General features: G+C 55.5%; 52 protein-coding genes and 1 pseudogene (1 of these 53 running past the window's edge). 28 read left to right on the top strand and 25 right to left on the bottom strand.

Annotated elements, in window-relative coordinates; all coding sequences use genetic code 11:
• From xrtD to cutA, 12 genes and pseudogenes are all read right to left on the bottom strand, one after another.
• Window positions 1-678: the start of a VPLPA-CTERM-specific exosortase XrtD gene (xrtD, locus tag C2U68_RS09160; protein WP_140912179.1), read on the bottom strand. Its footprint begins 930 nt before the window's first position; only the first 678 of its 1,608 coding nucleotides appear in the window; its start codon is at window positions 676-678; its stop codon lies off the left edge, out of view.
• Window positions 679-864: 186 nt separating this feature from the next.
• Window positions 865-1,410, bottom strand: coding sequence for a hypothetical protein (locus C2U68_RS09155; RefSeq protein WP_260839275.1), 546 nt, complete (start codon window positions 1,408-1,410; stop codon window positions 865-867).
• Between the two features lie 177 nt (window positions 1,411-1,587).
• Window positions 1,588-2,784 (bottom strand): class I SAM-dependent rRNA methyltransferase, encoded by a 1,197-nt coding sequence (locus C2U68_RS09145; RefSeq protein WP_140912177.1) that lies wholly within the window; start codon window positions 2,782-2,784, stop codon window positions 1,588-1,590.
• A 6-nt stretch (window positions 2,785-2,790) separates the two neighbouring features.
• The gene (locus C2U68_RS21565) at window positions 2,791-3,204 is read right to left on the bottom strand and encodes a DUF3426 domain-containing protein (RefSeq protein WP_260839274.1); all 414 of its coding nucleotides are present in this window, start codon (window positions 3,202-3,204) and stop codon (window positions 2,791-2,793) included.
• Between the two features lie 126 nt (window positions 3,205-3,330).
• Window positions 3,331-3,429 (bottom strand): annotated as a pseudogene (locus tag C2U68_RS21785) (zinc-ribbon domain-containing protein); the annotation flags it as partial.
• Window positions 3,430-3,432: 3 nt separating this feature from the next.
• Window positions 3,433-4,317, bottom strand: coding sequence for a 50S ribosomal protein L11 methyltransferase (gene prmA, locus C2U68_RS09135; protein ID WP_140912176.1), 885 nt, complete (start codon window positions 4,315-4,317; stop codon window positions 3,433-3,435).
• 57 nt (window positions 4,318-4,374) lie between these two features.
• Window positions 4,375-5,718 (bottom strand): acetyl-CoA carboxylase biotin carboxylase subunit, encoded by a 1,344-nt coding sequence (gene accC / locus C2U68_RS09130; protein WP_140912175.1) that lies wholly within the window; start codon window positions 5,716-5,718, stop codon window positions 4,375-4,377.
• Between the two features lie 20 nt (window positions 5,719-5,738).
• Window positions 5,739-6,182 (bottom strand): acetyl-CoA carboxylase biotin carboxyl carrier protein, encoded by a 444-nt coding sequence (accB, locus tag C2U68_RS09125; protein WP_140912174.1) that lies wholly within the window; start codon window positions 6,180-6,182, stop codon window positions 5,739-5,741.
• Window positions 6,172-6,633, bottom strand: a complete 462-nt coding sequence (gene aroQ / locus C2U68_RS09120) for a type II 3-dehydroquinate dehydratase (RefSeq protein WP_140912173.1) — start codon at window positions 6,631-6,633, stop codon at window positions 6,172-6,174. The genes accB and aroQ overlap by 11 nt, the downstream gene beginning before the upstream one ends.
• Before the next feature lie 114 nt (window positions 6,634-6,747).
• The gene (locus C2U68_RS09115; RefSeq protein WP_186289555.1) at window positions 6,748-7,278 is read right to left on the bottom strand and encodes a TlpA disulfide reductase family protein; all 531 of its coding nucleotides are present in this window, start codon (window positions 7,276-7,278) and stop codon (window positions 6,748-6,750) included.
• Window positions 7,275-9,500: a protein-disulfide reductase DsbD gene (locus C2U68_RS09110; protein ID WP_140912171.1), complete on the bottom strand. Its 2,226-nt coding sequence runs from the start codon at window positions 9,498-9,500 to the stop codon at window positions 7,275-7,277. The genes C2U68_RS09115 and C2U68_RS09110 overlap by 4 nt, the downstream gene beginning before the upstream one ends.
• On the bottom strand, window positions 9,482-9,799 hold the full coding sequence (cutA, locus tag C2U68_RS09105) for a divalent-cation tolerance protein CutA (protein ID WP_140912170.1): 318 nt from the start codon (window positions 9,797-9,799) through the stop codon (window positions 9,482-9,484). The genes C2U68_RS09110 and cutA overlap by 19 nt, the downstream gene beginning before the upstream one ends.
• A gap of 70 nt (window positions 9,800-9,869) precedes the next feature.
• Between cutA and C2U68_RS09100 the strand changes: the two genes are divergently transcribed.
• Complete coding sequence (locus C2U68_RS09100; protein ID WP_140912169.1) at window positions 9,870-10,307, top strand: FxsA family protein; 438 nt, start codon at window positions 9,870-9,872, stop codon at window positions 10,305-10,307.
• Window positions 10,308-10,358: 51 nt separating this feature from the next.
• Here the strand turns inward: C2U68_RS09100 and C2U68_RS09095 are convergent, their stop codons facing one another.
• A complete protein-coding gene (locus C2U68_RS09095; protein ID WP_140912168.1) occupies window positions 10,359-10,613 on the bottom strand; it encodes a DUF2892 domain-containing protein in 255 nt (84 codons plus the stop codon).
• Window positions 10,614-10,716: 103 nt separating this feature from the next.
• On the opposite strand from C2U68_RS09095, the gene uvrD reads away from it, so the two are divergent.
• Window positions 10,717-12,879, top strand: coding sequence for a DNA helicase II (gene uvrD / locus C2U68_RS09090; protein WP_140912167.1), 2,163 nt, complete (start codon window positions 10,717-10,719; stop codon window positions 12,877-12,879).
• 96 nt (window positions 12,880-12,975) lie between these two features.
• On the opposite strand, the gene C2U68_RS09085 is transcribed toward uvrD, so the two are convergent.
• From C2U68_RS09085 to gap, 3 genes are all read right to left on the bottom strand, one after another.
• On the bottom strand, window positions 12,976-14,403 hold the full coding sequence (locus C2U68_RS09085; protein WP_140912166.1) for a tyrosinase family protein: 1,428 nt from the start codon (window positions 14,401-14,403) through the stop codon (window positions 12,976-12,978).
• 410 nt (window positions 14,404-14,813) lie between these two features.
• Window positions 14,814-16,247: a pyruvate kinase gene (pyk, locus tag C2U68_RS09080; protein WP_140912165.1), complete on the bottom strand. Its 1,434-nt coding sequence runs from the start codon at window positions 16,245-16,247 to the stop codon at window positions 14,814-14,816.
• Between the two features lie 9 nt (window positions 16,248-16,256).
• Complete coding sequence (gap, locus tag C2U68_RS09075; protein WP_140912164.1) at window positions 16,257-17,270, bottom strand: type I glyceraldehyde-3-phosphate dehydrogenase; 1,014 nt, start codon at window positions 17,268-17,270, stop codon at window positions 16,257-16,259.
• A 190-nt stretch (window positions 17,271-17,460) separates the two neighbouring features.
• On the opposite strand from gap, the gene ylqF reads away from it, so the two are divergent.
• From ylqF to C2U68_RS09060, 3 genes are all read left to right on the top strand, one after another.
• Window positions 17,461-18,369: a ribosome biogenesis GTPase YlqF gene (ylqF, locus tag C2U68_RS09070; RefSeq protein ID WP_140912163.1), complete on the top strand. Its 909-nt coding sequence runs from the start codon at window positions 17,461-17,463 to the stop codon at window positions 18,367-18,369.
• A 153-nt stretch (window positions 18,370-18,522) separates the two neighbouring features.
• A complete protein-coding gene (locus C2U68_RS09065; protein WP_140912162.1) occupies window positions 18,523-19,164 on the top strand; it encodes a DUF2076 domain-containing protein in 642 nt (213 codons plus the stop codon).
• A gap of 258 nt (window positions 19,165-19,422) precedes the next feature.
• Window positions 19,423-21,414: a methyl-accepting chemotaxis protein gene (locus tag C2U68_RS09060; protein WP_140912161.1), complete on the top strand. Its 1,992-nt coding sequence runs from the start codon at window positions 19,423-19,425 to the stop codon at window positions 21,412-21,414.
• A gap of 60 nt (window positions 21,415-21,474) precedes the next feature.
• Here the strand turns inward: C2U68_RS09060 and C2U68_RS09055 are convergent, their stop codons facing one another.
• On the bottom strand, window positions 21,475-25,326 hold the full coding sequence (locus C2U68_RS09055) for a DUF1631 family protein (protein WP_140912160.1): 3,852 nt from the start codon (window positions 25,324-25,326) through the stop codon (window positions 21,475-21,477).
• A 430-nt stretch (window positions 25,327-25,756) separates the two neighbouring features.
• Between C2U68_RS09055 and dusA the strand changes: the two genes are divergently transcribed.
• The 7 genes from dusA to C2U68_RS09020 are packed head-to-tail and all read left to right on the top strand — an operon-like array spanning window position 25,757 to window position 32,584.
• The gene (dusA, locus tag C2U68_RS09050) at window positions 25,757-26,749 is read left to right on the top strand and encodes a tRNA dihydrouridine(20/20a) synthase DusA (protein ID WP_140912159.1); all 993 of its coding nucleotides are present in this window, start codon (window positions 25,757-25,759) and stop codon (window positions 26,747-26,749) included.
• Window positions 26,750-26,788: 39 nt separating this feature from the next.
• Entirely contained in the window at window positions 26,789-27,334 is a 546-nt protein-coding gene (gene folE, locus C2U68_RS09045) for a GTP cyclohydrolase I FolE (protein WP_140912158.1), read from the top strand.
• A 4-nt stretch (window positions 27,335-27,338) separates the two neighbouring features.
• A complete protein-coding gene (gene hemH / locus C2U68_RS09040; RefSeq protein ID WP_140912157.1) occupies window positions 27,339-28,316 on the top strand; it encodes a ferrochelatase in 978 nt (325 codons plus the stop codon).
• A gap of 32 nt (window positions 28,317-28,348) precedes the next feature.
• Window positions 28,349-29,941 carry a MutS-related protein gene (locus tag C2U68_RS09035; protein WP_140912156.1) on the top strand — a complete coding sequence of 531 codons (1,593 nt, stop codon included), beginning with the start codon at window positions 28,349-28,351 and terminating at the stop codon, window positions 29,939-29,941.
• Window positions 29,938-31,134, top strand: a complete 1,197-nt coding sequence (gene purT, locus C2U68_RS09030; protein ID WP_140912155.1) for a formate-dependent phosphoribosylglycinamide formyltransferase — start codon at window positions 29,938-29,940, stop codon at window positions 31,132-31,134. Before C2U68_RS09035 ends, purT begins: the two co-directional genes overlap by 4 nt.
• A gap of 25 nt (window positions 31,135-31,159) precedes the next feature.
• The gene (locus C2U68_RS09025) at window positions 31,160-31,735 is read left to right on the top strand and encodes a lytic transglycosylase domain-containing protein (protein WP_140912154.1); all 576 of its coding nucleotides are present in this window, start codon (window positions 31,160-31,162) and stop codon (window positions 31,733-31,735) included.
• On the top strand, window positions 31,736-32,584 hold the full coding sequence (locus C2U68_RS09020; RefSeq protein ID WP_140912153.1) for an HDOD domain-containing protein: 849 nt from the start codon (window positions 31,736-31,738) through the stop codon (window positions 32,582-32,584).
• Here C2U68_RS09020 and C2U68_RS09015 read toward each other — a convergent pair.
• Complete coding sequence (locus C2U68_RS09015) at window positions 32,581-33,183, bottom strand: Maf family protein (protein WP_140912152.1); 603 nt, start codon at window positions 33,181-33,183, stop codon at window positions 32,581-32,583. The genes C2U68_RS09020 and C2U68_RS09015 overlap by 4 nt on opposite strands.
• A 57-nt stretch (window positions 33,184-33,240) precedes the next feature.
• Between C2U68_RS09015 and C2U68_RS09010 the strand changes: the two genes are divergently transcribed.
• The 6 genes from C2U68_RS09010 (at window position 33,241) to fabG (ending at window position 37,819) form a co-directional block, all read left to right on the top strand.
• On the top strand, window positions 33,241-33,759 hold the full coding sequence (locus tag C2U68_RS09010; RefSeq protein WP_140912151.1) for a YceD family protein: 519 nt from the start codon (window positions 33,241-33,243) through the stop codon (window positions 33,757-33,759).
• Window position 33,760: 1 nt separating this feature from the next.
• On the top strand, window positions 33,761-33,943 hold the full coding sequence (gene rpmF, locus C2U68_RS09005; RefSeq protein WP_054763470.1) for a 50S ribosomal protein L32: 183 nt from the start codon (window positions 33,761-33,763) through the stop codon (window positions 33,941-33,943).
• 202 nt (window positions 33,944-34,145) lie between these two features.
• Window positions 34,146-35,174 (top strand): phosphate acyltransferase PlsX, encoded by a 1,029-nt coding sequence (gene plsX / locus C2U68_RS09000; protein WP_260839273.1) that lies wholly within the window; start codon window positions 34,146-34,148, stop codon window positions 35,172-35,174.
• A complete protein-coding gene (locus C2U68_RS08995) occupies window positions 35,171-36,139 on the top strand; it encodes a beta-ketoacyl-ACP synthase III (RefSeq protein ID WP_140912150.1) in 969 nt (322 codons plus the stop codon). The genes plsX and C2U68_RS08995 overlap by 4 nt, the downstream gene beginning before the upstream one ends.
• Window positions 36,140-36,147: 8 nt before the next feature.
• Window positions 36,148-37,098: an ACP S-malonyltransferase gene (gene fabD, locus C2U68_RS08990; RefSeq protein ID WP_409563849.1), complete on the top strand. Its 951-nt coding sequence runs from the start codon at window positions 36,148-36,150 to the stop codon at window positions 37,096-37,098.
• A complete protein-coding gene (fabG, locus tag C2U68_RS08985) occupies window positions 37,031-37,819 on the top strand; it encodes a 3-oxoacyl-ACP reductase FabG (protein WP_222101893.1) in 789 nt (262 codons plus the stop codon). The genes fabD and fabG overlap by 68 nt, the downstream gene beginning before the upstream one ends.
• 79 nt (window positions 37,820-37,898) lie before the next feature.
• Here the strand turns inward: fabG and C2U68_RS08980 are convergent, their stop codons facing one another.
• The 5 genes from C2U68_RS08980 to C2U68_RS08950 form a co-directional block, all read right to left on the bottom strand.
• Complete coding sequence (locus C2U68_RS08980) at window positions 37,899-38,828, bottom strand: response regulator (protein WP_140912147.1); 930 nt, start codon at window positions 38,826-38,828, stop codon at window positions 37,899-37,901.
• A complete protein-coding gene (locus tag C2U68_RS08975; RefSeq protein WP_140912146.1) occupies window positions 38,825-42,196 on the bottom strand; it encodes a response regulator in 3,372 nt (1,123 codons plus the stop codon). The genes C2U68_RS08980 and C2U68_RS08975 overlap by 4 nt, the downstream gene beginning before the upstream one ends.
• A gap of 404 nt (window positions 42,197-42,600) precedes the next feature.
• Complete coding sequence (locus C2U68_RS08965) at window positions 42,601-43,140, bottom strand: REP-associated tyrosine transposase (protein ID WP_140912145.1); 540 nt, start codon at window positions 43,138-43,140, stop codon at window positions 42,601-42,603.
• Between the two features lie 83 nt (window positions 43,141-43,223).
• Entirely contained in the window at window positions 43,224-43,739 is a 516-nt protein-coding gene (locus C2U68_RS08960) for a hypothetical protein (protein ID WP_140912144.1), read from the bottom strand.
• Between the two features lie 610 nt (window positions 43,740-44,349).
• Complete coding sequence (locus C2U68_RS08950) at window positions 44,350-45,069, bottom strand: hypothetical protein (RefSeq protein WP_140912143.1); 720 nt, start codon at window positions 45,067-45,069, stop codon at window positions 44,350-44,352.
• A 179-nt stretch (window positions 45,070-45,248) separates the two neighbouring features.
• Between C2U68_RS08950 and C2U68_RS08945 the strand changes: the two genes are divergently transcribed.
• The 9 genes from C2U68_RS08945 (at window position 45,249) to C2U68_RS08890 (ending at window position 56,277) form a co-directional block, all read left to right on the top strand.
• Window positions 45,249-46,541 carry a hypothetical protein gene (locus tag C2U68_RS08945; protein WP_140912142.1) on the top strand — a complete coding sequence of 431 codons (1,293 nt, stop codon included), beginning with the start codon at window positions 45,249-45,251 and terminating at the stop codon, window positions 46,539-46,541.
• Window positions 46,542-46,712: 171 nt separating this feature from the next.
• Window positions 46,713-48,014 carry an urea ABC transporter substrate-binding protein gene (gene urtA, locus C2U68_RS08940; protein WP_140912141.1) on the top strand — a complete coding sequence of 434 codons (1,302 nt, stop codon included), beginning with the start codon at window positions 46,713-46,715 and terminating at the stop codon, window positions 48,012-48,014.
• Window positions 48,015-48,355: 341 nt separating this feature from the next.
• Window positions 48,356-49,942 (top strand): urea ABC transporter permease subunit UrtB, encoded by a 1,587-nt coding sequence (gene urtB, locus C2U68_RS08935; protein ID WP_260839276.1) that lies wholly within the window; start codon window positions 48,356-48,358, stop codon window positions 49,940-49,942.
• 918 nt (window positions 49,943-50,860) lie between these two features.
• The gene (urtC, locus tag C2U68_RS08920) at window positions 50,861-51,979 is read left to right on the top strand and encodes an urea ABC transporter permease subunit UrtC (protein WP_140912140.1); all 1,119 of its coding nucleotides are present in this window, start codon (window positions 50,861-50,863) and stop codon (window positions 51,977-51,979) included.
• Entirely contained in the window at window positions 51,976-52,785 is an 810-nt protein-coding gene (gene urtD, locus C2U68_RS08915) for an urea ABC transporter ATP-binding protein UrtD (protein WP_140912139.1), read from the top strand. The genes urtC and urtD overlap by 4 nt, the downstream gene beginning before the upstream one ends.
• Complete coding sequence (locus tag C2U68_RS08910; protein WP_140912183.1) at window positions 52,785-53,558, top strand: ABC transporter ATP-binding protein; 774 nt, start codon at window positions 52,785-52,787, stop codon at window positions 53,556-53,558. The genes urtD and C2U68_RS08910 overlap by 1 nt, the downstream gene beginning before the upstream one ends.
• 91 nt (window positions 53,559-53,649) lie before the next feature.
• Complete coding sequence (locus C2U68_RS08905) at window positions 53,650-53,952, top strand: hypothetical protein (RefSeq protein ID WP_140912138.1); 303 nt, start codon at window positions 53,650-53,652, stop codon at window positions 53,950-53,952.
• 18 nt (window positions 53,953-53,970) lie between these two features.
• Entirely contained in the window at window positions 53,971-54,822 is an 852-nt protein-coding gene (locus C2U68_RS08900) for an urease accessory protein UreD (protein WP_140912137.1), read from the top strand.
• A 456-nt stretch (window positions 54,823-55,278) separates the two neighbouring features.
• Window positions 55,279-56,277, top strand: a complete 999-nt coding sequence (locus tag C2U68_RS08890; protein ID WP_140912136.1) for a hypothetical protein — start codon at window positions 55,279-55,281, stop codon at window positions 56,275-56,277.
• A gap of 363 nt (window positions 56,278-56,640) precedes the next feature.
• On the opposite strand, the gene C2U68_RS08885 is transcribed toward C2U68_RS08890, so the two are convergent.
• Both C2U68_RS08885 and C2U68_RS08880 read right to left on the bottom strand, forming a co-directional pair.
• Window positions 56,641-56,901, bottom strand: coding sequence for a Txe/YoeB family addiction module toxin (locus tag C2U68_RS08885; protein ID WP_140912135.1), 261 nt, complete (start codon window positions 56,899-56,901; stop codon window positions 56,641-56,643).
• The gene (locus C2U68_RS08880; RefSeq protein WP_071155240.1) at window positions 56,898-57,149 is read right to left on the bottom strand and encodes a type II toxin-antitoxin system Phd/YefM family antitoxin; all 252 of its coding nucleotides are present in this window, start codon (window positions 57,147-57,149) and stop codon (window positions 56,898-56,900) included. The genes C2U68_RS08885 and C2U68_RS08880 overlap by 4 nt, the downstream gene beginning before the upstream one ends.
• A 129-nt stretch (window positions 57,150-57,278) precedes the next feature.
• Here C2U68_RS08880 and ureA point away from each other — a divergent pair, with 129 nt between their 5' ends.
• Window positions 57,279-57,581 carry an urease subunit gamma gene (gene ureA / locus C2U68_RS08875; RefSeq protein ID WP_140912134.1) on the top strand — a complete coding sequence of 101 codons (303 nt, stop codon included), beginning with the start codon at window positions 57,279-57,281 and terminating at the stop codon, window positions 57,579-57,581.
• Window positions 57,582-57,671 lie beyond the last annotated feature (90 nt).

Below are 57,671 nucleotides of genomic sequence, written 5' to 3'. Positions count from 1 at the left end.
GATAGTCAACGGCATGGCCGACAAAAAAATCAGCAGCTTCTGCCAGAACGGCCCTTTAAACAGATAGGCGCACAAGAATGCCAAACTGGCCAGGGGGAACAGATAGCGCAAACCGCTGCAAGCATCAACCACTTGCAACTTATAATTGCCCAAGTCGATAACGTTACCCTCCAGGTATACCATGATGTCACAAGCCCGAATAAATTCGACACCGAGCCAAGACGAAATCAACTGCAATTTCGATGAGAGGTTATTTAAAATGAACTGAGGAAAGGGCACCATGAAGATTAGGAACATTAACGGTACCGCAGACGTCCTAAGCCCCTTGAATCCAAAAGCAGAGATGAATACGCCAACCAATACAATCAGAAAGGCGTATTGCTCCATCGTCTTGATTGTCGCCAGACCACCCAATATAAAAATCAGTAGGCCCAAAACAATCACAGCCAACCCGGGCGTCGATTCTCTGAAGTTTTGTGCCAAGCTCAGCTCGCTACGCCGCATCCAGATCAGATAAACCGTGATACACGGAATGAAGAAACCGTGGCTATACTCCTCAACGTTAGTCCAGGTGTTAACCATTTCGGCCAAGCTGTCGCGAAAGACCAAACACAGCAGCAAAAAAGCTGCACCCCAACAAGACCACACAACGGCCGCTCTAGTATTCTCTGTATTCATTCCGTGTCGACAATAAGAATTGGTTTTTAGACTCTGTAGGTTATGAGAGTTTGCGGCTAATGAATTTAACCAGCCTTCTCAACCACCCATCCCGGTCAAGTGCCGAAAAACTATATAACCCCAGCACCAGACCGACCCGCCATTATCCCTGGGCCGGATTAAGGCACGGTGACAATCGCGGAACCACTAGGCATCCGGGTCGGCGGTAAAAATCGGATTGCTTTTATCCTCTTCATGCAACTTGGCCTTCTCTTCCGGGTAAATGTGCCAAAAAGACTGATCAATAGCACCTTGGGTGTAGCTGTTCTTACGATCATGGGTAAACGGGCACCACCAATTTTCCACCACTTTCACCATGTAGGCATGCCATTCAAACAAACCCACGCTGTAAGGGCAATACCAAGTGCAATTTAAAATCCAAAATAGCTTGGACTGCGACATACTCAACTTGAACGAGCCGTCCATCGTAATCTGGCTTTTCAGATCATAGCGATGACTCGATCTGGCCGGCAAAAAATCGCCCCAGGTTTTGACATTTTGCGCACCGACCAATTTCAGACTGAAGTAGGTGAGATAAGCACTGGCAATGACAAAAGGCAAAGTCAGAATCGGTAAGTAGATGAACAACAAACCGACGGCCCTGGACCACACCGGCATCTGTTTATGATGGCAACCGATATTGACGCGGTCTGTACACGATTCGCAGGCTTTTATGCCCCCTTGGGTAGTCATGTTTGTTTCTCCTCTGTTGTCGTTATTATTATTTGCTCGGCATTGAGCAATTGAAAAATGCTGCGACAGCCCTCGCAGCAGAATTTTTTCGGCCCTTGCACGGTATTCAACTTGAATCCGCCAATCAACACCGGCTGCCCGCACAGATCGCAGCCCGATTTCTGCGCCGGCATCTGGTCAGATACGTGCGCTAACCGCGCAAAAGAACGCTTTCAAATATTCGGTTTCGGCCATCGCCGGATGTATCGGATGGTCCGGGCCTTGGCCACCGGCGGCAAAAAACACCAAATGCCGATCAATATGCCGTGCCGACGATCGCAAAATTTCTTGCAGATTTTCCCGACTCAAATGGTGAGAACAAGACGCCGAAACCAAAATACCGCTGCCGGACAAGACCTGTAACGCCAAATGGTTCAAGCGTCGATAAGCTTCATAACCGGATTTAAAATCTTTCTTGCGTTTTATCAGGGCCGGCGGATCCAATATGATGACGTCGAACTGTTCGCGTTGCTCTCGAGCCTGCTTTAAAAACTCAAACACATCGCTGCGCACAAAACGCATTTTACCGGCGACACCGTTTAACTCGGCGCTGGCTTCGGCCAGTTTCAACGCGCTTTCAGAACTATCGACGCAACAGACTTCGGCCGCCCCGCCCATTGCTGCCGGAATGCCCCAGGCCCCGGCGTAACTGAACAAATCCAGCACCCGCATGCCGCCCACCAACTTTGCCAGCCGGGCACGGTTCTCCCGGTGATCGTAAAACCAGCCCGTCTTTTGACCCTCGGCAACATTCACCAAAAATCGGGAACCGTTTTCCTCGACCACCAAATGCTCCGGCAATTCCCCAAAAACCAACTCCGGCACCAGAGACAAGTTTTCAAGCTGGCGTTGGCCGGTATCATTTTTCAACAGTACCGCTGTCGGTTCAGCCAACTCGCATAAAACCTTGACCACTAAATCCTTGTGCCGCTCCATGCCGGCCGTGGTGATTTGCACCGACAATACCGAGCCGAACCGGTCCACCACCAAACCAGGCAGCCCATCGCTTTCGCCGAACACCCAGCGGTAAAACGGTTTGTCGAACAAACGCTGACGCAGATTCAGCGCCTGGCTCAGCCGGGATTTGAAAAAACTCTCGCCAATTTTCAGATTGCTTTTACGCGTCAACAACCGCGTGCAAATCAAAGCATTGGGATTGACATAGGCTAGTCCGATCGGCTTAGCCTCGGCATCGCATACGGTAGCCAAGTCGCCCGGACTAAATTGCTCCAGCGGTGAACGCCGGCAATCAACCTCATTGCTAAACACCCATAAATGGCCTTGGCGCAAACGTTTGTCTTCGTTCTTTTTCAGAAACAGTTCGGGATAACTCATGCGTATTTACGATAACTTAAAAACATAACCGCCCACCTGAGCCGCAGGTGCGGCGATATGCAATCGAATCGGCAATGTCTGGTCCGGCTTTAGCACAGCGACGCCCGCCAATTGCGGCAATGAAAAAGCCCGCTCCGCAATCGCTTGGCCGTTAAAGCCGAGCAGAGTCAACCTTAACATCGTACCTTCCTGCGACAAAACGGCATGATTGGTGATTGCCGCGCTGAAAACGTAACTATTGTCGGCTTGGCGCTGTAAATCGGTATGCGATACCGATAACTCAAGGTCATTGTTATAACCGGGAGGTCGGCAACCGACCATTCCGCACAATCGCTGCCAATTCGCGGCAACGGTAGGCAAGCGGTAGAGTTTTTCGCCTTCGAAATAAAAAACCTGAGCGAGCAATACAGCGAATGCCATCGCGCCAGCCCATCGCCAGCCCTTGAAACTTGACTGTCCTGGTTTCGCAACGATCCCATTTGGCTCTCTAGAACAATCCGACGCTTCGCTGCCGTCCTCGCTTAACTCTGCCAGACCGTCGAAACGCTGACCGCAACTCGGGCAGGTCAACAATCCTCGCTGCCGACGCAATTGCCCGACCGTTACGGCTTGTGGTGCTTGGCAATTCGGACAGAGGGTGAACATTCGTCAACCGGGCTTGCAAACATCTAGCCGACACCAATCTTCACGACGCACCGGTTCGGCAACCGACAAACCGAGCGCGCGGTAGGCGTCGGCCACCACTTCGGCCTGTTCGTTCAAAATCCCCGATAACACCAGTTGGCCGCCGGGTTTGACCAATTCGGCGATCACAGGCGCCAATTCGACTAACGGTTTGGCCAGAATATTGGCGAGCACCACATCCGCGGCAAACGCCGAGAACTGTTCCGGCAGATAATAGCTGATCCGGTCTTGCACCCCGTTCTTCTCGGCATTGTAACGGCTGGCAGTCAAGGCCTGCGGATCGATATCGATGGCGTGCGCGTATCCGGCGCCCAATAACAAGCCCGCCACCGCCAATATGCCGGAACCGCAACCAAAATCGATCAAGACTTTGCCGTTAGATTCGTGACTAGCCAGCCATTCCAGGCACAAGGCCGTGGTCGGGTGGGTTCCGGTCCCGAAAGCCAACCCCGGGTCCAAGGTCATGCACACCGTATCCGGCTCCGCTCTCTCCTGCCCACTAGGACAAATCCAAAGCTTGCCGCCGAACTTCATCGGCTGAAAATGCTCCATCCACGCCCTTTCCCAAGCCTGATCCTGCAACACTTCCGCCGACCACTCCTGCAAAGGTTGACCGATGAATTGATTGAACAACAGTGACTGCACGATATCCGGATCCGAGTCCAATTCGAACAGTGCCGTCACCCGCGTGCGGCTCCAAACTTTGGTTTGGTCGATAGCCGGTTCGTAAACCGGCTCGTCTTCCGCATCGCTATAGGTTACCGAAACCGCTCCCAATTCGGAAAAGAAGTCCGAGATTTCCGGAGCGGTGGTTTCGTCGGTTACGACCGAAAGCTGATGCCATGCCATAAACAAGCCCTGACTGGAGAATTAAACGGCGTACGCTTTGCCTTGGCCATTTACGGCTTAGTGGATGCCCAGTTTCTTTTCCAAATAATGGATATTTTGTCCGCCCTGAGCAAATGCCGCATCTGCCATGATGCTTTGCTGTAGCGGAATATTGGTTTTGATGCCGTCGATCACCATTTCGCTCAGCGCCGTCTTCATCCGGGCAATTGCGCTGGCTCGATCATCGCCGTGCGCGATCAGTTTACCGATCATCGAGTCGTAATACGGCGGTACCCGATAGCCGTTATAAATATGGGTCTCGCAACGAATGCCAGGACCGCCCGGCATATGGAATTGCTCGATCAGGCCCGGACTCGGCATAAAGGTTTTCGGATCTTCGGCGTTCAAGCGACACTCAATGGCATGGCCGGTGAACGTAACCTGCTCCTGAGTGATAGACAAAGGTTCGCCGGCGGCAATTCGCAACTGCTCCTTGACGATGTCGAAACCGGTAATCATCTCGGTGACCGGATGTTCGACCTGGACCCTGGTATTCATCTCGATGAAATAAAATTGGCCTTTTTCGTACAGAAACTCGAAAGTTCCGGCCCCCAAATAACCGATTTCCCGGCAAGCCTTGGCACAACGTTCCCCCATCAACTGACGCTGTTCCTCGGTGATGCCCGGCGCCGGTGCTTCTTCGACCACCTTTTGGTGACGGCGCTGCATCGAGCAATCGCGTTCGCCCAAATGGATGGCATTGCCGTGCGAATCGGCCAGCACTTGAAACTCGATATGGCGCGGATCCTCCAAAAACTTCTCCATGTACACCGTACTGTTGCCAAATGCGGTACCGGCTTCAGCCTTGGTCATTGCTATCGCGTTCAACAAGGTGCTTTCGGTATGCACTGTACGCATGCCCCGGCCGCCGCCGCCGCCCGCAGCCTTGATAATCACCGGATAACCGATTTCCCGCGCCATTTTTAGGTTGGTTTCGTCGTCGTCGCCCAATGGGTCGCCGTTACCGGGAACGCATGGAATACCGGCCGCTTGCATCGCTTTCTTCGCAGAGATTTTATCGCCCATCATCCGAATGGTATCCGGCTTGGGCCCGATAAATACAAATCCGCTCTGACTGACTTTTTCCGAAAAATCGGCATTTTCCGACAGAAAACCGTACCCAGGATGAATCGCCTCGGCATCGGTAACTTCGGCAGCACTGATGATGGCCGGGATGTTCAGATAGCTGCCGGAAGAAGCCGCCGGGCCGATGCAAACCGCTTCGTCGGCCAGACGCACATGCTTCAGGTCGCGGTCCGCTTCGGAATAGACCGCCACAGTTTTAATACCCAACTCGCGGCAAGCCCGCAAAATGCGCAATGCAATCTCGCCACGATTGGCGATAACAATTTTTTCAAACATAAGCCAAGCCTCGAAACAGGTTATTCGATAATGAATAGAGGCTGGCCGTATTCGACCGGATGACCATTCTCCACCAGAATCTGCTTAACCTTGCCGCTTTTGTCGGCTTCGATCTGATTTAGAATTTTCATCGCTTCAATGATACACAAGGTCTGACCAACGCTAACGCTTTGACCGACTTCGACAAACGCAGCCGATCCGGGCGAAGCGGAACGGTAGAACGTGCCGACCATCGGCGATTTGACGGCGTGGCCGCTGATTTTCTCTTCCGCCGGAGCCGCAGCGGGCGCTGCCGCTGCAGGAGCCGGTGCAGCCGCTACCGGCGCAGGAGCTGCATATTGCATCGGCGCAGCCGCGGAGTAGCGGCTGATGCGTACCGACTCTTCGCCTTCGCTAATTTCTATCTCAGCAATATCGGATTCTTCGATAAGATCGATTAATTTTTTTATTTTTCTAATATCCATCGTTCTGAGTTCTCTCTTGTAATAACTGATGAGCGGCTTGAACAGCCAATTCGTAACCGGTAGCCCCTAATCCGCAGATAACGCCGACGGCGATATCCGAAAAATAAGAATGTCTTCTGAAAGGCTCGCGGGCATGCACGTTCGATAAATGAACTTCTATGAATGCAATCTTGGTAGCCAGCAGGGCATCGCGAATCGCCACGCTGGTATGGGTAAACGCAGCAGGATTGATGATGATGAAATCGACACCTTGCCGGTAAGCTTGATGAATCTGTTCGACGATTTCGTGTTCGGCGTTGCTCTGCCAAAAACTCAGCTGATGCCCCAACGACCGCGCCAAACTCTCAACGCTGCCCTGGATATCCTGCAAAGTTTTGCTGCCGTATAACCCCGGTTCCCGAACACCTAACATATTCAAATTGGGTCCGTTCAGAACGGTAAGGATCGCCATGAAAATATCGAACAAGAAAGAATCAAATAAAGCGAAATTCTGCCTAATTCGCAGGTTTTTGTCCAGATAAACCGCTTTCTAGCCGTCTAAGCAACGCTTTCCCTGTATTTGGCGTTAATTAGGCTGCAGTAGCGGCTCAATGACTTCCAGGATTTTTTCCCTGGACAATTCGCCTAATTGGCGGTGCACGATTTTGCCTTGCGGATCGACAATCACGGTAAACGGCACGGTATTGATCAAGTTACCCAAGCGCTGCGCCAACATCGCCGCGTCCTCGCCGCCGATCAGCAGCGGATAATTGACCTTCACCTGACTCTGGTAGTCCAACACCGGCTGCTTATCTTCCAGGGCAATACCGACAAATTGCACGCCGCGATCTTGATATTCGGCCTGCAATTTAACGAACTCGGGGATCTCCTTCAAACAGGGAGGACACCAGGTCGCCCAAAAATTGACCAGCAAAATCTTGCCTCGCCATTGCGCTATCGACTGCGGCACGTCCTGCAAATCCGGCAGGCTGAAATTCAACTCCGGTCCGGGCTCGGTTGTTGCAGGCGGGGTTTGGTCCCGGTACCCGTAAAAAGCGATACCCGCGACGACGGCTATTAACGCAACCAAACAAAAAACCAGTATTTTCCGCTTCATAATTGCTGCAAAGTGTTCAAAAAAGTGGCGGCATCCTGATAGCCGATCACGCGCATGCCGCTACGCTCATGGCCATCTGCGCCGAAGAAGATAATGCCGGGCGGCCCGATCAGATCGAAGCGTTTCAACAAGGCCTGGTCCGCTTCGTTGTTGGCTGTGACATCGGCCTGCAACAATACGGTATTGGCCAAGCGTTGTTTTACGCGCGGATCGGTGAAGGTATAAGCCTCCATCTCTTTACAGGACACGCACCAGTCCGCATAAAAATCCAACATCACGTTGCGACCGCTGGCGGCGGCTTGCTGTATCCGCTGCTCGAGTTCCGGCAGGTTCGCCACTCGCTCAAAGCGCAGCCCCTCCGGTTCAGACTTCGAGCCACCACCGCCAGCCAAGCCTTGCAGCGGCTGCAATGGATTGGAATTGCCGGCGCTCAAGCCGATCAGTTGTAAAATGCCGAACACCAGCATGACCAACCCCAGGCCTTTCCATAACTTGCGCCAACCGCCGGCGGCTTCCGGCAATGGCTCAATCGCGCCAAGATAGATAGCCGGAATCACCAACAGCAAAGCCCACAACAGCATCGCCACGGAGGCCGGCAAAATACGCGACAGCATCCAGACCGCCACCGCCAACATCACCACACCGAACACGGCCTTGGTCGAATTCAGCCAACTGCCGGATTTAGGTAACAACTTGCCCGCCGACGCACCGAGCAACAACAACGGCGCCCCCATGCCCAAGCCCATCGCGAACAGGGCCGCTCCGCCCAGCACCGCATCGCCGGTCTGGCCGATGTAAATCAATGCCGCTGCCAACGGCGCCGCCACACACGGCCCGACGATCAGCGACGACAAAGCGCCCATGATTGCCGCCCCCCAATAAGAACCGTCTCGATGGCGATCGCTAGAGCGATGCAGCATGGTTTGAATCGACTTGGGCACTTCCAAATTGTAAAAACCGAACATCGACAAGGCCAGCAACACGAACAAGCCGGAGAAGGTCGCAATCACCCAGGGCTCTTGAAACGTTGCCTGCAAATTACTGCCGAACAGCGCGGCCAGAATGCCGAATGCGGTGTACATCAACGCCGAGGCCAAGACGTAACTCAAAGACAACAAAAACCCTTTGCGGACGCTGACCTGATGGCCGTGGCCAACGATAATCCCGGACAAAATCGGGATCATCGGAAACACGCACGGGGTAAAAGCCAGCAGTAAACCGAAGCCGAAAAAGCTGAGCAAGGTTAACGCCAGACTGTCGTGGCGCAAAGCATTGACGATCCGGTCTTGCTCCGACTCCCGCGGGTTGGCTGCCGCCGGTTCAACCGGTAACGAACCCGCCTCCGGCAAATCCAGGCTGACCGTCTGCTGCATCGGTGGATAACACACGCCGCGGTCGGCGCAGCCCTGAAATTTTGCCAGCAATTGGACGGTTTCGGCCGCCGATTGGCCGCGTATTAACGGCACATCGACATTAACCTGGTTACGGTAGATCTGCACTTGGCCGAATTCGGCATCGTGGTAGGCATCGCCTTCAGGCAGCGGGAGTTTGCCCAATTGCGCCGTCGTCGGCACCTGTAGCGCCAACGACAATTTGTCCTTGTACAGGTAATAACCGTCCGCAATCAGCCACGAGGCCTGCAGGGTATGCCCATCCTTGACGCTGGCAAAAAACCGGAAGGCTTGTTCGGCCGGCAACAAGTCTGCGGAAAATACATTGGCCGTCAAACCTTTCAAGCCCTTGACGAATTGTTGCACCGTTTCGCCGCCGACGACCGCCGCCGTTGGCGCTGCCGGCAAACCGATATCCAGCACCACTTTTTGCGGCGGGTAGCAAACGCCGGCGTCGGCACAGCCTTGATACTTCACCAGCAGTTTGAGCTTAGGCAAACCCTTGTCGTTTACCAGCGGCAACCCTACCTGCAACGAATTGCGGTAGACCACGACATCGCCCAAGCTGGGATCGTGTTCGCTAGCACCTTCGGGCATTTGCGCCTGACCCAGCACGATGCCCTCGGTCTGCGACTGAAACTTGGTCTTGTCCCGGTACAGGTGGTAACCGTCGGCGATCTGCCAGTTAAGCTCGACACTATTGGCGCTTTGAGCGCTTGCGCTTAATTTAAACGCCTGCTCCGCCGGCAAAAAATCCTGGCTGTCTTCAGCCGCGACCAGCGATGACAACGTGACTAAAACCCAGAAAAAAATCAAACGCCAATCAAACATGAATTTATCCATTGCAAATAATCCTGAGACCCGCGTTCAATGTCGAGCGCGATAATTTCCGGAACTTCATAAGGGTGGAGTTTTTTCACGGCAGCTTCGATTGCCGGATAACGGTCCTGCCGACTCTTGATCAGCAGCAAATGTTCCTGAGCGGTTTCTATTTGGCCTTGCCATTGGTAAACCGAACGGACGCCGGGCACGATGTTGACGCAAGCCGCGAGCTTTTCGGCGATGAGCGCATGCGCCAAATTTTCGGCGCAATCCGCATCGGGACAGGTACAGAGTATCAATTGGTACATCGCGATATTATCCTGGAATTTCTACTGGGATGCTCTTAGTATTAGCCGCTTTTTTCCCGGCCAGCTCACCATGAAAATCATGCACGCCCTGTTTCTGACTTTTCTGATCGTACCGTTTGTGGAAATTTACCTGTTGTTGCAGGTCGGTAGCGTCATAGGCACCTTTCCGACCGTGCTTTTGGTGGTGTTGACCGCGACCCTGGGAGCATGGCTACTACGGCAACAGGGCTTTGCAACCTGGAACCGGTTCCAGAACGGCTTGAGACAAGGAGAAATTCCGGCTTATGAAATGGTGGAGGGCCCGGTCTTGTTGGTCGGTGGGGCCTTATTACTGACGCCGGGATTCTTTACCGACTTATGCGGCTTCGCCTGCTTGATTCCGGCGGTCCGGCGAAAAATAGCCGATTATCTGATCGAGCGGCATTTATCCACCACCCAGGCTGGTTCGATATTCCGACACACTGCCCGCGACCGGTCTGTGATTGACGGCGAATACGAGAAACACTAAAAATGACAGCAGCCTGAATTCGCGCCATCGCGAATTCAGGCTGTCCCGCATTTATTGGCCGTTGTCGGTGCTGGCATCGGTGGCGGCAAAACCGCCGCTCAGCGTGTTTTTTCCAAAACCTGAATACGCCGGGCACCAGCCGGAGTAGCTGGTAGCGACCAACACCAAACCGACCAGCAGCATTAACACGCTGGCGGTAAACAAAGACACGCTCAGCAAAACCACTCCTGAAACCATGCGCACTTTTTTGTCTTTATCGCCGATGTTGTGCTCAAACTTGACCAAACGTTTATAATCGAAGCTCATTTCCAATCCTCTCTGTGTTGTATTTATTTAGTCCTGACGCAAGGCTCTCCCTTTAAAGGCAAGCAAATATACACAGCTCCCCGAAATCTGCAAGCTATAAAAAATGGATGTCTCTTCTATCATTGCCCCGTTAAACGACCAGCAACGTCTGGCCGTTTCGGCCCCTTCCCAAGCCATGCTGGTGCTGGCCGGCGCCGGTAGCGGCAAAACCCGGGTGCTGGTACACCGCATCGCCTGGCATATCAAGATCAACCACGTCTCGCCCTACCACATCCTGGCGGTAACCTTCACCAACAAGGCCGCCAACGAGATGCGCGGCCGGATCGAGGATTTGCTGAACACCTCTGCCCGCTCGATGTGGATCGGCACTTTTCACGGTCTGGCCCACCGCTTGCTCAGGCAACATGCCAAGCAAGCCAAACTGCCGGAAACGTTTCAAGTGATGGACAGCGACGACCAATTGCGCATCGTCAAACGCCTGATCAAGAATCTGAACCTGGACGACAGCAAATGGCCGCCGAAACAAGCGCAATGGTTCATCAATGGGCAAAAGGACGAAGGCATCCGCGCCCGCCACATGCAGGACAGCGGCGATTTTTACCTGAGGCAGATGCGCCAGATCTATTTGGCTTACGAGGAATTGTGCGATCGCTCCGGCTTGGTCGATTTCGCCGAACTGCTGCTCCGCGCCCACGAACTGCTGCGCGACAATGCCGATTTATTGAGCTTTTACCGCGAGCGGTTCCAGCAAGTCCACGTCGACGAGTTTCAGGACACCAACACCATCCAATACGCCTGGCTGCGGCTGTTAACCGAAGGCAACAACAACCTGTTCGTGGTCGGCGACGACGACCAATCGATTTACGGCTGGCGCGGCGCCAAGATCGAGAATATCTACGCCTTCCAAAAGCACTATCCGCAACACGGCGTGATCCGCCTGGAACAGAACTACCGCTCCAGCGGCCACATTCTGAAAGCCGCCAACACGCTGATCGCCAACAACGACAACCGGATGGGCAAGGAGCTGTGGACCGACGCCGGCGACGGCCACGCTCTGGCCTTGTACTCTGCGTTCAACGAACAGGACGAAGCCTATTTCGTCGTCGAAAAAATCCGGCAATGGGTGCGCGACGGCGGCCTACGCAGCGAGACGGCGATTTTGTACCGTTCCAACGCCCAATCCCGCCAGTTCGAAGAACGTTTGATGACCACCGCCACCCCATACCGGGTTTACGGCGGCCTGCGCTTTTTCGAACGGATGGAGATCAAGAACGCCCTCGCCTATCTGCGCCTGTCCAGCAACCCGCACGACGACGCCTCGTTCGAACGGGTCGTCAATACGCCAACCCGCGGCATCGGCGCCAAAACCCTGGACGACATGCGACTCCTGGCCCGCGAAAAGCAATTGTCCTTGTGGCAGGCGGCGCAGGCCATGCTGGAACAAAACCAGTTGCCGGCCCGTGCAGCCAACGCGCTGCGCGGCTTCATGACTCTAGTGCTTGAGCTGGCCCGGGCTACACAGGATTGGAGTCTGCACGAAACCGTCAAACATATCGTCGAAACCAGCGGCCTGATCGAACTGTATAAAAAGGAAAAGCAGGATAAAGGCGAAGCCCGGGTGGAAAACCTGGAAGAGTTGGTCAACGCCGCCCGATTGTTCGACTATGATCGCGAGAATGCGGAAAACCTGTCTGAGCTGGACATGTTTCTGGCCCACGCCGCGCTGGAAGCCGGCGAAATGCAAGGCGAAGCCGACGAGGATTGCGTGCAGTTGATGACGCTGCATTCCGCCAAGGGCCTGGAGTTCAAGCTGGTGTTTCTGGTCGGCATGGAAGAAGGCCTGTTTCCGTCGCAACAGGCGCTGGACGATCCCGGCCGGTTACAGGAAGAACGCAGACTATGCTATGTCGGCATCACCCGTGCCATGCAACAACTGTATTTGACCCACGCCGAATCGCGCCGGCTATACGGCAAAGACAGCTATCCGCGGGCCTCGCGCTTTTTGCGCGAATTGCCGCAGGAATCGATACAGGAAATCCGCTTGCGCGCCAACGTCACCCGCCCTGCCGCCGCTGCGCCGTCGGCATCCGCCACTCTGGGCGGTAGCAGCTTCAAACTCGGCCAAACCGTCCGCCACGAGAAATTCGGTGAAGGCGTCGTACTGCAAACCGAAGGCGAAGGCGATCAAGAGCGGGTACAAATCAATTTCCGCAACGCCGGCTTGAAGTGGCTGATGTTGGCTTATGCCAAATTGGACAGGCTATAAGCGAATTTTGCGGCAGAATTGATGCCGACGCCTGGTCAATTTTAGTTCGGAAGAAGCGTTAATTCCGGCATCGGTACCTTTCCAATTCCGCTCTCACTAGCGAGTCACCGAAATTCCGTAAGCCCCGGTACCGGTTGGACTGTAATGACGCACCCTAACGAAATACTGACCGGGCAGCAGGACCCGAACAATTTGCGAATTAGTGCCGGGTCCGCTATCGTCGTCTTGCGTCACAAAACTGGTTTGGCTGTTGGGTCCATACAGACTGATAAAGGTATCTGTCGAACCGGATGTCGTAATCGTATGGCTGACGGCAGCGGAAACCATAAAGGTATATACATCGCTTTCGTTCGCAGCGGCGATATTGCCTTGCACCACCGGGCCGTTGACCAAGATTTCCGGCAACCCAGGCGGTGGATTGGGCGATAAATTGCCGCCCACTGCAATCCCGTATGGACCGGTGCCGCCAGCCTGATAATGGCGCAGCTCGATAAAATAGGTACCTGCCGATAACTGGGTTTCGATTCGAGCATTGGTTTCAGGGCCGCTATCGTCGTCGCTGGTAACCAGATCGGTCTGATTGTTAGGCCCGAATAGCGACATGAATACATCGGTTGGCCCACTTGTTTCCAGCGTATAGATCCCGGCTGTCGGCGCCAAAAAGCGATACCAGTCGCGCTCGCTGGCGAGTCCGATATTGGCCGGCCGCGGAGCCGCCCCCACCGTCAAATCGATAATTTGCTGAGGTTGCGCCAATTCGTCGTCGTAGCTGTATCCCAGGGTCGTATGGTTAATAACACTCCCCGGCGTCGGTGGCGACACTTCATTTTGCCAGGGCTCTAGCGGCGTGTTCAAATTGAAATTGGCATCGCCTTGGAACGCTGCCTGATCAGGGTGTTGGCGTTGCCACAGCGCCCAAAGCCGATCTACATTGCAATGCAAAAGAAAAAAGATCGGATCGTTGGGCGAACTGGCGGTACCCGCGGCACCGCCGACCGACGTATGCACCGTGTTATGGCTTTGGTTCTCCGCGTTGCGCACGAATACTCGATAAGGCACGCTAGCCAATACGGCACGCACGGTATTGGCGGTGGGTAACTGACTGAGTTGCAGGTCGCGAGTAAGTTCGACGGGATCGCTGGGGGAATCGCGCTCAGTCAACGGCCACCGACCGCTACCGAATGCGAACGGGCCGTTTTGCACTGCGCCGCCGCGCGGAACGCCGTTGCCGCCCATGAAATCATCATCCCAAAGACTCGAGTTGGCGTTACGGTCGGTAGTCCAATCCCAATAGGGTAAGCTTACCGAGGCGTCAATAGCCTGCAGGTCAAGTTCAAGTCGCCGCAAAAACTCCCGGTGCCATGGCAAAAACAACACGCTGCGATGAATCCCACTGTTGAATAGCTCACGGTGATGACGCACATATCGGTCGTAGACGCCGTTAGCTTTGAGTTGCAAAAGAGCGGCAATGAAACGCGCCTTTTCGTCCGGCGTTAATGTGGTGTGATTTTTTCGGATACCCATGGCAGATCCTCCTCTGAGTAACTACGGTAAGCTCACATTTTGAGCATCGTCACTCTAAAACAATCGTCGCGACTTGTCATGGCACCCGCGTACCGGTACGAAAGTACCTGGTAAGTCTATGAACTTACAGCGCGATATTCGGTGGTTCGTGCCTCGGTCTGTCCAGTGAGTAATTTGCCAAGCCGTAATGATTCGCCGAATTTATCCTGGAATCCCGGTCGGGCTAAGCTGATGGAAGCCAGAGGAGACGGGATCTTCGACACGTTCAGGGCAAACGGTATTTAAGTACGGAGTTAATGGCTCATAGAATAACCCAAGCCCCCACACTCCCGCTCGCCGGTCCCACAAACAAAAAACGCGGCGTCCGGCCGAAGCCGGAACGCCGCGTTTTGATTTAGGGCAAAAACCGATCAGTCTTCTACGGTGACCACTTTCAGCGAGTTGGTACCGCCTTGATGGCCGGTCGCGTCGCCTTTGGTGATGATGTAGGTATCGCCTTTGTTGACCACACCGCGGGTACGCAGCTTATCGATGATGGCTTTGTTGACTTCGGCTTTTTCCATCGATTCGCGGCTGAACGGAATCGGGAATACGCCGCGGTACAACGTCACCCGGCCCAGCGTTTTTTCGTGGCTGCTGAACGCATAAATGGGGATGTTGGAGTTGATCCGCGACATCCACAACGGGGTCGAGCCGGACTCGGTCAACGAGGCCACGCCGCTGATCTTGGTGTGGTTGGCCATGTACATCGCCGACATCGCGATGGCTTCGTCGATCGCCGAGAAGCTATCGGTCATGCGGTGATGTGAATGAGTCACGCTCGGTTGCTTTTCGGTCTCCCAGCAGATGCGCACCATGGCTTGCACGGTTTTCACCGGATGCTTGCCGGAAGCGGTTTCCGCCGACAGCATGATCGCATCGGTACCGTCGACAATCGCGTTGGCAACGTCGAACACCTCGGCGCGGGTCGGGATCGGATTTTCGATCATCGACTCCATCATCTGCGTTGCAGTAATCACGGCCCGGTTCAATTCGCGCGAACGTTTGATCAAGTGCTTTTGCGCCGCCGGCAAGTTGGCGTCGCCGATTTCCACACCCAAGTCGCCGCGGGCGACCATGATCGCGTCGGAGGCCATGATGATCTCATCGATCACGTCCATGGCTTCGGCCCGTTCGATTTTCGCCACCAAACCGGCATAGGAGCCGGCCGCTTCCAACAAGGCACGGGCTTCGTGCATGTCGTCGGCGGTGCGCGGGAACGAAATCGCCACGTAGTCGGCCTGAATCACCGCGATGGTTTTGATGTCTTCTTTGTCCTTGTCGGTCAACGCCGCCGCCGACAAACCACCGCCCAGCAGGTTGATGCCCTTGTTGTTGGACAAGTCGCCGCCGACCACCACTTTGGTGTTGACGCGGGTGCCGTTCTCGACGTTGACCACGTCCAGCACCACCCGACCGTCGTCCAACAGCAGGCGAGTGCCCGGCTTGACTTCGCGCGCCAGCGGCTCGTAGCTGATACCGACCTGAGTATGGTCGCCGTCGTATTTACCAAGATTGATGTCCAAGGCAAAGTCTTGGCCTTCGTCCAGCCAGACTTTGTTTTCCTTGAAACGCTCGATCCGGATTTTCGGGCCTTGCAGGTCGGCCAGAATACCGACCCTGCGGCCGGTTTTCTTGCTCAGTTCCCGCACGCGGTTGGCACGGTCGATATGATCCTGAGCGGAACCGTGCGAGAAATTCAAACGGACGACATCGATACCCGCGTCGAACAATTCCTCGAGTACGCCCGGCTTGTCCGTGGAGGGTCCCAGCGTCGCCAGGATTTTGGTTCTTCGTAACAGCATGTAATCCCTTTATTTGGCGTTATGCAGCGCAATGGTGGTGTCCAACATACGGTTGGAGAAACCCCACTCGTTGTCGTACCAGGACAAGACTTTAACGAAGTTACCGCCGGTCACTTTGGTCAGACCCGCTTCGTAAATCGACGAGTGCGGATTGTGGTTGAAATCGGAAGACACCAAAGGCTCATCGTTGATCGCCAAAATGCCTTTCAAAGAACCGTTAGCCGCTTCGCGCAGAATGCTGTCGATTTCTTCCTTGGTGGTGTTGCGCGAGGCCTGGAAGCACAAATCGACCACGGAAACGTTGATGGTCGGAACCCGCATGGCGAAACCGTCCAGTTTGCCTTTCATTTCCGGTAATACCAAACCCACTGCGGCAGCGGCGCCGGTTTTGGTCGGGATCATGGACTGGGTCGCAGAACGGGCGCGGTGCAAATCGCTGTGATAAACGTCGGTCAGCACTTGGTCGTTGGTGTACGAGTGGATCGTGGTCATCAAACCGTGGTCGACGCCGATGGTGTCCATCAACGGTTTAACCAGCGGTGCCAAGCAGTTGGTGGTGCAAGACGCGTTGGAAATCACGGTATCGGACGCTTTCAGGGTTTGGTGGTTGACGCCGTAAACCACGGTGGCGTCGACGTCGTTACCGCCTGGAGCGGAAATGATGACTTTTTTGGCGCCGGCAGAAATGTGCGCGGAAGCTTTGGCTTTACTGGTAAAGAAACCGGTGCACTCGTGCACGACGTCGATGCCCAGTTCACCCCAAGGCAATTTAGCCGGATCGCGCTCGGCGAAAACCCGGATGCGGTCGCCATTAACCACAATGTAATCGCCATCCACTGTCACATCAAACGGGAATTTGCCATGAACGGTGTCGTATTTGGTCAAATGCGCATTGGTTTTGGAATCGCCCAAATCGTTGATCGCAACCACTTGAATTTCGTTGGTGCGACCGGCCTCGTACAGTGCGCGCAGAACATTGCGACCGATACGGCCGTAACCGTTAATTGCAACTTTAATTGCCATAGAATTTTCTCCGGGATGATTGTGAAGGACTGGGGTTGAGATGTGCCGAAAGCACCAAAAATTCGGCAGATTGTAGCAAACCCGGACAAACAACGTCTACCGCCGCGACCGGATTAGCGCCGCTCGCCGCTGCCGCACCTGCGCAACTACGTTACAATTGCGCTCCATTCCCGACCGCAGACAACCGCTCATGCAAATCCAGTGGTACCCCGGCCATATGCACAAGGCCAGCAAAGAAATCAAATATGCGCTGCCTGAGATCGATCTGCTGATCGAAATCCTCGACGCCCGCATCCCTTACAGCAGTCAAAACCCGATGCTGGCCAGACTGCGCGGCAGCAAACCCTGTATCCGGGTATTGAACAAAACCGACCTGGCCGATCCGGAACTGACCAAGCAGTGGCAGGCGTATCTGGAACTCGAGCAAGCGGTGAAAACCCTGGCGGTAACCACGCAACAACCCGACAAAATCAAACAGATCATCGACCTGTGCGGCAAAATGCTGCCGGAAAAAACCGCCGCCGGCAAAGTGGTCAGAACCATGATCATGGGCATCCCGAATGTCGGCAAATCGACCATCATCAACGTACTGGCCGGCAGGACCATCGCCAAAACCGGCAACGAACCGGCCGTGACCAAACAGCAACAACGCATCAACCTGGGCAAGAATATCGTGCTGTCCGACACGCCTGGCGTACTGTGGCCTAACGTCGAGAACCGGCACAGCGGTTACCGGCTGGCCGCCACCGGTGCCGTCAAGGACACCGCGTTCGAACACGCCGATATTGCTTTGTATACGCTGGATTACCTGCGTCGTGTGTATCCGGAACTAATGCGCCAACGCTATCGAATGGAAACCCTAGCGGAAGAATCGCAAGCCTTGCTGGAAGCGATAGGTGCCAAACGCGGCTGCTTGCGCGCCGGCGGCATCGTCGAACTGGACAAGGCGGCCAAACTGCTACTGACCGAGTTGCGTGCCGGCACTATCGGCCGAATCACACTGGAAACTCCGGAGATGATAGAGGCCGAGATGATGGAACTGGCCTCGATCCGCGCCGAAAAAGCCGCCGAGCGCGAAGCGCGTCGACAGCGCTCCTGACCGGCGCCCATGCGCAATCCGGCCGCGGCCGAAGGTTCAGGCGTTGAAAATCGGCGCAGCTTGCCCCACATCGTTCCGGAACCTTTAAGCTACCCCTGGGGTCTGCTGCGCAACCGCTGAGCGGCCAATATTCTCAAAAACGGAGCCATTCGAATGAATCCTCAAGAACGCGATCAACTCAACCTGTTCTTAAATCAATTGACCGAGGCCAGAATCAGCGCCAAAGATGCGGAAGCCGCGCAGTTGATTGCCGACGGCGTCGCCAAACAACCCGATGCCGCCTACCTGCTGGTGCAGCGGGCCATGTTACTGGAACAAGCGTTGAACAGCGCCAAAAGCCAGATCGCCGACCTGCAACAGCAATTGCAAAATAGCGCCGCGGCGGCACCGCGCGGCGGATTTTTGAGCAACGATCCGTGGGCGCCAGCACCAGCTGCTGGCGGCGTTCCCGGCGTCGGCAATTACCAGGTGCCGCGCAACGCGCCGATGCCACCGCAAGCCAGCGCGTTCGGCGGCGGCTCAAGCTTTCTGGGCAACATCGCCACCACTGCCGCCGGCGTCGTCGCCGGATCGTTTCTATATCAAGGCATCGAAAGCCTATTGGGCCATCACGGCGGCGGCCAATCGCTGTGGAGCCAACCCTCGCACGATAGCTTGGCGGAACCGACGGTCATCAACAACTACTACGGCGACGAGGCGATTGCCGCCGCGACCGCGGACGAGCCGAACGATTATGCCAGCGACGGATCGAACGACTTCGATACCGCCGGCTCCGACGACTCCGACTGGATTTAGCCTATGGACTGGCCCGAGCCGAAACTTTGAAGTATCGGCCCGGGCCAGCGCGTCTGGCACCTGCCAAGCCCCAAAACCACTAGCGCCAACCTCGCTCCGTCCTCAACTCCCAGCAAGGCGGAGGCTCGCTGTGACTGCGGGCGTCACAGCACTCCTTCCCCAAAAATATGGTCTACACTTTCGAAAAACCGGCGCAAGCCGGCGAATTGTCTAGCCTACCTGCCGTCTGATACGCCTTCAACCTTTGGAAAATCTTTAATGCAACTCACCATACGGAACAAATTGATCGCCAGCTTTTCGGCTCTGGTACTGATCTTAGTCATATTCGGGCTGTTAGCCTGGATCTACATCGGCCGGTTGGGATCAAGTCTCGACGAAATCGCAGAATGGAAGGTGCCGGCCGTTAAACTGGCCGTCGACGTGCACGCCGGCGCCTACGACGCGACGATAGAGCAGCTCAATTACCTGCTCTACGAACGCGAGGAAACCTATAGCCGCGCCAAGCAGGTGTTGAACACCATGGACGACAACCTGAACAAAGTCGACAAGATAGGCAACACCTTCTCCGATAAAGCCTTGTTGGAACAATCGGCCTCAGTGCGCAACAATGTCAAAGATTTCCGCGAGTTATACGATAACGGCGTCGCCGCATTGAAAAACAATCGGCAAGCGGTCGACACCATGGTCAACAGCGGCAGAGCGGTACTGGCCGAAGCCGACGCCTTTGCCGAAAAGCAAGAAACGGAATATGCCAAACTGTTGGAAAACGGCGCCAGCCAGACCGAACTGAACGGCAAGGTACAAAAATACATTCTGGTCAACCGCATCAAGTCGCTGGCGCAGACCATCATTCAACACGAAAAGGAAGAACGGCTTTACAAGGACCGCCAGTATTACCAACAAATGCAGCAGGAATTACCGGCATTGATGGTGTTGTACGACAAACTCGCCGCAATTACGCCCGAACCGACCGAACACGAACGCATCGATAAAGCTCGGGCCGAAACCGCAAAATACCAAAACGCCGCGGCGCAATGGATCGACAACGACACCCGCCTGAAACAAATCGTCGCCAAAATGGACCAAATCGCCGCCAGCGCCCGGCAATCGGCCGCCGCCGCGGAACAGGACGGCTGGAGCAAAGCTCAGGAAATCGCCGGCAAAACCGTGGCGCTGGTCGGCCAGGCCAATACCATCATCGTGGTGTGTCTGATCTTGGGCATTGTCATCGGCGTCGGCATGGCGTTCACCGTGCCGACTAATATCGTCAACTCCATCAATGCGCTCAGCAAATTCGCCAAAGCCTTCGGCACCGGCAACCTCACCGTCCGCACCCGGTTCTCGCCCAGCGACGAAATCGGCGTCATGGCGCAAGACTTCGACCACGCCGCAGAAAGTATTCACAAAATTGTCGGCAAGGTCAGCGGCTACTCGCAAACCTTACAACGGAATGCCGAAGTACTGCTGCGGGCCGTAGAGAACAACTCAGCCGGGGCTCAGTCGCAAAAAGAATATATCGAACAGGTTGCGTCGGCCATGACGGAAATGGCTGCGGCCGTGCAAGCGGTGGCCCGCAATGCTTCGCAGGCGGCCGGAGCCGCGGCGGAAACCGACCGCCAAGCCCGCGCCGGGCAGACCGTAGTGCAGCAGGCAGTCGGCTCGATAAACGCACTGGCCCGAGAAATTGCCGATGCGGCGGGAACGGTCAGCAATCTGGAAAACCACGTCAACGACATCAGCAGCATTCTGGATGTGATTCGCAGCGTTTCCGAACAAACCAATCTGCTGGCGCTGAACGCGGCGATTGAAGCGGCCCGCGCCGGAGAACACGGCCGCGGCTTCGCCGTGGTCGCCGACGAAGTACGTACTCTGGCCAGCCGCACGCAGTCATCGACCAGCGAAATCCAGAGCATGATAGAAAAGCTGCAATCAGGCTCGAAACAAGCCGTCGTCGCGATGAATGCCAGCCGGACACTGGCCGAACAGAGCGTGGAAAAAGCTCAGGCATCGGGTCAGGCCCTGGGCGCAATTACCCAGTCGGTGGCGACCATCAGCACGATGAACACCCAGATCGCCACCTCTGCCGAGCAACAAAATGCGGTGACCGAGGAAGTCAGCTATACCGTGATCAAGATCACCGAGATCGCCGAAACCGGCGTCGATACCGCAAGGGCCTCGCTGAAATCCGGCATAGAATTGACCGATCTGGCCAAGGAACTGGAACAAGCGGTGTCGCAATTCAAGGTATAAGCCCGGACTACCGGCCGCGACAGGGTTCCGCCGGCCGGTAACTGGCGGATTTCACAGCGATCAAAATCCCCAAAATTCGACGTTTTCGAACGAAAACGACTCGCTGGGCGGCAGCTTTTCGCTCAATTCCAGCAGCCGGATCGGCTTTTCGATGCCGTAGCCCTGGCAAAAGTCCACCCCTATCCCTTTCAATAGCGTCCTGATTTCGTCGTTCTCGACGTATTCGGCGATAGTTTGCAAGCCCATGGAATGAGCAATTTCGTTCATCGACTTGACAATGGCAACATCGGCCTTGTTGTTATGCATGTCTTTGACAAAAGCGCCGTCTATCTTCAGATAATCGACGTTGAGATTTTTCAGGTAGGAATAGGACGAGTATCCGGAACCGAAATCGTCGAGCGAAAATTTACAGCCGAACTGTTTGATCGCGCCGATAAATTTCTTGGTAAATCCCAAATTCTCCGCCGCCACGGTTTCAGTGATTTCGAACGTGATTTTTTCGCAAGGTACGCTGCCTGCCGCCAACACCGATTTCAGAAACTCCAGAAAATCCTCGCTATTGATCGACTGCCCGGACAGATTGATCGAGAAACCGTCGATTCTATTGAATAACTCGCGATTGTTACCGATCCAGTCGAATACATTGCTGACCACCCATTGATCGATTTCCGGCATGCGCTGACAACGTTCCACCGCAGGGATGAAATGGTCGGGGGCAATGACGTTGCCGTCCTCGCCGGTGACGCCAAGCAATATCTCGTAATGCAAATGGCTGGCGGTGACGGGATCGGTGCCTGCGATCATCTGGCAACGGGCAAACAAACGGTTTTCGGCAAAAACTTTGTCGATCCGGCCGATCCATTCGTGCAGTTTTTCCTGATAACGCAAATTCTCGTCGTCGCTGGAAAACACCAATACATTGTTCGGCCCTGAGCGTTCGGCCGACATGCTGGCTGAATCCGCCCGCCGCAGCAATTCCTGTACGTCGTAGCATTCGGCGGCGAACGGCACCAAACCCAGGCTGACGCTGATCGAAAAGCTGCTTTCCTGCCATTGAAAATGTGCCTCGTTAACCACTTTCACCAGCTTACGCGCCGACGCCAAACCCTCCGCCGCGGAACAGTTTTTGAACAAAATCGCGAACGATTCATCGCCCAACCGCGCCAGCAAATCGTTGTGTTCGACGTGTTGCGATAGCGTTGCCGCCAAACTCTTCAACAATTGCTCGACCCCGGCAGTGCCGCAAATATTGGCGATCACCCGCAAATCCAAGACTTCCATATGACACAGCATATGGTGGGCTTCACCGATTCTGGCGGTCTCGTTTTTGAGCTGCTTACTGAACTCGTCCCTGGTAAACAGTTCGGTCACCGGATCGTGCGTGGCATTGAACAGCAGTTTTTCATGCATCTTCTGCAGCATCAAATTGGTCGTTCTGTCGACCAAGGGCGAATCCAGACTTTCCATTTTTATGGCTTCGCCTTTACGCATCAGGTCGGCCAGCTCCTCCCGGCTCAACTCCAATTTATTCAGCCCGTCTCGATTAACGAACACATACAATTGCAACAAATCACCGACCCACACCAATTTCATCGATTCGAAGCCTTGGCCGTCGCGCAGCAAGGTAAACCAATCGCCAACACTGAGCTGCTCGACCTGCGCCATCCAGGCGTCTTCCTTGAGCGGGCGTTCTTTATGACTTCCGGTATCGGCCGGCGGAATTCTGACCGTCTCGACCGGTTTGCGTACCTTCGGGTCGCCGCTACCCAGCAACAACGCGGTCAATTCATCGACCACACTGTCCAGTAAAAACACGTTGGTACATACCGAGGTCAACTGCTCCTTGACGTAATCCAGCGTGGTCTGGATCGTCGCCGCCTGAATTTTCAGCATCGAATCCTGTTCGAACAGCCAGAACAATAGATCGTCGAACACCTTCAAATAGGTGCGTTTTTCCTCGGGTTTACGTTCGCAGTTCAATTCGGCGATCAGCAGCAGGTGTTGCCAGCCGTATTGCAATAATTCCGGGATGACTTTAGGCACCACCCGGCCGGCAATACGCTTGTCGATTTCGTCCTGTACCGAATGCCGGGCCTTTTCCAGCTTCTGTTGGCCTTCGTAAGTTTCTATGATGCGTTTGACATTGGTATCGACCGATCGGGTCACTTGCCGGGTAAGTTCGCCCAACTCGCGCTCGGCTTGCTTGAAGACCTCAGGGTTGGTTTGAGATTCGCTATTGATCCGGGCAACAATATCGTCTACCGCGGTTTTAATATTGATATTTTTTACCACCCGATTACTTTTGACCGCCGGCTCCAATACCGACAATTGGTTCAAAATGCTTTTTACCGGATGTAAATCGGCGTTTAAAAAATCGTCGCCGCGCAATGCAAGAGACAGTAAAGGCAAGTGGATACGTTCCAGCGCCGGTTTGATCTCGGACTCGGGCGCCACGTCGTTGAACAAGGTTTCGAAAAACCGGCCATAGAGATCGAGATGTTGCATATCGGACGCGGAAATCGATTTCGCCCCCAGCCCCAAGCCGCTCAGCGTATCCTGCAAGCGTTTTTTCAGCAGCGACGCATCCCAGTGCAACTTGGGTTCTCCGGCCAGATTTTCCTGCAACCGGGCGATGGCCGTGGCAATTTCATCGCGGTCGAACAGCGCCGCGGCCGACGCCTGGCGCGCGGTCGCGGCAGGTGCGGCAAGCTCGGGATAGTCGATGCCGGTCTCGGTCAACAAATCCAGCAACGTCGCCGCGACCTGGCCTAGCGGCCGCCGTTCCCGCGTGTCGCCGCCTCCCGTTACCTGACTCAATTCAGTGGGCGTTTGCTGTTCGCCGAGCCCTGAGCGGTCGGCGACGTTCCCTCCGCCTAGCCCCCTGGATTTGCCGATATCGCTCCAATGCGGCTGCCGCGGAGTTCTCTTGTCCGCAGATTGGTTCCGCGACAAAAACATGTAAGTTTTCTGGTAAACGCCGTTCAAGTCATTGAATAGCACCTTGCCGAATGCGCTATAGACCAGACTATTGATTTTCCGCGTCAAATCCAGCTGGATCACCAACTCGCGAAAACTGTCGCACAACACCGCTGGGCTGAGGGGGTTAACGACGCCACTCTCGCTGAAACCGAATATCCGGCCGATCTCGCCGGCGACCAGATTGATTTGCTCGTCGTAATGGTTAGCCAGCTTTCTGATGATCAACGACATATTCAGCCAGTCTTCGAAGTCCTCTTTCTCGACCAGGGAAAGCACGTTGTAGTCGGGAATCAAACGCTCTTTATCGGGCTCGTTCCGGGCAATGCCGTCGACATGGGACAATACCGAAGTACAGAATTCGCTTATAAATGTTTCCCGCCCGGTTTTCAATACCGTGATTAAATCGTCGAGCATCGACTGATTGGTAAAGCATTCGCTGTATTGACTGGAGTCGGCGATATAGTTGCCCACCATCTCGTAATAGTGGTTCAGCACCGGCGGCAGGTTTTCGATCAAGAACACCTTGAACAGATTTCTCAACTTCTCCTGATCCAACTTACCCGGCTGGTTCAGGTTTCCGGGTGCCAACAACGCATTCAATGGTGCGCTGGCATATTTTTTCAATGCATTAAACGTATCCCGCGGCATATCCTCGACCGCGACGCCGATGCCACCGCCGGCAACATGTAAGGCGCGGGCATCGATCCGATATTTCTCGCCGTTGACCGCCGAATCCAGGGAAAACTGGATTTTCACCGCTTTGTCCAATGGTATTTGCTCGGGCGCCTTCAGCGCCAAGAAAAATCCGCCCAAGCAAAAATCCAAAATCACTGCGTCGAACTGCAAACGGTTATCGACCACCAACACGGCTTCCAGCTCGATCGGATAGCGAATGTACCTGCGCTGTTTTTGTTTATTAATGTTGGTAGGCATGTAAAGCGAAAATTGAAATTCTATCGATCGCGAAAATCCGCCGCGGGGATCGAACAAGATCGACTTGGGCACCCCGTCCGGGCTGACTGCAACAGGTACCGGACGCGAGCGATACTGGACCAGCCGGGGTAAAGCGTCTAACAAGGGCGCTAACTCTAAAATCGAATACTACATCAGCTCTCCGGAACGCACAAATGGGGGCAAAGCCGCACAAAAACGCCTCCTCATGGCTAAGCCTAAAGACTTAACCCGGCACCACAAGTGGGCCCATCGCTCCGTCATGCATCGATCTTAACCCAAAATATCCCGTATCTCCTGTGTACAATAATAGTCGGTAGCCGCAGGAATGCCTTTGTAAAAATTTAGCCGAAACGACCCCGCCGCCCGCTGGAGCAAACCCTGATTCCAGCCGAAATTAACCAAACACAGTATGACAAATACCCCGTCCGTCCCGCCGCCGTTTGCGGCATCCCGGTTCAGCGTCGCGCCGATGTTGGACTGGACCGATCGCCATTGCCGTTATTTTCACCGCTTATTAAGCCGGCATGCTCTGCTGTATAGCGAAATGGTGACCACCGGCGCAATATTGCAAGGTAATGCCGAACGGCATTTGCAATTCGACGCAGCCGAACACCCGGTTGCCTTGCAATTGGGCGGCAGCAATCCACAGGAACTGGCGCAATGCGCCAAAATTGGCGCCCGCTATGGCTATGATGAAATCAATCTAAACGTCGGCTGCCCCAGCGACCGGGTGCAAAACGGCCGCTTCGGCGCCTGCCTGATGGCCGAACCGCAACTGGTCGCCGACTGTGTCGCGGCCATGCGCGATGCGGTTTCGATTCCGGTGACGGTCAAATCCCGCATCGGCATCGACGACCGCGACTCCTATACCGAATTGGTCGATTTCATCGCGACAGTCGCCCGTGCCGGATGTAAAACCTTCATCGTCCATGCCCGCAAGGCTTGGCTGTCCGGGCTGTCTCCGAAAGAAAACCGCGAGATTCCGCCCTTGCGTTATGACGTGGTGTTCCAGTTGAAGCAAGATTTTCCGGAACTTGAGATTGTGATAAATGGTGGCATTAATACTCTGGATGCGGCCGAAGCCTTATTGAGCCAAGTCGACGGCATCATGCTCGGCCGCGAGGTTTACCATAACCCGTTCCTGCTGGTGCAGGTCGACGCTCGGATTTTCCGGGATGAACGGCCGCTACCCAGCCGGCAGCAGATCGTGATGGCGATGCAGGATTACATAGAACAGCAAATTCGGTCAGGCCAACGTCTGCATAACATCACCCGGCACATGCTCGGCTTGTTCCACGGCGTGGACGGGGCCCGGGCCTGGCGCCGGCATCTGAGCGAGAATGCCGGCAAACCCGGCGCCGGTTTTGAGGTGATTTTGGACGCTCTGGCATTTACTTTTTGATCCTGTATACTCACGGCATTTTTTTACCCAGGGGCGGCGATGGAAGAATATTTCTCCAAAATCATTCAGGCAATAGGCGAAGACGTGAACCGGGAAGGTTTGCGCGATACGCCGAAACGGGCCGCGAAAGCCTTTAAGTTCCTGAACAACGGTTACGAAAAAAACCTGGACGACGTCTTGAACGGGGCCATTTTTCAAGCCGATACCGAAGACATGGTCATCGTCAAGGACATCGAACTCTATTCGCTGTGCGAACACCATCTGCTGCCCTTCATCGGCAAATGCCACATCGGTTACCTGCCGCAAGGCAAGGTACTGGGCTTGTCGAAATTGGCGCGCATCGTCGACATGTACGCCCGCCGGCTACAGATCCAGGAACAACTGACCCGGCAAATCGCCGACGCGGTGGAAACCGCTATCGACGCCCGCGGCGTCGCGGTCGTGATCGAAGCCAAACATTTATGCATGATGATGCGCGGCGTCGAAAAACAAAACTCGGTGATGACCACCTCGGTGATGAGCGGCATTTTCCGCCAGGAAATCAGCACCCGCTCCGAGTTCCTCAATCTGATCAACCGAAAATAGCCCGATGAGCGAAACTCCTGCCAACAAAACCGGCGTCTTGCTGGTCAATCTCGGTTCGCCGGCTTCGCCGAAAACCGGAGACGTCAGGCGTTTCCTGCGCGAGTTCCTGGGCGACCCACGGGTCGTCAACCTGCCGCGGCCGCTGTGGTGGCTGATATTGAATCTGTTCGTGCTGCCGTTTCGGCCGCGCAAATCCGCCCATGCCTACCAATCGATCTGGACCGAGCAAGGTTCGCCGCTGATCGTGTTCAGCGAGCAATTGACCGAAAAACTGAAAGCGCGTTACGGCGGACCGTCGCTAGCCATCGACTGCGCGATGCGCTACGGCAAACCGGCCTTGCGGGACAAATTAAGGGATCTGAAAAAACAAGGCGTCACCGAAATCGTGGTATTACCGCTCTACCCCCAGTATTCGTCGACTACCACGGCCTCGATTTTCGACATCGTCGCCGACGAATTCGTCGACTGGCGGCATATGCCCGGCCTGCGTTTTATCAGCGATTTTCACCAGCACCCGGCTTATATCACTGCTGTCGCCGAGTCGGTGCAACAGCATTGGCAGGAAAATGGCCAAGCGCAATTGCTGGTAATGTCCTTTCACGGCTTGCCGGCCAAATTGACCGAATGGGGCGACCCTTACTATTACCAATGCCAGACCAGCGCCCGCTTGATTGCCGAGCAATTGGGCCTGACCGAAACGCAATGGAAACTGGTATTTCAGTCCCGATTCGGTCGTGCGGAATGGTTGAAACCCTATTGCGTGGAAGTGCTGGAGGAATTACCCAAACAAGGTATCCACCAAATTGACATGATCTGTCCCGGATTTTCGGTAGACTGCCTGGAAACGCTGGAAGAAATCGCAATCGCCAATCGCGAACTGTTTCTGGAAGCCGGCGGCGAAAGCTACCGCTACATTCCGTGCCTGAACGACAGCGACGCCCACGTCGAGCTGATGCTAGAGTTAATAAGAACCGCGCGCTGACGTTGCGGCCGATAAAAAACGGGGGAGGCAGCATGCAACAGAACATTCTACAAAGCTGGAACGGCGAATGGCCGAAGGCCCGCTCTACCGAACCGCTGGCAACCGGTGCCGGAGTGATCGACCCGGGCGCGTTCAATACGATCGAGGTCGACGAACTGTTCGACAACGTCAATTACGCCAGCACCCTGGCCGGCCAAGCCGTGCTTTACCGTTCGCTGGCCCAGCCCATGAACGACCGCGAAGCCATTGCCGCCAAACAGGACGCCGTGCGCGAAATTCGCGACAACCCTGCCGTCCGGGAAAACATCGAAAACATTGTCGCCAATGCCGCCGCCGGCGAAAACCGCTTGTATCTGCTGCTGTTCGGCGAATTCCTGGGCGGTTTCGGCACCGCCCGCGAAGACAATCAGATCGAGGGCTACGGCTACAAACAATACGTGCGCGGGATTCGCGTGGTGCTGAATCTGGTCGGCGCCATTTACAATTCCGGCCGGCCGCAAAGCCCTTATCTGCAAAGCGTATTCGACAAAATCGGTAATTTCGCCCAAAGCAACGAATACTCGCTGATGGTCGGCCCGGTCTACAACAGCGAAAAAGGCCTGCAAAGCAAGGAACAACGTAAAAACTCGTTTGCCCCGGCCACGATTTTCCGGCCCACACTATTCAAACCGTTACTGATCGCAATGTTGGTTGCCGCAATTTGGGGCTTGACCCGGATTTTCCCCAGCGACATGTTCCAGGTCACCCGCGACGGCCTGTCTGTAGCCTCGGTATTCTTCCTGCCGTTGGCCTTGGCTTACATTCCGGTGGTCGGCGGCTACGACCGCGACAACTGCATCATTCCGCTACGCGAGATCTACAAAAACTCTGCCGCGCTCGGCGAATTGCTGGACGGCCTGGGTCAGCTCGACGAACTGTTAGCCTTTATCAAGTATGCCGAGAACTACGGCAGCGAAACCGTATTGCCCGACTTGACCGCGGGAGACCGCCACTCGATTGAATTGCACGACGCGAAGAATCCGGTGCTCGGCCACAAAAATCCGAACTACGTCGGCAACGATTTCAGCATGAGCGAGGAACGGCTGGTCTGCGTCACCGGGCCGAATAGCGGCGGTAAAACCGCATTCTGCAAAACCGTCACTCAAATTCAATTGCTTGCCCAAATCGGCTGCTACGTGCCGGCCCGGGCTGCCAAACTGAGCATAGCGGATCGGATTTTTTACCAGGCGCCGGAAATCAGCCATCTCGACGACGGCGAAGGCCGCTTCGGCACCGAGTTGAAACGCACTCGCGACATTTTCCTGGCAGCCAGCAGCAACAGTCTGGTCGTGCTTGACGAAATGGCGGAAGGCACTACTTTTGAAGAGAAAATGCAATCGTCGATCGACGTGCTGGACGGCTTTTACCGCAAAGGGAACAGCACTATCCTGATTACGCATAACCACCAATTGGTCGACGTGTTCGTCAATCGCCGGGTGGCGACGCCGAAACAAGTGGAATTCGCCGACGACATGCCGACCTTCAAGCTGATCGACGGCATTTCCCGCGTCAGCCATGCCGATCGGGTAGCAAAGAAAATCGGCTTTTCCAAACAAGATATCGATAACTATCTAGCCAATTCATGAACATAGGTACCCCCGACACTGCCTCCGCCACTAAAGCCCTGCTGCTCGGTAGCGGCGAACTGGGCAAGGAAATCGCGATCTCGCTGCAGCGTTACGGGGTGGAAGTGATAGCGGTCGACCGCTACCCCGGCGCCCCGGCAATGCAGGTGGCCCACCGCCGCCATGTGATCGACATGACCGATGCCGCGGCGGTCAAGGCCTTGATCGCGCAGGAACAACCGCACTTCATCGTGCCGGAACTGGAAGCGATCGCCACCGACGCACTTGCAGAAATCGAACGGGTCGGGGAAACCACGGTGGTACCGAATGCCCGCGCCATCCAATTGACGATGAACCGGGAAGGCATCCGCCAACTGGCAGCCGCGGAATTGGGCTTGCCTACCTCGAAATACGCCTTTGCCGAATCCTTCGCCCAACTGCAAGCCGCCGTGGATAGCGGCATCGGTTACCCTTGTTTCGTCAAGCCGACCATGTCATCATCGGGCAAGGGCCAGTCGATGGTGAAAAGCGCAGACCAATTGCAAGCGGCTTGGGATTACGCCAAAGCCGGCGGCCGCACCGATACCGGCAAAGTCATCGTCGAAGCCAAAATCGATTTCGACTTCGAAATCACCTTATTGACGGTACGGGCGCTGGATGCGGAAGGCCGGGTGCAGACTTATTTTTGCGAACCGATCGGCCACCGTCAGGAACACGGTGACTACCGAGAGAGCTGGCAACCGCAAGCCATGAGCGAAAATGCCATCGCGCTGGCGCAACAAATCGCCGGCAAAGTCACCGATGCCTTGGGCGGACTGGGCCTGTTCGGTGTGGAACTGTTCGTCGCCGACGACCAGGTCTGGTTCAGTGAAGTCAGCCCGCGGCCGCACGATACCGGCATGGTCACAATGGCCAGCCAACGCCAGAGCGAATTCGATCTGCATGCCCGGGCGATTTTGGGTTTACCGGTCAATACAGCGCTGGACAGAACCGCTGCCAGCGCCGTGATTCTGGGCGGCATCGACGCCAAAGCGGTTAGCTACCAGGGATTAGAGCGAGCCTTGGCAATACCCGATACCGATGTCCGCCTGTTCGGCAAACCGGAAGCCTTCGCCGCCCGGCGCATGGGCGTCGCGTTGGCGACCGGCGAGACGGTCGAAGCGGCGCGGGCCAAGGCCGTACAGGCCGCCAGCTCGGTCGCGGTTCAGCAATGATCTGATATTTCGGGAGGGTAACGCGATGAAACGCCTGCTGATCGCCATCTTATCCTTCGCGCCAATCGCCGACTCCGGGGCGGATATCTATAAATATGTTGACCCGGACGGCCGGGTTTATTACACCGACGAGCCGAAAAAAGGCTTCGATTACCGCCTGATCATCCGCACCCGGCCGCGCACCTATAGTCGCGACTTGAAGTACATGTCCGGCAACAAACTCAAATTCAACGATTTGATTGCCAAAGCCGCAGCCAAACACCAAATGGACCCGAAACTGCTGCACGCCGTAATTCAAGCGGAATCGGCCTACAACCCGCACGCAGTATCTTCTGCCGGCGCAGTGGGCTTGATGCAGTTGATGCCCGACACGGCCCGTCGCTACGGCGTAACCGACCGGCGCGACGCCGAACAGAACGTCGACGGCGGCACCCGTTATTTGAAAGACCTGCTGGCCATGTTCAACTCGAATTTGACCTTGGCCGTAGCCGGTTACAACGCCGGCGAGGGTGCGGTGATGAAATACGGCAACGCCGTACCGCCCTACCCGGAAACCCGCAACTACGTACAGCACGTACTGTCGCTATATCGGAAAAGCTGAGTGAAGGTCGCCGCAATCAGGCAACTGGTCGCCGACGCGACAAACCTGTTCTCGTTGCCCGACATCTATTTCCAACTGAACGAAATGATCCGGGACTCGCGGTATTCGCCAGCCGATATCGGCGCGGTGATCGCAAAAGACCCCGTACTTGCGGCGCGGCTGCTGCGCGTCGTCAACAGTCCTTTCTACGGCTTCCAGGCCCGGATAGACACATTGTCGCGGGCCATTACCGTAATCGGCGTCGACGACCTGTACAGCCTGGTCGTGGCAACCTGCATCGCCGACCGGTTCCGGCAAATACCGGGCGAATTGGTGGACATGGCCAGTTTCTGGCGCCGCAGTATCCATTGTGCGATTTTGGTGCGGGCCTTGGCCAAGCGCTGCGCGGTTTTGCACGCCGAACGGCTGTTTATCGCCGGCCTGCTGCACGATATCGGCTCGCTGCTGCTCTATCACCGCTTGGCGGAGCCCAGCCGCCAGGCCCTGCTGGCGGCCAACGGCGACCGCCGTTTGGTTCCCGGCCTCGAACAAGCCCTGCTCGGCTTCACCCATGCCGAGGTTGGCCGCGAATTATTGAAGAACTGGGGCCTGCCCGAATCCCTGTACGAGACAGTAGGCTGTTACCTGGAACCGGAGCAAGCTTTACTGCATAAGCTGGACGCGCACCTACTGCACATTGCTTGCCGGCTGGCCGACTGCAAATCGGCCGCCGAACGTCAAGCCACTGCGACCGGTTTTGCGAAGCAAACGCTGGTCTTGGTCCGAATCAGCCGCGAACAGATTCTGGAAATCGCCGACCAAGTCGACCAGGACTTAGCGCAAATGCTGGATTTATTCAGCCCGCCCTAACCCGCCGCCGGGTTCAACACGTCGACGCCGAATTTCTTCAGCAAACCGGCCAATTTAATCAAGGGCAAGCCAACCAAGGCATTCGGATCTTCGCCGCAAATTTTATCGAACAAGGCGATACCCAGGGATTCGGATTTGAAGCTGCCGGCGCAATCGTAGGGACGGTCGATGTCCAAGTAATATTCGATCTGCTGCAGGCTTAAGGATTTGAAGTGCACCTCACACTCGACCAGATCGGTAAAATACTGTCCGCTGGCGCTATCCAATACGCAAAGCCCGGTGTAGAAAGACACCACTCTGCCCGATTGGCGCTGCAGCTGGGCAACTGCCCGCTCCCGATTCCCCGGCTTTCCCAGGATTTCGCCGTCGAACGCCGCCACCTGGTCGGAGCCGATCACCAAATGTGCGGGATGGATACTGCCGACTGCCAGCGCTTTTTCGACCGATAAACGCAGTGCCAAATCGGTTGGCGGCTCGTTCGGCCGGGGCGTTTCGTCGACGTTCGCCGGGCAACAATTGAAGTCGACAGCCAATTTTTTCAATAGCTCTCGACGGTACGCGGAGCTGGATGCCAGCACGATGGAACTAGTCTCGGTCATGGAATAGCAAGTTGTCAGTTTGACGCAACAGTCTGATATCTGTATCATTGTACAGTTATGTCAGATAAGTTTCCCGACCATATTGATCCTCTGCTGTTCGCTGAAAGACGTAGCGTATTGGCCGGAGAATTGAATATCGCTACGCTCGAACGCTTGGCCGATAGCGTAGTTGACCGTAGCGGTGTCTTGGCCGTCCGCATCGAGTTCGGCAAAGAGGGTAAACGGGTTACCGTGTCCGGCCATATAGGGGGCGACCTCCAATTGGAGTGTCAATCCTGCCTGCAGGCGCTGGCATGGCCTGTAGATATCAGCTTTAAATTGTCTGTTGTGTCTTCGCTACAGGAAGCCAAGCAACTGGACGATTCCGAGCCGTTAATGCTGGACGGCGATACGATTTCGTTAACCGCCTTGGTCGAGGACGAAATTCTACTGGCGTTGCCGAATTATCCGCGACACCCGTTCGACTGCATCGAACGCAACCGTTCCGAAGACGCCGAATACGGCGCGACCGATAGTCAGATCAAGGCGAACAACCCTTTTTCTGTTTTAGCAAAACTTAAAAAAACTGGAGATTGAAATGGCAGTACAAAAGAGCAAAGTATCGCGTTCCAGACGCGGTCAACGTCGTTCACACGATGCATTGGTCGGCAAAACCCTGGCCCAGGATCCATTGACCGGCGAAACCCATCTGCGCCACCACATGACACCCGACGGTTATTTCAAAGGCCGTCAAATCGTCGGCGCACACGAAGAAGATTAATCGTAGCGTTCCGCCGGGTATCTACCCGCGCCGGATTTATACCGAATAAACCGCTCCGGTCCGCGAACCGGGACCGGCGCTTTCGGTCTCGGCGGCCGGGAAGACAAACGGCGCATTTCGGCAGCACGATAGTCTCTGGGTAAAGCCAACTTGTTGTTCGGCAACAGTTGGCTTCTTTTAACTTATGGGGTTAGTCATAAGCGTGAGCTCAACTCTCTCAATCGACGCCATGGGCGGGGATTTCGGTCCGCAAGTAACGGTTCCCGCCTCTCTGGCCTGTTTAAGAAAAAATCCGGATCTGAATCTCATCATGGTTGGCGACGAGGCGGTTCTGCGCAAACTGCTGGAACCGGCGCTTGCCGAATTTGACGGCCGGATCAGCATTCAACACGCCTCACAGGTCGTGGAAATGGACGAAACGCCGCAAAAAGCGCTGAAGAACAAAAAAGATTCTTCGATGCGGGTAGCGATCAACCTGGTTCAGGAAGGCAAAGCCGACGCTTGCGTCAGCGCCGGCAACACCGGAGCCCTGATGGCAACCGCCCGTTTCGTTCTGAAAATGATCCCCGGTATCGATCGTCCCGCGATTATTTCCACCCTGCCTTCGACCTTCGGCCATACCCACATGCTGGACTTGGGCGGCAACGTCGATTCCAGCGCCGAACATCTCTATCAATTCGCCGTGATGGGCGAGGAAGTCGTCAAAGCGGTGGAGAACATCGAGCGGCCGCGTATCGGCTTGCTGAATATTGGCGAGGAAGACATGAAAGGCAACGAGCAAGTCAAAGCTGCCGCCAAATTACTGGAAAATTCTTCGCTAAATTACATCGGCTACGTGGAAGGTAACTCGATCAACGCCGGCAACGTCAAAGTCGATTTGATCGTCACCGACGGCTTCGTCGGCAATGTCGCCTTAAAATCGATCGAAGGCGCCGCAAAAATGATCGGTTCCAAATTGAAAGACAGTTTCTCGAAAAACTGGCTGACCAAACTGGCCGGTCTGGCGGCCTACCCGGTTCTGAAACAATTCAAAGACAGCATCGATCCGCGCCTCTACAACGGCGCCAGCTTCATCGGCTTGCGCGGACTGGTGATCAAAAGCCACGGCGGCGCCGACGCCCTGGCCTTCGAGACTGCCATTCATCTGGCCGAACTGGAAGTGGCGCAAGGCGTTATCCGTAAAATCAGCGAAAAACTGGAAGTTGCGCTAGCGCAGAAGGTCGCCTCATGAGCCGCTGGACCAAGGTAATCGGCACCGGCGGCTATCTGCCGCCGATCGTCCGCACCAACGACGATATCTCCAACATGGTCGACACCTCCGACAGCTGGATTTACGAACGTACCGGCATCAAAAGCCGCCGCATCGCCGGCCCGGAGGAAACCGCCTCCAGTATGGCCGAAATCGCCGCCCGCCAGGCCATAGCCATGGCCGGCATCGCCGCGACCGATATCGACATGATCGTGGTTGCCACCGGCACGCCGGAACGGGTCTATCCCAGCACCGCCTGCCTGCTGCAAGAGCGGCTCGGCATCAAACATGCGGTCGGCTTCGATATCCAGGCGGCCTGCTCCGGTTCAGTCTATGGCCTCAGCATCGCCGACCAATACATCAAAACCGGTTTCGCCAAAAACGTCCTGGTAGTCGGCAGCGAAATCTGCTCGCGGATTGTCGACTGGAGCGACCGCAGCACCTGCATTCTATTCGGCGACGGCGCCGGCGCGATCCTGCTGACGGCCAGCGCGGAGCCCGGCATATTGTCCACTCATATTCACTCCGACGGCGGTTACGAAGACCTGTTGTATTGCCCGAACCCGCAAGTGGCAGCCGAAGCCAAACAGCAAGAGCCGGCCTTCATCAGTATGCGCGGTAACGAAGTGTTCAAAGTTGCGGTCAACACGCTGGGCCGGATTGTCGATGAAACCCTGGCCGCAAACGGCTTGCAGCAAAGCGATATCGACTGGCTGGTGCCCCATCAGGCCAATACCCGCATCATTGCCGCCACCGCGAAAAAACTCGGCATGTCGATGGATCAAGTGATACTGACCTTGGAAAACCAGGGCAATACCTCCTCGGCATCGGTGCTGCTCGCCTTTAACGAAGGCGTGCGCGACGGCCGCATCCAACGCGGCCAAACCGTGCTGATGGAAGCATTCGGCGCCGGTTTCACCTGGGGCTCCGCATTACTGAGGTATTAACGATGACAATCAACGAACAAAGTTACAATCTGGCCTTCGTCTTTCCCGGCCAGGGCTCGCAAGCCGTCGGCATGCTCGGCGCGTTGGCGGAAGCCACCCCGGTGGTGAAACGAACCTTCGAACAAGCGTCCGACGCGCTGGGTTTCGATTTGTGGAATCTGATCGCCAACGGCCCAGAAGCCGATCTCAATCAAACTCACAATACCCAACCGGCCATGCTGGCGGCCGGCGTGGCCGTCTGGCGGGCTTGGTGCGAGCTATCGGCGATCCGCCCTGCCTGGATGGCCGGCCACAGCTTGGGCGAATATACCGCCCTGGTCTGTTCCGGCGCAATGGGCTTCGACGACGCAATCAAATTAGTTGCCGCCCGCGGCCGCTTGATGCAGGAAGCGGTACCGGCCGGCGAAGGTGCAATGGCCGCCATCCTGGGCCTGGAAGACCACCAAGTGGTCAACACTTGCACTGAAGTCGCCCACGGCGAGATCGTCGCCGCCGCCAACTTCAACGCGCCCGGCCAAGTCGTCATCGCCGGCCAAACCGCCGCCGTCGACCGCGCCATTGAGGCCTTGAAAGCCCTGGGCGCCAAGCGCGCCTTGAAACTGCCGGTCAGCGTACCGTCGCATTGCGCCTTGATGGAAGCGGCCTCCGACCAGCTCAACGAGATTCTGCAAGGCCTGAACGTCGACATGCCCAATACCACGCTGATTCACAATGCCGACGTCAAATCGCACGGCTCGCCGGAAGTGATTCGCTACGCGCTGAAAGAGCAATTGTTTAAACCGGTGCGCTGGGTGGAAAGCATCAAATTCATGCACGAGCAAGGCGTTACCGCCTTCGTCGAGTGCGGCCCCGGCAAAGTGCTGATGGGCTTGAACAAGCGCATCGCCGCCGATGCCGCCCACTTCACCTTGTACGACATCGAAACCATCAACAACGTTGTGGAGCAACTCCGTGGATAAGAAAACCGCCATCGTTACCGGCGCCAGCCGCGGCATCGGCCGGGCCATTGCCGAAAGACTGGTCGCAGACGGCTTTTACGTACTGGGCACCGCCACCTCCGACAGCGGTGCCGAGGCTATTTCCGCCTACCTGGGCGAAAACGGCAAAGGCTATAAACTGAACGTGGCCGACGCCGCCGACATCGAAGCCTTTATCAAGACCACCGGTGACGCATACGGCACCCCGGCCGTTCTGGTCAACAACGCCGGCATCACCCGCGACAACCTGTTGATGCGGATGAAAGACGAGGAATGGGACGACATCATCAACACCAACCTGACTTCGATCTTCCGGATGAGCAAAGCCGTGTTGCGCGGCATGATGAAAGCCCGTTACGGCCGCATCATCAATATCTCGTCCGTCGTCGGTTCGACCGGTAACGCCGGCCAGACCAACTATGCCGCGGCCAAGGCCGGCATGGTCGGCTTCGCCAAATCGATGGCCAAAGAAGTCGGTTCGCGCGGCATCACCGTCAACACCGTTGCGCCGGGTTTCATCGACACCGACATGACCAAAGAATTGTCGGAAGAGATCAAAACCGCCCTGCTCGGCTCAATCGCGCTGGGCCGCCTCGGCCAACCGGACGAAATCGCCCACGCGGTATCCTTCCTGGCCTCCGAACAAGCCTCCTACATCACCGGCGAGACCTTGCACGTCAACGGCGGCATGTACATGCCTTAACAGCAGCCGGTCAAGCCTGACAAAAAGGCCTGTCGCCGAAAAGGCTTCAGGCCTTTTTATTGCCCGCCGGCCGAACATCTCAACCTTGCTGCATCGCCATCGCCACCGCCGCCGCCCTGGTCGACACGCCCAGTTTTTCGAAGATATGTTCCAGGTGTTTGTTCACGGTGCGGGGACTGGTACCGAGGATAATGCCGATCTCCTTATTGGTCTTGCCGCGGGCAATCCACATCAGAATTTCGGCTTCGCGAAAAGTCAGTTTCAGTTTTTCACGTAGCGTCTGCGGACTCCACTGCGCATCGTCGCGCTGCAACAGCAGCAGGTACTCGCCCGGCTGTTCGCAGGCATTGACTGTGACCGCAAATCCCGGCACCAGCCGATGCGGTTCCGAGTCGGCCTCAGTCCGGCCGGACTGGCGCAACCAGCGTTGAAACCAGCCCAGCATGCCCTCCGGCAACACACTGTCGCCGGCAAGCGCTAGGTCCAGCCCCTGGAATGCCTTGAAATCCGCCAGCCATTGCGCCCCGGCCGGCGTCCGCCAGTGGATTTGACCGCCGGCGTCGACCGCCAACGCGGCAAACTCGCCGTGGTTCAGCAATTGTTCGGCTCGGAGCAGGTTGCGGGTCTGGCTCAGATGTACTTCGATCCGCGCCAAGACTTCGGCCGGCCGGATCGGCTTGACGATGTAATCCAGCGCGCCTTCGCCGAAGCCGCGCAGCAAGTTTTCCAATTCGCTGAGGCCGGTCATGAACAGTACCGGAATCGCCGCCGTGGCCGGATCGGCTTTCAACCGGCTACAGGTTTCGAAACCGTCGATGCCCGGCATCATCACGTCCAGCAAAATGATGTCGGGTTTGACGTATTGGATTTGTTCCAGCGCCGAACTGCCGTCGGTAGCGACCAGCACCCGGTAATTGGCTTCCGACAGCGTATCGGACAGCAAAGCCAAATTACCCGGCGTATCGTCGACGATCAATACCGTGCCGTTGCTGAGAGCCGCTTCCATCATCGCCCTGCCTCCTGTTTGTTCATATTCAACAATTGCCGAATTTGGCCCAACTTGAATTCGTTGGCCAGATTGAGCAACTTGGCAAAAAACAACGCATATTGTGGTTGTTGCACCGACAGACGTTGCAAGACCTTTTTCAGGCCCATCAAATCGCCGATCCGCACGCAGTCGATGCAGTCGGCCAGCAATTCCGCCGGCGGCACCGCTAGCGCCCGCTCGGCATCACCGGCCGGCACCGCTTCGTCGCGATACAGCCAAGTCAAGGCCAGATAGAGTTTCAGCTTGTGCATCAGTTCCCGCACCTGGATCGGCTTGGCCAGAAAATCGTTGCAGCCGGCATTTAGCGCCGCCATCCGGTCGCTGGCGTAGGCATTCGCGCTCAGGATCACGATCGGCATACTGCAACCGCCTTCCCGCAACAGCATCGCGGTTTCGATGCCGTTCATGCCGCGCATCGAAATATCCAGCAAGATCAAATCCGGCCGCTCTTCGGCCACTTTTTGCAGACATTGCTCGCCGGAATCGGCTTCGCTCAGATAAAAACCCAGCGGCTCCAGCATGTCCAGCAACAACTCGCGGTGCTCGCGCTGGTCGTCGACCACCATGATTCTGCGTCTGGCGCCCCGGTAGCCAGCGATCGCGGCGGCTTGATCCGGCTCGGTATCGGCACCCTGACTGGGTAGCAGCAAGCGCACGGTAAAGGTCGAGCCCTGTCCCACTTGGCTTTTCACGGTCAATTCCCCGCCCATCACTTCGGTCAGGATTTTACTGATGGTCAAGCCCAGCCCGGCACCGGCCACGGCGTTGCCAGTCGGCTGGCTGACGCGGGTAAACGGCTGGAAGATATTCTGCAAATGTTCCTCATCAATCCCGGCACCGCTGTCGATGACCTGAAAACTGGCGACGCCGCCGCTATAACCGATGCGAAACACGATCTCGCCTTGCTCGGTGAACTTGACCGCATTGCCCAACAGATTGATCAGAATCTGCCCCACCCGCTTCTCGTCGCCGCGCACCCGCTGCGGCAACTGGTTGCCGATCTGGCAATTGAAACTCAAACCTTTATCCTCGGCCTGGACCCGGTAGGTATGCACCAAATGCTCGATAAACTCCGGGAAATTGAAGGTTTGATATTTCAATTCGAACTTGCGCGCCTCGATCCGGGCGATGTCCAGGATGTCCTCGACCAGCGCGCACAAATGCTCGCCGCTGCGCTTCAAGGTTTCCACGGCCTGTTTGCGGTGCGGCGGAATCTCCGGATCTTGATGCAGGATATGGGCGTAGCCGATGATGCTGTTCAGCGGCGAACGGATCTCGTGGCTCATGCTGCTCAGGAAGCGGCTTTTGGCCTGATTCGCGCTGTCGGCCAGCTTCATCGCTTGTTGCAGTTTGCTGTCGGTCTTCTTGTGCTCGTCGATTTCCTGCAGCAATAACTGGGTTTGTTTCGCAGTCTCCTCGTGGGCGACGCGGCGGCTTTCACCGTTCAAAATCAGCCACCAGGTGCACAGGCCGATGAAGACCAACAGTGAGGCGTAGATCTTCAGAAAATTATGCAGCAGCAATTGAAACGCACCGGCGTCGCGGCGGATGCTGAGCAAATCCTGGTAATAAATGATGCTGATGAAAATGCCGGTCAGCACCGCCAGAAAGCCGAATAACAAACCGAAGCGCAATAAACGCATCCGCGCATGCAGACTCAGAAATTCAGGGAGGCCGTATTTGGCCATCCTTTCCAGGTAGTCGTCGAAGCGAAAACCCACTTTGCAGCTATCCAGGCAGCGGGCGTCCAGCGTGCAGCACAGCGAACAGATACTGCCGCCGTAAGCCGGGCAATAAGCCACGTCGTCGTGCTCGAACTCGTTCTCGCAAATCGAACAGGTGTTACGGGCGTAGCGGTTGCGCTCGTCGCGGTCGCGCGCCAGATAATGCTTGCCCTGGCTGAACCAGGCCAGCGCCGGCGCCAGCGCAAAGGCCAAGCCCAGCGCGATCAAAGCCGAGAAGGCTTTGGGCCACTCGCCGAACAAACCGACATAAGCCAGAATCGATACCAGCGACGCGACGAAAGTCGAGACCATACCGACCGGATTCAAATCGGACAGATAAGCCCGTTTGAACTCGATTTCCTTCGGACTCAAGCCCAAGGGCTTGTTGATCATCAATTCGGCGGCGACGGTGCTGATCCAGGCGATCGACATATTCGAAAACAAACCCAGCACTTTCTCCAGCGCGCCGAACACGCCGAATTCCATCAACAGCAGCGCGATCAGCACGTTGAACAACAACCATACTACCCGTCCCGGATGGCTGTGAGTCAGACGCGAGAAAAAATTGGACCAGGCCAGCGAGCCGGCATAGGCGTTGGTGACGTTGATCTTGAGCTGGCTCAGCACCACGAACAAGGTGGTGGCAGCCAACGCCCATTCCGGATTGTCGAATAGCTCGTTGTACGCCACCAGATACATCTGGGTCGGCTCGTGGGCATGCTCGGCGGGAATGCCGTGGCGGATCGCCAAGTGCGCCAACAACGCCCCCAACAACTGCCGCACCACGCCGAACACCACCCAACCCGGTCCGGCCGCCAACATCGCCGCCCACCAGCGCCATTTGTTTTGCTCGGTTTTATCCGGCAAGAAGCGCAGAAAATCGACCTGCTCGCCGATCTGCGCCACCATCGAACAGGCCACCGTCGCCGCGCTGCCGAACAGCAGCCAATCGAAACCCTGGCCGCTGCCGGCGATCCAGAAATAGGTTTCCAGCGTCATCAACGCCTCCGGCTCGGCCCGCGCCACCGCGATATACGGCGCGATCAACAACAACAGCCAGACCGGCTGGGTCCACAGTTGCATCCGGCTGATGGTGGTAATGCCGAAGGTCACCAGCGGCACCACGATGACCGCGCTGACCACATGGGCGTAAGCCAACGGAATCTGGAAATACAATTCCAGCGCCAGCGACATGATCGACGCTTCCAGCGCAAACAGCGTGAAGGTGAACGAAGCGTAAATCAGCGAGGTAACGGTGGAGCCGATGTAGCCGAAGCCGGCGGCGCGGGTCAACAGATCGATGTCGATATGAAACCGGGCGGCGTAATAGCTGATCGGCAACGAGGTGATGAAGATGACGATGCCGACGGCGATGATGGCCCAGAAAGCGTTGGTAAAGCCGTAGTTGATCGACAAAAACCCGCCGATGGCTTCAAGAACTAAAAACGAGGTCGAGCCAAACGCAGTATTGGCGACCTGAAATTCCGACCATTTGCGAAAGCTGCGCGGCGCATAGCGTAGCGCGTAGTCTTCCAGGGTTTCGTTGGCGACCAGGGCGTTGTAGTCGCGGCGGATTTTGGTGATGTTTTGGTGAATTGGCTTCATAGTTGTGTCGCTATCGCGACGGGTGTTTTTGAAGTCGGTTCGCGGACCGACAGCCGCGATACTTTTCTTTGCTTGTCCTCGGCAACTGCTCCATGCGTTGCTCTACCTCCTGCATCCCTGCAGTCGAAAGAAAAGTATCCAAAAGAAAAGACACCCGGATGCCGCTTATTCCCTGCGCTCCGAAGCTTTTGGCGGGGGTTGGCGAAAGGGGCTTCCTGCCCCTTCGCCAACGTGCGGCATCCCTGCCACACCCCTTCGGGCTATTCCCACCAAAAGCTCCGGTGCTCGGCGCAGCATACGGGACAAAACCATCGCGCTATCAAAACGGATTGGGTTCATTCTAAAGAAACCAATCTAGATTCGTAGGGTGGGCACGGCTTTTTGTGCCCACGCGGACAAACCGTTCACTCCCCCACAACCAATTCATCAACGCCATCCCCCCAATCCATCGAATAAACGCCTTCCTTTACATATCGATGAAACGTCGAATACGGCCAATCTTTGACCTGCTGCGAATACCCGTGCTTTACCGGGTTGTAATGAATGTAATCCATATGCCGGGCAAAATCGGTTTCATCGCGTATTTGATGCTCCCAATACCGGCGTTGCCATAAGGTCGATTCCCGATGTTTTTGTTTCGAGGCATTGATCCATTCGGCCCGCCGATATGCGTCACCACATGCCACGCTCACCTGCCGTTTTATCACGCTCCAACGGGTTGCAAAATCTGCATCGTCAACCGGTAAAGTCCAAATACAGTGCAAATGATCCGGCAACAGAACCCAGGCATCTATGTTAAACGGTCGTTTGGCGCGAGTTGTTGCAATCGCCGTGCGCAAAGCTTCCCGTATCGGTTCATCACATAAAATCGCTTGCCGCCGATACGTCACCACCGTGAAAAAATACGTTGCACCGGGATTTTGCGAGCGGCGGTAACGGGACATTTCGGTCGTTAATTTTTGATGGTTAAATCAGGGTTTGTGGTTTTCCCCGCGTGGGCACAAAAAGCCGTGCCCACCCTACGCAGCTACGTTGAACATTTGTTACGATAATTATTACTCAGGCGCACGACAAAATAAAAAAACACAGCGACGCAAAAAAACATAGGCCAAACATAAATATAAGCCTCCTTACTTTTGATATATTTACTTCGTTGATCTAAATAATCAATTACTAGCTTTCCATCAACGTCCAGCTGAAGGAGCCGATTTTCAGTAAAAAATCCATTGATTCTTGCCTCATACCACCATGCTTTCGCTTTTTTGCCTTTAAGTTGATTTTTATCTTCGGAAGCGACGCAATCTTTCATCCCAACACTTGTTATCCAGCAGTTCAATTCGATAGATTTACCTTGACCGTTAAGCATTAGTGAACTACCTCTGCTTAGTGGCGTAAGGTTAAATGATATCGTCCCATCGCCAGTTTCTAATTGATTAAACTCTGGAATTTTTAATAAAAATATATCGAGATCGAATAACGACAATATAAATGTTAATAAAACAAATAATAAAGCAGCGCTAGCTAAACTTGATTTATTTTTCATAAATGCCTGAAAATTTATTCCGATGGATGTGCCGAACGGAGCGAAGCCCATCGATCGCGAACGATGCGCCTCCTTTCGTCGGCAGCATCCTACAACACAATCAAAATCCTAGCTTTCAAAATCATCTAATAACCTTTCATCTCGCGACGGGGTCGTTCCCGTTATTCCGCCCCGAGCATCCCAGCTCTTGTGCCCCGTGGGTATTTGGCGAGATTGGCCCGTAGGGGAGCGGCAGGGATGCCGCTCGTTTTCGGAGGGGCTGGGAAGCCCCTTCCGAAAACCCTCGCCAAAAGCGACAAATTTGCCTGGAGCAAATTTGAACAGCCGATAGGCTGACCCGCAGGGCGAAAACCACGGATGGTTTTCGTAAAGCGCAGGATTAAGGCGGAATGTCGGGTGGCCTTTTCTTTGGATACTTTCTTTTGGCCAAGCAAAAGAAAGTATCTCGGCTGTCGGGCCGAAACCCGACTTTAAAACCAGCCGTCGCGCCAGCGACACCTCAATTGATTCTCCGCTCACGGTTCGACAAGCCTCTCGGCAACTGCTCCTGCGTTGCTCTACCTCCTGTATCCATGCAGTCGACCAAGCACGGAATCAACACCAAAGCACATCACTTCCTCTCATACCCAAACTGAAAAATCACCGGATTGCCCTGGTTATGAATAATCACCTCCTTCTTCGGCTCGTCGCCTATCGCCGCCGGTTGCGCTGCAGTACTCGCCCCCGCCGCAGCCGGAATCTCCCGAACCTCCACCCGCACGTCCGGCATCCATTTCGGTTTGAACAACTCGGTTCTGACTCGGCCAGGTTGCTTCGGCAGCGGTGCTTGCTCCAGCACGTCCAGGCAGGCGGTGCCGATTTGGTCGACCAGTTTGTCGGCGATCCGCGCCGGGGCAACGTCTTTGTCTAAAGCATGGGCGCTGAAAGTCGATTCGCGTTCGACCAAAACCGCCTGATTGCCGGCATCGCGCAAACTGCAGGTCACCGGCAATACGTCGGCTTTTTGGAAATCGACGGCGCGCGGGTCGGAGTTGCCGGAGGAAAACGAAAAGCCGACCGGGGTTTCCCGCCGCGCCACTTTACCCAGCCTGGCCTGCAACCGGTGGCTGAACGGCCCGCTGGCGCTGAGCGGAAACTGCCATTCCGCCAGATTGTTCCGTACCCGCTCAGCCAGATTCGCCGGGTCCAATCCAATGCCGAACTGGCTCAGATTATCGTCGGCCAGTTCGAATGCAACCGCCTGCAGCGGCTTGACCGGTTCCGGCTCGGCCGCGCCTGCCGCACCGGCAAAACCCAGTGCGGCGACAGCCAAAACAAAAAAGTTTTTCATAGTCTTCTCTCTCCCAAGTTGCTTGCCACTCTACGGACGCCGCGAGTTGCCGGCCATACGTCAAATGACTGATGAGTCATTCGCCCGATTGTGGCAGGACCGCGCAAAATTTAAAAATTTCCCCGAAGTTTACGAGCGCCACGGCCGCCGGCTCTGGCAAGTTTTAACTAGATAGGGGAATGCAAATGACGGGTTTTAATCGACAAAAAACCGGCAGCCGGGCCATCGGCTTGCTGAGCGGTATGGCCTTGGGTGCCATCGGCCTGAGCCAGGCGCCGGAAGCGACAGCCGGCGCCACCTTCAAGATCGACGACACCAAATGGGTCAGCGTCGGCGCCGGTTTGCGCACCAGTTTCCGCGCTCAGGAAAGTGCCGCCGGTGCCGGCGCGGAAAAATGGAGCAACGATTTCAACCTGGACAACATCCGTTTGTATATCAACGGCCAAATCCATAAATACCTGAAAGTGGAATTCAACACCGACTGCCAAACCTGCGGCAACGGCGGCGAGGTGCGGGTACTGGACGCGATCGGCAAATTCGAGGTCAATCCTTACGCCAACTTGTGGGTGGGCCGGATGCTGGTCCCGGCCGAACGCCGCGAAATGAACGGTCCGTTCTACAGCGCCGTTTATAACATCTTCTCCGCCGGTACCCCGTTCGAACCCTCGGATTACAACTTGGTCATCAAATCCGACGGCACCTCGGCCGGTTCCTTCGGCCGCGACGACGGTGTCACCTTCTGGGGTGCGGCATTCGACGGTCGCTTGCAATACGCCGCCGGTTTTTTCCGCGGCTTACGCGGCGGCGCTAACGTCGACCACAATATTCTCTATGGGCAACGCGTCGCTTATAACTTTTGGGAAGTCGAGAAGAACCCAGGCTATTACACCTCCGGCACCTATTACGGCAAAGGCGGCGACATCCTGACCGTCGGCATCTCCAACCAATATCAGGAAGACGGCGCCGGCCGTGGATTTACCGCGGCCAGTGGAGCCGATCCGGCGATTCCTGCGGCAGCAGGTAGTTTTCGGGGCACCACGGTCGATCTGTTGATGGAAAAAGTATTGCCCGGCGGCGGCGTCGTGACCTTCAATGGCGAGTACAAAAACTACGGGATTTCCGGCAACGCATACAACCAATCAGTCCGCGATAGCGAGGGAACCGACCGGTCAACCCAATTCTCGATGTTCGAAGGAAATGCTTACGACGTCAGCGGCATGTACCTGTTTCCGCAAAAGATCGGTATCGGCCAGTTCCAACCGTTCCTGCGCTACGTCAACGTCTCCCCCAGCACCAGTTCCACCCGCGAGGTGTATGAAGCCGGCGTCAACTACATCATCGACGGCCACAACGCCAAAATTTTCGCCAGCTACCAATACGGCGACCTGTTAACCAAGGGCATCAACTACAAATCCACCGCCACCGGCGACGACGTCAGCCAGATGATGGTCGGCTTCCAGTGGCAAATTTAATGACGGTGGCATAGCCACATTTACGCCAACCTGACAAACCGTAGGGTGGGCACCGAATAGGTGCCCACGCGAAGCAGAAACCTTCACGCGTGGGCACTGCGTGCCCACCCTACCTAGCAAGCAAACGGGCCACCATCGCCCACGATTTCTTCCTGACATAGGACTACTACAATGAAAAGACTGAGCATTTCCTTCCGCAAACTGGCGACCGCCGCAGCACTCTCCACCGCGCTGTTCGGCGCCGCCGGCTCGGCCCAGGCCGAAGACACCATCAAGGTCGGCGTACTGCATTCGCTGTCCGGCACCATGGCGATCTCGGAAACCACGCTGAAAGACACCATACTGATGCTGATCGACGAGCAAAACAAAAAAGGCGGTCTGCTCGGCAAGAAACTGGAAGCGGTGGTGGTCGACCCGGCCTCCAACTGGCCGTTATTTGCGGAAAAAGCCCGCGAGCTGATCACCAAGGACAAAGTCTCGGCCATCTTCGGCTGCTGGACCTCCGTTTCCCGGAAATCGGTATTGCCGGTGATCGAAGAGCTGAACAGCATCCTGTTCTACCCGGTGCAATACGAAGGCGAAGAGTCTTCCAAAAACGTGTTCTACACCGGCGCCGCGCCTAACCAACAAGCGATTCCGGCGGTCGATTACTTGATGAACGATCTGAAAGTGCAACGTTGGGTGTTGGCCGGTACCGACTACGTCTATCCGCGCACCACCAACAAAATCCTGGAAGCGTACTTGAAAGCCAAAGGCGTTAAACCGGCGGACATCATGATCAACTACACCCCGTTCGGCCATTCCGACTGGCAAAGCATCGTCGCCGACATCAAAAAATTCGGCTCGGCCGGCAAGAAAACCGCGGTGGTTTCGACCATCAACGGCGACGCCAACGTCCCGTTCTATAAAGAATTGGGCAACCAAGGCATTAAAGCTGAAGACATTCCGGTCGTCGCGTTCTCGGTCGGCGAAGAGGAACTGTCCGGCATGGATACCAAACCGCTGGTCGGCCATTTGGCAGCCTGGAACTACTTCATGAGCGTAGACACCACCAAAAACGCGGCCTTCATCCAGCAATGGAAGGACTACATCAAGAATCCGAAACGCGTGACCAACGATCCGATGGAAGCGCACTACATCGGCTTCAACATGTGGGTGAAAGCGGTCGAGAAAGCCGGCACCACCGATCCCGACGCGGTGCAAAAAGCCATCATCGGCGTCGAATTCCCCAACCTGACCGGCGGCACCGCGAAAATGCTGCCCAACCACCACATCAGCAAACCGGTGCTGATCGGCGAAATCCAGGAAGACGGCCAATTCGCCACCGTATGGCAAACCAACAAAGTCGTCGACGGCGACGCCTGGTCCGACTTCCTGCCGGACAGCAAACCGATCATCGCCGACTGGACCGCACCGATCAATTGCGGCAACTACAACACCAAAACCAAGAAGTGTTCAGGACAGAACTACTAACAGCGGATGTTATCCCCGCGAGGCGCGCGACACGGAAGTCGCGGGCTTCGCCCCCGACAGGAATTACGATGCAAAGCCACCGTTTTAGAACCCGTTTAAAAACGCCGCCCGGTTTACGCCCGGCCGACCGTTCCCCCAAAAACAGCCTCTTGAGCATGATGACTACTACTTCTACTCAGACCGGAATCGAAACCCGCGGCGTTTTTAAACGGCTTTTCGAACTCGTTTTTTTGAATACCGCCCGTCCTGAACCTGTCGCCGGCCTTTCCGCGCTGCCCGGCTCGAACGGAACCAGTGCAGTAGATCGATCCGGCTGGCTAATCAGAACCGGACTCGTCCTGCTGATTGCCGCCGCGGCTATGGCCGCCCGGCCGGCACTGGCCGACGAAACCGGCAACCCGCTGGACTTGCTGCGCCAAGGCAGCATGTCCGAGCGGGAGCAAGCGGTGGAACAACTGGCCACCGACAGCGCCAATCTGAAACTGCTGCAGGCCTTGCAGGACGGCAAGCTGTTCGAACTGAAAGCCGAAGCCAAGCTGGCCATCGGCCAGGAAACCCAAACCGGCTACAGCCTGACCGACCCGATCAGCGGCGCCAGCCTCGGCGAGCTCGAGCGCGGCGCGGTCGGCAAGATCAATCTGAACAATAAACTGCGCACGCTGCTGCGCAAAGCCATCGGCCAGTTGCAACTGAACCACGCCGACCCGGCCGTGCGCCTCGGCGCCGTGCAAGCCATGGCCAAAAACGTCGACGACAAGGCCTTGGCGCTGTTGAAGGACCACCTGGACCACGAAGCCGACGCCGAAATCGTCGCCGCGATCCGCGCCGTACTATTGCTGCAGGACATCAACAGCCCGGACAAAAGCCAGCGCATCAATGCAATCACGACCTTGAAGGAATTGGATAGCCAGGACGCCGTCAACAAGCTGCAAGCCTTGACCGAAAAAGACGCCGAGGGCAATTTCGTCGAAGCCGACAGCGACATCCGCAATCTGGCCGAAGCGGCGCTAATCAAAATCCGCGGCCGGATGCAAGCTTACGCCGCCATCGAAACCGTGTTCTTCGGCCTGAGCCTGGGCGCGGTGCTGGTGCTGGCCGCCATCGGTTTGGCGATTACCTTTGGCGTGATGGGCATCATCAACATGGCCCACGGCGAACTGATGATGTTGGGCGCTTACACCACTTACGTGATGCAGCAACTGCTGCCGAATAACCTGGGCACCGCTTTGATTCTGTCGATTCCGATGGCCTTTTTGGTCGCTGCGCTGGTCGGCATAGCCATCGAACGCGGCATCATACGCTTCCTGTACGGCCGGCCGTTGGAAACCCTGTTGGCGACCTTCGGTGTCAGCCTGTTCCTGCAACAAGCGGTGCGCTCGATCTTCTCGCCGCTGAACCGCAGCGTCTCGACGCCGGATTGGATGAGCGGCTCCTGGCAGATCAACGACTTTTTATCGCTGACCTGGAACCGCTTCTACATCCTGATCTTCTGCCTGTTGGTGTTCACCGCACTGCTGCAAATCTTGAAGCGCACCAAACTGGGTCTGGAAGTCCGGGCCGTCGCCCAAAATCGCGGCATGGCCAGGGCAATGGGCATCCCCACGTCGCGAGTCGATGCGATGACCTTCGGCTTGGGCTCCGGCATCGCCGGCGTGGCCGGGGTGGCCTTGAGCCAGATCACCAACGTCGGGCCGAATCTTGGCCAAGCATACATCGTCGATTCGTTCATGGTCGTGGTGTTTGGTGGGGTCGGCAATTTGTTCGGCACCTTGGTGGCCGGGTTTTCGTTGGGGATTGCCAATAAGGTATTGGAGCCTTATGCCGGGGCGGTGTTGGCGAAGATTTTAGTGCTGGTGTTTATTATTTTGTTTATTCAGAAAAAGCCGAGGGGGTTGTTTCCGCAGAAAGGGAGAGCTGCCGAGTCTTAATGTGACTCGCGTAGGTTGGGTTAGCGAAGCGTAACCCAACACGAAGGCTTTTGGATTATTTGATGGCTTTGGTTTTTGTTGTGTCGCTACCGCGACGGGTTGTTTAGAAGTCGGGTTCACGAAACACATCCATGTGTTTCGCCCTGCGGGTGCTATGCATGCAAATCGGCAATCCTGCCGATTTGTCGGCCCGACAACCGAGATACTTTCTTTTGTTTGGCCAAAAGAAAGTATCCAAAGAAAAGGCCACCCGACATTCCGCCTTAATCCTGGCTTTTACGAAAACCATCCATGGTTTTCGCCCTGCGGGCCAGCCTATCGGCTGTTCAAATTTGCTCCAGGCAAATTTGTCGCTTTTGGCGAGGGTTTTCGGAAGGGGCTTCCCAGCCCCTCCGAAAACGAGCGGCATCCCTGCCGCTCCCCTGCGGGCTGATCTCGCCAAATACCCACGGGGCACAAGAGCTGCGATGCTCGGGGCGAAATAACGGGACTAACCCCGCCACGAAAATTAAGGTGGTCGGCCCATCCTTTCCGACTAGCTTGAGACTCAGTCGTAGGGTGGGCACGATTAAGTGCCCACGCGGAATAGCAGCCAACGGTGGGCAAAGTTGCCCACCCTACGCACATTTGGGCGGCTGATGGTTTTAACCCCGTATGCCGCGCCGAGCACCGAAGTTTTTATCGAGAATAGCCTGAAGGGGTGCGGCAGGGATGCCGCACGGCGGCGGAGGGGCAGGGAAGCCCCTTCTGCCGACCCTCGATAAAAACTTCGGCGCGCAGGATATAAGCGGCATCCGGGCCGCCTTTCTTTTGGACACTTTTCTTTGGCGGAGCAAAGAAAAGTGTCTCGGCTGTCGGTCCGAGAACCGACATCAAAATTAAGTCGTCGCGATAGCGACACCAAACAACGGTAGTCAAATGAATATAAGCAATCTGACTCAAGACAAAACCTACAGCACCGTCCTAACCGCGTTAGCATCGGTCACACTACTAATCCCCCTCTGCAACCTAATCTTCCCCGAAGACTCGGCCCTTCACTTTTCGGCCTACTCAGTCTCCCTGATCGGCAAATATCTCACCTTCGCCCTCCTCGGCTTATCACTCGATATGGTCTGGGGATACGCCGGCATTCTGGTCTTGGGTCAAGGCGCATTCTTCGCGCTGGGCGGCTACGCGATGGGCATGTATTTGATGCGGCAGATCGGTACCCGTGGTGTTTACGGCAATGCCGAACTACCCGACTTCATGGTGTTCCTGAACTGGACCGAACTGCCTTGGTATTGGTACGGCTTCGAGAATTTCGGATTTGCGATGTTGATGGTATTCCTCGCCCCAGGTTTGCTGGCCTTCGTGTTCGGATGGCTGGCGTTTCGGTCGCGGGTGACCGGCGTTTACTTATCCATCATCACCCAAGCGTTGACTTACGCGCTGTTACTGGCTTTCTTCCGCAACGAAATGGGTTTCGGCGGCAATAATGGACTGACGGATTTCAAAGACATCCTGGGCTTCAATATCCAATCCGAAGCCGTCCGTTCGGTATTGTTACTAATGACCGGCCTGAGCCTGATCGGTGCCCTGCTGCTCTGTCGCTGGATCGTGAATAGCAAATTGGGCCGGGTCGTCACCGCCATTCGCGACCAAGAATCGCGGGTGCGCTTTCTAGGTTACCGGGTGGAATTGTTCAAACTCTGGGTGTTCGTGTTCGCGGCCATGCTGGCCGGGCTGGCCGGCGCGCTGTACGTGCCGCAGGTCGGCATCATCAACCCCAGCGAATTCTCGCCGCTCAACTCGCTGGAAATCGTCATCTGGGTGGCGGTCGGCGGTCGCGGCACTTTATATGGCGCGATCATCGGCGCGGTGCTGGTCAACTACGCCAAAACCGTATTGACCGGATTGATGCCGGATGCCTGGCTGTTTTGCCTGGGCGGCGCCTTCATTTTGGTCACGCTGTTGATGCCCGACGGCATCGTCGGCCTGTTGCGCCGGCGGATTAAACCCAAACCCACTCTTAACGCTACCGGAGGACAACCGGCATGATGATCTCGGCTGCAACCACCACCGAAGGCGGCGCCAGCTTGCCGCTGGTCGGGGAAATCGACGCCCGCCACGGCCCGATTCTGTACATGGAAGACGTCAGCGTCAGTTTCGATGGCTTCCGCGCGCTGAACCATCTGTCGTTGTACATCGACGACGGCGAACTGCGCTGCCTGATCGGCCCTAACGGTGCCGGCAAGACCACGCTGATGGACGTCATCACCGGCAAAACCAAGCCCGACAGCGGCTCAGTGTTCTTCGGCCAAACCATCGACTTGCTGGAACTGGACGAACCAGCCATCGCCCAGGCCGGTATCTGCCGCAAGTTTCAAAAGCCCAGCGTGTTCGATGCCTTGACCGTGTTCGAGAACCTGGAACTGGCCTTGAAAACCGACAAACGCACCTGGCCGACGCTGTTTCACAAACTCAACAGCGAGCAGCGCGACCGCATCCATGATGTGTTGCAAACCATCGCCCTGCCCGCTCAACAGCGGCAACTGGCTGGTGCCCTGTCGCACGGCCAGAAGCAATGGCTGGAAATCGGCATGCTGCTGATGCAGGACCCAAAAGTGATGTTGGTCGACGAACCCATCGCCGGCATGACCCATCAAGAAGTGGAACGCACCGCCGAACTATTGCTGTCCTTGCAAGGCAAACATTCCATCGTCGTCGTCGAGCACGACATGGAATTCGTGCGCAGCATCGCCCGCAAAGTCACGGTGTTGCACGAAGGCTCTGTGCTGACCGAAGGCAGCATGGACGAAGTCCAAAACGATCCACGCGTGATCCAAGTTTACCTGGGGGGATGATGTTAAATATCAGCGCATTGCAACAATACTATGGCGCCAGCCACACCCTATGGGACCTGGATTTGAGCGTACCCGCCGGTTCCTGCGTCTGCCTGATGGGCCGCAACGGCGTCGGCAAAACCACACTGCTCAAAGCCATCATGGGCTTGCTGCCAGTGGCAGACGGCAGCATTCAATTCGACGGGGTGGAATTGGCCAAGGCCAAAGCCGAATCCCGTGCGGAAATGGGCATCGGTTACGTACCGCAAGGCCGGGAAATCTTTCCGCTATTAACCGTAGAAGAAAACCTGAAAACCGGCCTGCGCGCCGCCAACAAACACGGCATCAAAAAAGTCCCGGACAGTATTTTCGAGATTTTTCCAGTACTAAAACAAATGCTGAAGCGCCGGGGCGGCGACCTGTCCGGCGGCCAGCAACAGCAATTGGCGATTGGCCGCGCGCTGGTAATAAACCCGCGCCTGCTGATTTTGGACGAACCCACCGAAGGCATTCAGCCCAATATTGTCAGCGAAATCGGCGATGTGATCATTCGCCTGAACAAATCGCGCGGTATTGCCACCCCAATGCCCAAACCGGAAACCGGCGAAATCCACCAAGCCATCGACCGTATCCACAAGGAGCTTGGCGTGACGGTGTTGTTGGTCGAGCAAAAACTGCCCTTCGCCCGCAAGGTGGCCAATCAATTCTGCATCATGGACCGCGGCCGGCATGTGGCGGTCGGGGCGATGGACGAATTGGCGGACGATATGGTGAAGCGATATTTGACGGTGTGACCCAACCAAGCCCCTTTTCAAAAAAGGGGCTTGGGCAAAAACGGGCATCGGCCATCATTCAAACTCACAGCGGGATCACGGAGAAATAGGCATGAAATCCGAACAATATTGGCTGGCGGTCGGGGCATTGTTATTGGTTTGGTCGATGCGGAGCGAGGCGCATGGCAGTTACGAAGCCGTGATGGCAGGCGGCAACCTGATACAGTTAACCCAAGCCATCCTGCATCCCTTTTTCGAAATCCCCGATCTGCCGGCATTATTGATCAGTGTATTAATTTTGGGATTCGTGTTCGGCCCGGTTATATTGCACATCGCCCGGCAACGGCACGCTCAAAAGTCTGAGCCACCACTGTTGTCGGAAAAATCGGCGATCACGCCGAAATCCAAAAACTGATAACGCCACCGCTCATCCATGCCCGCAAACCTCGCCGCTTCATCCGTTCCCGTTGCCACCTCAGAGCCAGCAGCATGGGAGGCCGAGTTAAGGCTGGGCTTTAGCCAACGCGGCGACAAAACCGTCTTGGCTAGCAGCGAGCACCATGGGCCATTGACCGTGCAGCGGCCCTTCTATCCGGAAGGCGGAGTCTGCCACGTCTATCTGCTGCATCCGCCCGGCGGCGTAGTGGCAGGCGATAAGCTGAGCATTACTGCCGCTGTCGACACCACAGCCCAAGCACTCATCACCACGCCCGCCGCCGGCAAGTTTTACCGCAGCGAAGGCGGCGAAGCCCGGCAAACCGTCAATCTCAAGGTTTCAGAACACGCCAGCCTGGAATGGTTGCCACAGGAAACCATCGTTTACGAAGGCGCGCGCTTAAATTCGAGCATGCATATCGAGTTGGCCGATCACGCCCGCTTCATCGGCTGGGAAATCTTGGCTCTAGGCCGCCCGGCTGCCGGCGAAGGCTTTGCCAACGGCGCCGCAACCTTGAATTGGCGCATCAGCCGCGCCGGGCGTTTGTTTTACCTGGAACGCTTGCGCCTGGATGCCGAAGCGTTTCAGGCCCGCTGGGGTTTGTTCGGGCATTCGGCCTGCGGGACGATGTTTGTTTATCCCGCTTCGGCTTTGCAGTTGGCGGCGGTACAGAAATTGATTGGGGATGAGGCTAATCGCGGGGTGACTTCAATTGAGGGTTTGTTGATTTGTCGGGGCTTGGATCTTAGGGCGGATTTGTTGAAATCGTTTTTTGAAGCTGTTTGGGGATTGGTGAGGGGGGATGTTGTTGGTAAGGCGGTTTGTGCGCCTAGGATTTGGGCGACCTAATAGTTTTGGTGGTATGCCGGTTAAGCCGTTCGTGGTGAGCTTGTCGGACCATGAACGGATTGAGCATTCGGTGTCGCTATTGCGACGGCTTTATTTTAATGTCGGGTCTCGGCCCGACAGCCGAGATACTTTCTTTTGCTTGGCCAAAAGAAAGTATCCAAAGAAAAAGCCACCCCATGCCGCTTGTATCCTGCGCTCCGAAGGGTTTGAACGGGGTTTTCGGAAGGGCTATCCATAGCCCTCCGAAAACGAGCGGCATCCCTGCCGCTCCCCTGCGGGCTGATCCGCACAAACCCTTCGGTGCTCGGCGCGGCATCAGGGGATTAAGCCTTCGTGGAAACAATAATAATCTGGAGATTTTATAAGTCTGAACATAGCGTTTAACATAGGAAGCACATCTGTCGCGAACGATGTGCTTCAATTTGTTCAGCCATTCCATTTCAAAAGGAGTTAATAATGAAAACTTTTGGTTTACTTGCTTTATTTTCAATTGCAAATATTGTTTACGCGCAAGAATGTGAAACTGTTATTGCACTATCTAAAATTGTCACAACAACAGTCTCTGACAAAGATTCAGTTGATCAGCATGCAGCTAATTTTTGCAACGAGTATGCACGTTCGTCTGGTCACTCTTCAAATACAAATTTTGGAGCAAGTTATAAATTTCTTTCGGCAAGTTATGGTAATTCAAATGCATCAGTAGACGAGGTAGCAAGCAAGTACTGTTCTGCTTCCAATAACTATTCAGCTCGAAAGGATGTTTACCGACAATACATTGAATCGATTTCCCCCAATGCTTATGGAGCCTATGAACAATGCCTCAAAATGACCCAACAGGATTTAAAGTTTAACGTGAATTTGGCGAGTATTTTGCCTGATCAGTTCTCCATGTCTGTTGCTTTTACATCGCAAAACACACACGCCTCAAGTACTACTTTAATTTATTCAACATCGAACGGTATTACATGTACCTGGGATGGAAATTCAGACAAATCACTTAAAATGGTTTCAGGGTCTACTGCAGTTCTTGAATGTTCAAGAACCGATCAGTCGAAAAAAGGCTATGTAAGTGTAGTTAGAAAAGATGACGCATCTAGCCAACCACTTACATTACCTTGGCAGGGTTACACAAGAGATGGGATTCCAATAGGCACTGTTGATTCGATAATAAATTCGCTCTCTGCCATTGATACGAAAGTTAATAGAAGCATCTCAGACATCCAGGTTTTGTCTCAAAAAGTGCAAAATATTCGCACCTTAGATGGACAAATTTTTGCTAAAGGCGGTAACAATGGTTCTGTATCTTGCGAGCTTTTCTGCGCTGGCAGCCAATGGGGAGCCACAGGAACATGCGTAGGAGCACAGATTGCTAAGGGCCCCCAAATTGGTCAATATGTTTCTTGTTCAACCGGAACTGCTACTGATACAAATTGTTGGTGTAGTAATTTTCATTGAAGTCCGCAAGTTAGAATCGTAACCCGCGTAGGTCCCATTATCACAGCGTAATGGGCTATGCAGGGTTTGTTTTAAAACTTTAAATTCCAGAATGGTTTTTCTCCCCCTGATGCCGCGCCGAGCACCGGAGGGTTTGGACGGATCAGCCCGCAGGGGAGCGGCAGGGATGCCGCTCGTTTTCGGAGGGCTATGGATAGCCCTTCCGAAAACCCCGTTCAAACCCTTCGGAGCGCAGGATACAAGCGGCATGGGGTGTCGTTTCTTTTGGATACTTTTCTTTGGACAAGCAAAGAAAAGTATCGCGGTTGTCGGTCCGCGAACCGACATTAAATAAACCCGTCGAGATAGCGACACAAAACAAACTCAATATTCATAATGAAACCGCAACTGCGCAATCAACAATGTATCCCCGGCAACTTTATAGACAGTCCGATGCTCATCGTTGATCCGCCGCGACCAATAGCCGGACAAGCCGTGTTTCAAAGGTTCCGGCTTACCGATGCCCTCGAAGGGCTGGCGCTGGATTTCCTTGATCAGTTGGTTGATACGTTTAAGAATGGCCTGGTCGGTGGCTTGCCAGTACAGATAGCTGTTCCAGGCATCGGAGGAAAAGGTGATTTTCACTCGATTAATTCGCGCTCCGTGCCTTGGCCGGATTCCAGCTCGGCGATGGATTCCAGCAAGCGGCGGGCGTTGGCTGGCGAGCGTAATAGATAGGCGGTTTCCTCCATGGCTTGGTAGTCTTCCAGAGACAGCATTACCACCGGGGATTCGCTTTTGCGGGTGATGATGATCGGGGCATGGTCGGCGCAAACCTTGTCCATGGTTTTAGCCAAATTGGCACGAGCGGCGCTGTAACTGATGGCGTCCATTGATGCTCCTGTTGTACGAAAAAGTGTACGATAGCTTAACGCCGACGGTTGGCTACTGCAAATTGGAAACACGCGTGGGCACGATAAAGCGTGCCCACCCTACGAAAACGTCACATTAACGAAACGACTATGCAATTAACCCCCAGAGAAAAAGACAAACTACTCCTCTTCACTGCCGCCCTCCTCGCCGAGCGCCGCAAAGCCAGAGGCTTGAAACTCAACTACCCGGAAGCCGTGGCCTATATCTCCGCCGCGATCATGGAAGGTGCCCGCGACGGCCAGAGCGTCGCCGAACTCATGAGTTACGGGCGAACCTTATTGACCCGCAACGACGTGATGGACGGCGTGGCGGAAATGATTCCCGACGTACAGGTGGAGGCGACGTTTCCGGATGGCACCAAATTGGTAACAGTGCATGACCCAATTGTATAGTCATCGCGTGGGCACAAAAAGCACGTGCCCACCCTACGAAAATCTGTCAGAAAGCAAAGAAAATCCAACATGTAGATACCGTCTTAAACC

The sequence above is a fragment of the Methylomonas koyamae genome, assembly GCF_006483455.1.
GTDB lineage: Bacteria > Pseudomonadota > Gammaproteobacteria > Methylococcales > Methylomonadaceae > Methylomonas > Methylomonas koyamae_B.
The sequence above is the reverse complement of the archived record's forward strand: the minus strand, read 5'-3'. Positions and strand labels throughout refer to the sequence as shown.

Excerpts from the sequence above, each read along its gene's own strand:
- C2U68_RS09155 (WP_260839275.1), bottom strand. The coding sequence starts at position 1,410 with ATGACTACCCAAGGGGGCATAAAAGCCTGCGAATCGTGTACAGACCGC.
- C2U68_RS09145 (WP_140912177.1), bottom strand. The coding sequence starts at position 2,784 with ATGAGTTATCCCGAACTGTTTCTGAAAAAGAACGAAGACAAACGTTTG.
- C2U68_RS21565 (WP_260839274.1), bottom strand. The coding sequence starts at position 3,204 with ATGGCATTCGCTGTATTGCTCGCTCAGGTTTTTTATTTCGAAGGCGAA.
- prmA (WP_140912176.1), bottom strand. The coding sequence starts at position 4,317 with ATGGCATGGCATCAGCTTTCGGTCGTAACCGACGAAACCACCGCTCCG.
- accC (WP_140912175.1), bottom strand. The coding sequence starts at position 5,718 with ATGTTTGAAAAAATTGTTATCGCCAATCGTGGCGAGATTGCATTGCGC.
- accB (WP_140912174.1), bottom strand. The coding sequence starts at position 6,182 with ATGGATATTAGAAAAATAAAAAAATTAATCGATCTTATCGAAGAATCC.
- aroQ (WP_140912173.1), bottom strand. The coding sequence starts at position 6,633 with ATGGCGATCCTTACCGTTCTGAACGGACCCAATTTGAATATGTTAGGT.
- C2U68_RS09115 (WP_186289555.1), bottom strand. The coding sequence starts at position 7,278 with ATGAAGCGGAAAATACTGGTTTTTTGTTTGGTTGCGTTAATAGCCGTC.
- C2U68_RS09110 (WP_140912171.1), bottom strand. The coding sequence starts at position 9,500 with ATGTTTGATTGGCGTTTGATTTTTTTCTGGGTTTTAGTCACGTTGTCA.
- cutA (WP_140912170.1), bottom strand. The coding sequence starts at position 9,799 with ATGTACCAATTGATACTCTGTACCTGTCCCGATGCGGATTGCGCCGAA.
- C2U68_RS09100 (WP_140912169.1), top strand. The coding sequence starts at position 9,870 with ATGAAAATCATGCACGCCCTGTTTCTGACTTTTCTGATCGTACCGTTT.
- C2U68_RS09095 (WP_140912168.1), bottom strand. The coding sequence starts at position 10,613 with ATGAGCTTCGATTATAAACGTTTGGTCAAGTTTGAGCACAACATCGGC.
- uvrD (WP_140912167.1), top strand. The coding sequence starts at position 10,717 with ATGGATGTCTCTTCTATCATTGCCCCGTTAAACGACCAGCAACGTCTG.
- C2U68_RS09085 (WP_140912166.1), bottom strand. The coding sequence starts at position 14,403 with ATGGGTATCCGAAAAAATCACACCACATTAACGCCGGACGAAAAGGCG.
- pyk (WP_140912165.1), bottom strand. The coding sequence starts at position 16,247 with ATGCTGTTACGAAGAACCAAAATCCTGGCGACGCTGGGACCCTCCACG.
- gap (WP_140912164.1), bottom strand. The coding sequence starts at position 17,270 with ATGGCAATTAAAGTTGCAATTAACGGTTACGGCCGTATCGGTCGCAAT.
- ylqF (WP_140912163.1), top strand. The coding sequence starts at position 17,461 with ATGCAAATCCAGTGGTACCCCGGCCATATGCACAAGGCCAGCAAAGAA.
- C2U68_RS09065 (WP_140912162.1), top strand. The coding sequence starts at position 18,523 with ATGAATCCTCAAGAACGCGATCAACTCAACCTGTTCTTAAATCAATTG.
- C2U68_RS09060 (WP_140912161.1), top strand. The coding sequence starts at position 19,423 with ATGCAACTCACCATACGGAACAAATTGATCGCCAGCTTTTCGGCTCTG.
- C2U68_RS09055 (WP_140912160.1), bottom strand. The coding sequence starts at position 25,326 with ATGCCTACCAACATTAATAAACAAAAACAGCGCAGGTACATTCGCTAT.
- dusA (WP_140912159.1), top strand. The coding sequence starts at position 25,757 with ATGACAAATACCCCGTCCGTCCCGCCGCCGTTTGCGGCATCCCGGTTC.
- folE (WP_140912158.1), top strand. The coding sequence starts at position 26,789 with ATGGAAGAATATTTCTCCAAAATCATTCAGGCAATAGGCGAAGACGTG.
- hemH (WP_140912157.1), top strand. The coding sequence starts at position 27,339 with ATGAGCGAAACTCCTGCCAACAAAACCGGCGTCTTGCTGGTCAATCTC.
- C2U68_RS09035 (WP_140912156.1), top strand. The coding sequence starts at position 28,349 with ATGCAACAGAACATTCTACAAAGCTGGAACGGCGAATGGCCGAAGGCC.
- purT (WP_140912155.1), top strand. The coding sequence starts at position 29,938 with ATGAACATAGGTACCCCCGACACTGCCTCCGCCACTAAAGCCCTGCTG.
- C2U68_RS09025 (WP_140912154.1), top strand. The coding sequence starts at position 31,160 with ATGAAACGCCTGCTGATCGCCATCTTATCCTTCGCGCCAATCGCCGAC.
- C2U68_RS09015 (WP_140912152.1), bottom strand. The coding sequence starts at position 33,183 with ATGACCGAGACTAGTTCCATCGTGCTGGCATCCAGCTCCGCGTACCGT.
- C2U68_RS09010 (WP_140912151.1), top strand. The coding sequence starts at position 33,241 with ATGTCAGATAAGTTTCCCGACCATATTGATCCTCTGCTGTTCGCTGAA.
- rpmF (WP_054763470.1), top strand. The coding sequence starts at position 33,761 with ATGGCAGTACAAAAGAGCAAAGTATCGCGTTCCAGACGCGGTCAACGT.
- C2U68_RS08995 (WP_140912150.1), top strand. The coding sequence starts at position 35,171 with ATGAGCCGCTGGACCAAGGTAATCGGCACCGGCGGCTATCTGCCGCCG.
- fabG (WP_222101893.1), top strand. The coding sequence starts at position 37,031 with ATGCCGCCCACTTCACCTTGTACGACATCGAAACCATCAACAACGTTG.
- C2U68_RS08980 (WP_140912147.1), bottom strand. The coding sequence starts at position 38,828 with ATGATGGAAGCGGCTCTCAGCAACGGCACGGTATTGATCGTCGACGAT.
- C2U68_RS08975 (WP_140912146.1), bottom strand. The coding sequence starts at position 42,196 with ATGAAGCCAATTCACCAAAACATCACCAAAATCCGCCGCGACTACAAC.
- C2U68_RS08965 (WP_140912145.1), bottom strand. The coding sequence starts at position 43,140 with ATGTCCCGTTACCGCCGCTCGCAAAATCCCGGTGCAACGTATTTTTTC.
- C2U68_RS08960 (WP_140912144.1), bottom strand. The coding sequence starts at position 43,739 with ATGAAAAATAAATCAAGTTTAGCTAGCGCTGCTTTATTATTTGTTTTA.
- C2U68_RS08950 (WP_140912143.1), bottom strand. The coding sequence starts at position 45,069 with ATGAAAAACTTTTTTGTTTTGGCTGTCGCCGCACTGGGTTTTGCCGGT.
- C2U68_RS08945 (WP_140912142.1), top strand. The coding sequence starts at position 45,249 with ATGCAAATGACGGGTTTTAATCGACAAAAAACCGGCAGCCGGGCCATC.
- urtA (WP_140912141.1), top strand. The coding sequence starts at position 46,713 with ATGAAAAGACTGAGCATTTCCTTCCGCAAACTGGCGACCGCCGCAGCA.
- urtC (WP_140912140.1), top strand. The coding sequence starts at position 50,861 with ATGAATATAAGCAATCTGACTCAAGACAAAACCTACAGCACCGTCCTA.
- urtD (WP_140912139.1), top strand. The coding sequence starts at position 51,976 with ATGATGATCTCGGCTGCAACCACCACCGAAGGCGGCGCCAGCTTGCCG.
- C2U68_RS08910 (WP_140912183.1), top strand. The coding sequence starts at position 52,785 with ATGTTAAATATCAGCGCATTGCAACAATACTATGGCGCCAGCCACACC.
- C2U68_RS08905 (WP_140912138.1), top strand. The coding sequence starts at position 53,650 with ATGAAATCCGAACAATATTGGCTGGCGGTCGGGGCATTGTTATTGGTT.
- C2U68_RS08900 (WP_140912137.1), top strand. The coding sequence starts at position 53,971 with ATGCCCGCAAACCTCGCCGCTTCATCCGTTCCCGTTGCCACCTCAGAG.
- C2U68_RS08890 (WP_140912136.1), top strand. The coding sequence starts at position 55,279 with ATGAAAACTTTTGGTTTACTTGCTTTATTTTCAATTGCAAATATTGTT.
- C2U68_RS08880 (WP_071155240.1), bottom strand. The coding sequence starts at position 57,149 with ATGGACGCCATCAGTTACAGCGCCGCTCGTGCCAATTTGGCTAAAACC.
- ureA (WP_140912134.1), top strand. The coding sequence starts at position 57,279 with ATGCAATTAACCCCCAGAGAAAAAGACAAACTACTCCTCTTCACTGCC.